The 57,671-nt window shown below is 61.9% G+C and carries 43 protein-coding genes and 1 pseudogene (1 of these 44 running past the window's edge); 22 read left to right on the forward strand and 22 right to left on the reverse strand.

Features of this window, described 5'->3' with window-relative positions:
• Positions 1–249 (forward strand): annotated as a pseudogene (locus E1N52_RS36260) (IS5/IS1182 family transposase); the annotation flags it as partial.
• 205 nt (positions 250–454) lie between these two features.
• Positions 455–856: a hypothetical protein gene (locus E1N52_RS36265; RefSeq protein WP_133188902.1), complete on the forward strand. Its 402-nt coding sequence runs from the start codon at positions 455–457 to the stop codon at positions 854–856.
• A gap of 49 nt (positions 857–905) precedes the next feature.
• Here the strand turns inward: E1N52_RS36265 and E1N52_RS36270 are convergent, their stop codons facing one another.
• From E1N52_RS36270 to E1N52_RS36280, 3 genes are all read right to left on the reverse strand, one after another.
• A complete protein-coding gene (locus E1N52_RS36270; protein WP_133188904.1) occupies positions 906–2,069 on the reverse strand; it encodes a hypothetical protein in 1,164 nt (387 codons plus the stop codon).
• 81 nt (positions 2,070–2,150) lie between these two features.
• Positions 2,151–4,022 carry an HAD-IIIC family phosphatase gene (locus E1N52_RS36275; protein ID WP_133188906.1) on the reverse strand — a complete coding sequence of 624 codons (1,872 nt, stop codon included), beginning with the start codon at positions 4,020–4,022 and terminating at the stop codon, positions 2,151–2,153.
• A 308-nt stretch (positions 4,023–4,330) separates the two neighbouring features.
• A complete protein-coding gene (locus E1N52_RS36280) occupies positions 4,331–5,239 on the reverse strand; it encodes a glycosyltransferase family 2 protein (RefSeq protein WP_246089371.1) in 909 nt (302 codons plus the stop codon).
• Positions 5,240–5,830: 591 nt separating this feature from the next.
• Between E1N52_RS36280 and E1N52_RS36285 the strand changes: the two genes are divergently transcribed.
• The 10 genes from E1N52_RS36285 (at position 5,831) to E1N52_RS36330 (ending at position 27,606) form a co-directional block, all read left to right on the forward strand.
• Complete coding sequence (locus E1N52_RS36285; protein WP_246089372.1) at positions 5,831–6,616, forward strand: 4'-phosphopantetheinyl transferase family protein; 786 nt, start codon at positions 5,831–5,833, stop codon at positions 6,614–6,616.
• Between the two features lie 186 nt (positions 6,617–6,802).
• Entirely contained in the window at positions 6,803–7,954 is a 1,152-nt protein-coding gene (locus tag E1N52_RS36290; RefSeq protein WP_133188910.1) for an acyltransferase family protein, read from the forward strand.
• 345 nt (positions 7,955–8,299) lie between these two features.
• A complete protein-coding gene (locus E1N52_RS36295; protein ID WP_133188912.1) occupies positions 8,300–18,211 on the forward strand; it encodes a non-ribosomal peptide synthetase/type I polyketide synthase in 9,912 nt (3,303 codons plus the stop codon).
• A gap of 3 nt (positions 18,212–18,214) precedes the next feature.
• Positions 18,215–20,518: a condensation domain-containing protein gene (locus E1N52_RS36300; protein ID WP_133188914.1), complete on the forward strand. Its 2,304-nt coding sequence runs from the start codon at positions 18,215–18,217 to the stop codon at positions 20,516–20,518.
• 31 nt (positions 20,519–20,549) lie between these two features.
• Positions 20,550–21,695: an SGNH/GDSL hydrolase family protein gene (locus E1N52_RS36305; protein ID WP_133188916.1), complete on the forward strand. Its 1,146-nt coding sequence runs from the start codon at positions 20,550–20,552 to the stop codon at positions 21,693–21,695.
• A 115-nt stretch (positions 21,696–21,810) separates the two neighbouring features.
• The gene (locus tag E1N52_RS36310; RefSeq protein WP_133188918.1) at positions 21,811–22,797 is read left to right on the forward strand and encodes a cupin-like domain-containing protein; all 987 of its coding nucleotides are present in this window, start codon (positions 21,811–21,813) and stop codon (positions 22,795–22,797) included.
• 59 nt (positions 22,798–22,856) lie between these two features.
• Positions 22,857–23,939 (forward strand): glycosyltransferase family 2 protein, encoded by a 1,083-nt coding sequence (locus tag E1N52_RS36315; RefSeq protein ID WP_133188920.1) that lies wholly within the window; start codon positions 22,857–22,859, stop codon positions 23,937–23,939.
• Complete coding sequence (locus tag E1N52_RS36320) at positions 23,932–24,390, forward strand: GtrA family protein (protein ID WP_133188922.1); 459 nt, start codon at positions 23,932–23,934, stop codon at positions 24,388–24,390. The genes E1N52_RS36315 and E1N52_RS36320 overlap by 8 nt, the downstream gene beginning before the upstream one ends.
• Positions 24,391–24,814: 424 nt before the next feature.
• Entirely contained in the window at positions 24,815–26,602 is a 1,788-nt protein-coding gene (locus E1N52_RS36325; protein ID WP_133188924.1) for a hypothetical protein, read from the forward strand.
• Between the two features lie 89 nt (positions 26,603–26,691).
• Positions 26,692–27,606 carry a transcriptional regulator gene (locus E1N52_RS36330; protein WP_133188926.1) on the forward strand — a complete coding sequence of 305 codons (915 nt, stop codon included), beginning with the start codon at positions 26,692–26,694 and terminating at the stop codon, positions 27,604–27,606.
• Positions 27,607–27,726: 120 nt separating this feature from the next.
• On the opposite strand, the gene E1N52_RS36335 is transcribed toward E1N52_RS36330, so the two are convergent.
• From E1N52_RS36335 to E1N52_RS36385, 11 genes are all read right to left on the reverse strand, one after another.
• Positions 27,727–28,803, reverse strand: coding sequence for a glycosyltransferase (locus E1N52_RS36335; RefSeq protein ID WP_133188928.1), 1,077 nt, complete (start codon positions 28,801–28,803; stop codon positions 27,727–27,729).
• A gap of 34 nt (positions 28,804–28,837) precedes the next feature.
• Positions 28,838–29,944 (reverse strand): glycosyltransferase family 4 protein, encoded by a 1,107-nt coding sequence (locus tag E1N52_RS36340; protein WP_133188930.1) that lies wholly within the window; start codon positions 29,942–29,944, stop codon positions 28,838–28,840.
• 240 nt (positions 29,945–30,184) lie between these two features.
• Positions 30,185–31,279: an acyltransferase family protein gene (locus E1N52_RS36345; RefSeq protein ID WP_133188932.1), complete on the reverse strand. Its 1,095-nt coding sequence runs from the start codon at positions 31,277–31,279 to the stop codon at positions 30,185–30,187.
• Positions 31,280–31,366: 87 nt separating this feature from the next.
• Positions 31,367–32,308, reverse strand: a complete 942-nt coding sequence (locus E1N52_RS36350; RefSeq protein ID WP_205965727.1) for a glycosyltransferase family 2 protein — start codon at positions 32,306–32,308, stop codon at positions 31,367–31,369.
• Between the two features lie 139 nt (positions 32,309–32,447).
• Positions 32,448–33,746, reverse strand: coding sequence for an oligosaccharide flippase family protein (locus E1N52_RS36355; protein ID WP_133188934.1), 1,299 nt, complete (start codon positions 33,744–33,746; stop codon positions 32,448–32,450).
• Positions 33,739–35,139 carry a hypothetical protein gene (locus tag E1N52_RS36360; protein ID WP_246089373.1) on the reverse strand — a complete coding sequence of 467 codons (1,401 nt, stop codon included), beginning with the start codon at positions 35,137–35,139 and terminating at the stop codon, positions 33,739–33,741. The genes E1N52_RS36355 and E1N52_RS36360 overlap by 8 nt, the downstream gene beginning before the upstream one ends.
• A 63-nt stretch (positions 35,140–35,202) precedes the next feature.
• Positions 35,203–36,420, reverse strand: a complete 1,218-nt coding sequence (locus E1N52_RS36365; RefSeq protein ID WP_133188936.1) for a glycosyltransferase family 4 protein — start codon at positions 36,418–36,420, stop codon at positions 35,203–35,205.
• Entirely contained in the window at positions 36,408–37,511 is a 1,104-nt protein-coding gene (locus E1N52_RS36370; RefSeq protein ID WP_133188938.1) for a glycosyltransferase family 4 protein, read from the reverse strand. Before E1N52_RS36370 ends, E1N52_RS36365 begins: the two co-directional genes overlap by 13 nt.
• Positions 37,512–37,912: 401 nt before the next feature.
• Positions 37,913–40,156 carry a polysaccharide biosynthesis tyrosine autokinase gene (locus E1N52_RS36375; RefSeq protein WP_133188940.1) on the reverse strand — a complete coding sequence of 748 codons (2,244 nt, stop codon included), beginning with the start codon at positions 40,154–40,156 and terminating at the stop codon, positions 37,913–37,915.
• 67 nt (positions 40,157–40,223) lie between these two features.
• Complete coding sequence (locus E1N52_RS36380; protein ID WP_246089374.1) at positions 40,224–41,318, reverse strand: polysaccharide biosynthesis/export family protein; 1,095 nt, start codon at positions 41,316–41,318, stop codon at positions 40,224–40,226.
• Positions 41,319–41,595: 277 nt separating this feature from the next.
• On the reverse strand, positions 41,596–42,702 hold the full coding sequence (locus E1N52_RS36385) for a sugar transferase (RefSeq protein ID WP_133188944.1): 1,107 nt from the start codon (positions 42,700–42,702) through the stop codon (positions 41,596–41,598).
• Between the two features lie 584 nt (positions 42,703–43,286).
• On the opposite strand from E1N52_RS36385, the gene E1N52_RS36390 reads away from it, so the two are divergent.
• From E1N52_RS36390 to E1N52_RS36400, 3 genes are all read left to right on the forward strand, one after another.
• Complete coding sequence (locus tag E1N52_RS36390; protein ID WP_246089376.1) at positions 43,287–44,669, forward strand: glycoside hydrolase 5 family protein; 1,383 nt, start codon at positions 43,287–43,289, stop codon at positions 44,667–44,669.
• A gap of 90 nt (positions 44,670–44,759) precedes the next feature.
• Positions 44,760–45,863 carry an MraY family glycosyltransferase gene (locus E1N52_RS36395; RefSeq protein WP_133188946.1) on the forward strand — a complete coding sequence of 368 codons (1,104 nt, stop codon included), beginning with the start codon at positions 44,760–44,762 and terminating at the stop codon, positions 45,861–45,863.
• A 159-nt stretch (positions 45,864–46,022) separates the two neighbouring features.
• Positions 46,023–46,157 carry an entericidin A/B family lipoprotein gene (locus E1N52_RS36400; protein WP_133188948.1) on the forward strand — a complete coding sequence of 45 codons (135 nt, stop codon included), beginning with the start codon at positions 46,023–46,025 and terminating at the stop codon, positions 46,155–46,157.
• Between the two features lie 16 nt (positions 46,158–46,173).
• On the opposite strand, the gene E1N52_RS36405 is transcribed toward E1N52_RS36400, so the two are convergent.
• Positions 46,174–46,869: a pyridoxamine 5'-phosphate oxidase family protein gene (locus E1N52_RS36405; RefSeq protein WP_133188950.1), complete on the reverse strand. Its 696-nt coding sequence runs from the start codon at positions 46,867–46,869 to the stop codon at positions 46,174–46,176.
• A 306-nt stretch (positions 46,870–47,175) separates the two neighbouring features.
• Here E1N52_RS36405 and E1N52_RS36410 point away from each other — a divergent pair, with 306 nt between their 5' ends.
• On the forward strand, positions 47,176–47,631 hold the full coding sequence (locus tag E1N52_RS36410) for a host attachment protein (RefSeq protein ID WP_165979530.1): 456 nt from the start codon (positions 47,176–47,178) through the stop codon (positions 47,629–47,631).
• Positions 47,632–47,694: 63 nt separating this feature from the next.
• On the opposite strand, the gene E1N52_RS36415 is transcribed toward E1N52_RS36410, so the two are convergent.
• Both E1N52_RS36415 and E1N52_RS36420 read right to left on the reverse strand, forming a co-directional pair.
• A complete protein-coding gene (locus E1N52_RS36415; protein WP_035512139.1) occupies positions 47,695–47,871 on the reverse strand; it encodes a DUF1427 family protein in 177 nt (58 codons plus the stop codon).
• A gap of 28 nt (positions 47,872–47,899) precedes the next feature.
• Positions 47,900–48,868, reverse strand: a complete 969-nt coding sequence (locus tag E1N52_RS36420) for a quinone oxidoreductase family protein (protein WP_133188954.1) — start codon at positions 48,866–48,868, stop codon at positions 47,900–47,902.
• A 274-nt stretch (positions 48,869–49,142) separates the two neighbouring features.
• On the opposite strand from E1N52_RS36420, the gene E1N52_RS36425 reads away from it, so the two are divergent.
• Positions 49,143–50,246, forward strand: coding sequence for an acyltransferase family protein (locus E1N52_RS36425; RefSeq protein ID WP_133188956.1), 1,104 nt, complete (start codon positions 49,143–49,145; stop codon positions 50,244–50,246).
• Between the two features lie 85 nt (positions 50,247–50,331).
• Here E1N52_RS36425 and E1N52_RS36430 read toward each other — a convergent pair whose 3' ends face one another.
• A complete protein-coding gene (locus tag E1N52_RS36430) occupies positions 50,332–51,219 on the reverse strand; it encodes an MBL fold metallo-hydrolase (protein ID WP_133188958.1) in 888 nt (295 codons plus the stop codon).
• A gap of 116 nt (positions 51,220–51,335) precedes the next feature.
• On the opposite strand from E1N52_RS36430, the gene E1N52_RS36435 reads away from it, so the two are divergent.
• From E1N52_RS36435 to E1N52_RS36450, 4 genes are read left to right on the forward strand one after another with little or no spacing between them, the layout of a single operon-like run.
• Positions 51,336–51,671: an ArsR/SmtB family transcription factor gene (locus tag E1N52_RS36435; protein ID WP_028202089.1), complete on the forward strand. Its 336-nt coding sequence runs from the start codon at positions 51,336–51,338 to the stop codon at positions 51,669–51,671.
• Positions 51,668–52,114, forward strand: coding sequence for a YeeE/YedE family protein (locus tag E1N52_RS36440; RefSeq protein WP_133188960.1), 447 nt, complete (start codon positions 51,668–51,670; stop codon positions 52,112–52,114). The genes E1N52_RS36435 and E1N52_RS36440 overlap by 4 nt, the downstream gene beginning before the upstream one ends.
• 1 nt (position 52,115) lies before the next feature.
• Complete coding sequence (locus E1N52_RS36445) at positions 52,116–52,568, forward strand: YeeE/YedE family protein (protein ID WP_133188962.1); 453 nt, start codon at positions 52,116–52,118, stop codon at positions 52,566–52,568.
• 39 nt (positions 52,569–52,607) lie between these two features.
• Complete coding sequence (locus tag E1N52_RS36450) at positions 52,608–54,224, forward strand: bifunctional protein tyrosine phosphatase family protein/NAD(P)/FAD-dependent oxidoreductase (RefSeq protein ID WP_133188964.1); 1,617 nt, start codon at positions 52,608–52,610, stop codon at positions 54,222–54,224.
• A 24-nt stretch (positions 54,225–54,248) separates the two neighbouring features.
• Here the strand turns inward: E1N52_RS36450 and E1N52_RS36455 are convergent, their stop codons facing one another.
• Both E1N52_RS36455 and rarD read right to left on the reverse strand, forming a co-directional pair.
• Positions 54,249–54,629 carry a DUF5594 family protein gene (locus tag E1N52_RS36455; RefSeq protein ID WP_133188966.1) on the reverse strand — a complete coding sequence of 127 codons (381 nt, stop codon included), beginning with the start codon at positions 54,627–54,629 and terminating at the stop codon, positions 54,249–54,251.
• 171 nt (positions 54,630–54,800) lie between these two features.
• Positions 54,801–55,688 carry an EamA family transporter RarD gene (gene rarD / locus E1N52_RS36460; RefSeq protein ID WP_133188968.1) on the reverse strand — a complete coding sequence of 296 codons (888 nt, stop codon included), beginning with the start codon at positions 55,686–55,688 and terminating at the stop codon, positions 54,801–54,803.
• A gap of 324 nt (positions 55,689–56,012) precedes the next feature.
• On the opposite strand from rarD, the gene E1N52_RS36465 reads away from it, so the two are divergent.
• Positions 56,013–56,801, forward strand: a complete 789-nt coding sequence (locus E1N52_RS36465) for a sulfite exporter TauE/SafE family protein (protein WP_133188970.1) — start codon at positions 56,013–56,015, stop codon at positions 56,799–56,801.
• Between the two features lie 31 nt (positions 56,802–56,832).
• Here the strand turns inward: E1N52_RS36465 and E1N52_RS36470 are convergent, their stop codons facing one another.
• On the reverse strand, positions 56,833–57,093 hold the full coding sequence (locus tag E1N52_RS36470; RefSeq protein ID WP_069267822.1) for a hypothetical protein: 261 nt from the start codon (positions 57,091–57,093) through the stop codon (positions 56,833–56,835).
• Between the two features lie 344 nt (positions 57,094–57,437).
• On the reverse strand, positions 57,438–57,671 hold the 3' portion of the coding sequence (locus tag E1N52_RS36475; protein ID WP_133188972.1) for a BON domain-containing protein. Its footprint extends 120 nt past the window's final position; the window shows 234 of its 354 coding nt (coding positions 121–354); its start codon lies off the right edge, out of view; its stop codon occupies positions 57,438–57,440.

The following is a 57,671-nucleotide window of genomic DNA, read 5'->3' on the forward strand; positions in this document are numbered from 1 at the left end:
GGCATCACGCGGAGACTACGAGCGATGATCAGACGGCGCAGTGCGATCGAGCCAGCCATCGGCCACATGAAGACAGATGGCAAACTCGATCGGAACTGGCTGAAGGGAGCGCTCGGTGACGCGATGCACGCTGTGCTATGCGGCGCCGGTCACAACCTGCGGATGATCCTGAGGAAGCTGCGGCTTTTTTACGCCCTTGTTCTCATCGCCCTGTTCTTCGCTGTCGATCAGAGAGCATCCGCCCGCTGACGCCGATGTTGCCGATGACGGCCAAAACGAATTGTTCAGGGGCGACTACATAGTCCAACCTGTTTTTTACCCGCAACTATGGGAGGGATTCCAGGGCGCCCTCTACGGTCAGATCGTTCACCATGGGGACGCTGGAATCTCGATTCTTGGCGTTTTTTCCAGGTTTGGGATGGGGAAAGTAGGGTTTGTCCTCCATCTCCTTCTGATGCTTCTCGTCGTGCTGGCGTCGATGGCCCTTCGGGGCCGGCATGCACAAAGCTCTCTGCGGATCAGCTCCGCCGGCGAGCTGTTCTATTTTCTCGCAATTCTCATTCTGCTGAATCCAAGATTGATGTCGTACGATTTCAGCGTTTTTTCCGTTTGCCTTTATTTGTCGATGATTCTTTCGTCCCGAGGTGATGGCTGGGTGGGCATATTTTTGAGGATTTTCCCCTTCTTGACCATCCTGCCGCTATGCCTTGAAGGTTTGTTTGGTCTTCGAGTGCATTCTTTGACCTACTACTTCCTCGCGACCTATGTCCTGCTGGCTGCGGCAATAGCCTGTCATTGGCCTTTGAGCGTTCCCTCGGGAAGGGGCGCTCTCTCGCGTCCTGCCCCGCGGGAGTAGGCGCATGGCGCCAGCGCAACGTGCACATCCCGGCGCGAACGCCACGATGTCAGGCGTGCCTCAATCGTCCGGCTGCCAGGCCGGCCCCTTCTGCCATCCGGTTGATCATGAAAATCAGCGAAACAATCACAGGGAACACAAAGAATCTTTCCAGATAGAGCGGGAAGAGAATCAGATGCAAGGAAACAAAAAGCATTGACGCGATGAATATATAGTCCGGTTCAGCAAGCGGATTTCGTCTATAGAACCGCATGCCAAAAAGCACCAATGAAAACATGTAGACAAGGAGGTGTTGGCTGTGCGATCTCTTCGCACCTGATATGTACGCATTCACGTAGTCTGTGAGACGCGCTGAATTTTCCATAGTCGCTGGATACGGGTCGACACCGAATAGCGTGAAGTTGAACACCCGCAAGAAGCCGTAGTTTCCGTTGAGATGATTGTCGACAACAAGCAACCCAACCGAGAGCGCTGCAGAAAGCAACGTGATGCGTGTCGGAAACAACCGGAATGAAAACAAGCACAGGATCAGCGACAAAATGACGAAATCGGTTCTGGCCAACGGAAGTGCAACGATTGCCACGAACACCCATCTGCTGCGTTTCACCAGAAGCAGCAGTGCCAGCAGCGATAACAAGCAAGCAAGGGCGTCCGGAGAGGAGATGCGCCCAATGGTCGTAAGTTTCGAAATATAAATAATTGCCGGAAGATACAGCTGCGAAATCCGGAAATGCTCGAGCAACAGTGCCACTATGAGCACGCAAAGTGCCGCGTAGATTGCGTTGACGAGAATCGATGAACTCGAATAAGAGTGGACGAAATGATCGACGATTCGAATCGATTGCAGATACAGCACGCGTATCGAGTAGAAAGGTATTTGCTGTTCGAGGGAGACGGGATCGTTGAATACCGTCGCGCGATAAGTGGCATCAGGGACCTGTTCCGCCGGACTGGAACCATGCTGACTTCGGGAGGCGCCCGCCGTCAGCTTTTCGAGGTCGCTCTCACCAACCTCCTTAAGTACGTTCTCGAAGACAGCACGCCTCAATGGTTCGCCGGAAAGACCGTCCTGCTTGTACATGGACGCCACATAGCCAATGACGTCCCAGTTGAACCCGCTGTGATCGGGCTGCGTCAGGCCGACACGAAGCACCCAGCCACAGCATGCGGCGATGGTGAGCACACCCACCCACTTCCTGATGTTGTTTGCCATACTCAACGCCTCGGATTATGCGGCTGAAGATTACGAGCGACACGACTTATCGGGAAGGTCGAGGTTTTTTACACGTCTCTTTTAAATCCGCACAGGAGGAAACTCCGCCGCGCCGAGATTCTCGATCTCGATATAGGACGGCAGCTCGTTCGCGGTGCGCGAGTACAAACCCACGGCCGTTTGGGAGAACCCGAGCCGTTTGAAATAGTCGTGGCAGGTCGCATTCCTTCCGGTATCGACCAGCTCAGCGCGGACTTCAGATCCGGATTTCAGCGCCAATCGCGTAGCAATCGCCCCGACGACCAACTCTGCGCCGAGCCCAAACACGCGGCACGACAGAACGACCTGGACAATCTTTTCGCCATTGATCAGGCAAACAGAGATGATGCCGTTGTCGATCAATTTATCGCGCAGCGAAGAGACCACGCAGTACCCGCCCTGGCTTATGAACGCCTCGAACTCCGACCGTTCCCATCTTTTCCCGGTCGTATTGAATTGATTCGTCTTGTTGATAAGCTCGAACGCGCGATCGAAGTGTCTGGATTGTGGAGTCTTGATCAAGAAGAATGACTGGCGAAGCTGTAACGAAGCTAGCCACTCTTCCCGCGAAACACCATTGTTCGCGTCGGCACTGGCTTCGCGCTGCGAGATCGCGCGCACGAGTTCGGTGCGGCGCGATGACTCTTCGGTGACGATGGGGACCTGCGTTTCGGCCGATCGCAGAATGATTCGCCGCCAATCGTAGTGATTGCCGCCGAGGCAACGTATGGCAGGAATCGCCGCCTTCACCTCCGACAACTCACGGTCGTTGTCGTCGATAAAGACACAGTTGCCTGGAAGCAGGTTCACCTCCTTGAGGATTTCAAGGATGTTCTGCGACTTGGGTTTCCAGTTGATGCGCACGCACGCGAAGTCGTCCATCGTGATCGCGCCGCGCCAGATGGCGTTGAACCGTTCAATGGTGGGCGCTTCTTCATTCTTGCTGCAGATCGCCAGCAATCCGCCGCGCTTCTTGAAGAACAGCAAGGCTTCAGCAAGACCGATAGGCCAGCCTTCGATGCGTTGCTCCTGACTCACGCTCTCGCCTTCCGCTGCCACGCCGCGCCACATGGTGTCGTCGAGGTCGACGATAATCAGCTTCACAGGGTCTCGCTGCTCGATGACCTTGACTATCGCTTCGATCCGGGAAAGGAACGCGAGGGTAAATTCGCGGGACGCGACCTCATATGTCAGGATATTGCCAATCGCTTTGGGCGCAATCAGCCGATTCGCGTCCAGCTTGAAGTCCCAATCGTTGATGAACGAAGCGTGGGAGCTGCTCAACAGGACATCGTCCTGCAGGTGCCGGCGGCCGACAAAATTCAGTATCTCGTTGGCGTCGAGAAAGTAGCAATTGTTTGTCTTGCGCACAGCGTCCGACAGAAGCCGGTTGATCTCACGCACCAGATATCCGGGCGATGTCACAGCGAATGGATCGATGAGATCGCCGTCGTAATTGAAGCTCGGCTCGAAAAACGACATGAAGACGAGCGGAGCTGTCGTGATCTGCGCGGCGACCTGCGCCACTTTCTCAGCGAGATATTCCCCTGTTCTCTCCAGCAACGAGCGCGCTTCCTCGTCCGAACGCAGGCGAGAAAAGACCATGTCCACCACAGGTTCGGACATTTGCGTCACTTCGCCCAGAATGTGGCGGAGCGTGAGATTCACGACGACGACGTCATCGGTTGGCGCGGCGTCCGGGATCGGCGCATGGCGTCTCGAGCCCATCAGTATGTGCCGGATGTTGTGCCCGGAGTTTGCGCTTCGCTTGACGAGCATCTCCACAGAACACGTGCCGAGCAGCAATATATTGAGCTTGCGAGAATGGATCGCGAGCGACGTCGGCGGTAGCGGTATATTGACCTGTTTATCGGCGACCGACGAGTAAAACAAATCGCGGACAAATTGACGCATTTAGGACCTCGAAGTCGAAACGTTCTCCACCCGCAGGCGGCATCGGCCTTGAGATTAGAGCAGAGCGCAGATGCACCATCTGTGCGCCGACATACACAACCCCGACCGGATGATCCCTACGACGGCACGCACGACGTTTATAAACGTCCTCAGCAAAACGGGACCGATCGGGGAGATAAAAAAGGGGGAGGAACCAGCCCTTGACGAGAGCTTCGAACTTCAAGGCGGCAATCTGGAGGGGAGGAAACTGGATATGCAAGCTTGCCGGGCCGCCGGCTATGACTTTTATTTTTCGAGGCCGATGAAACTCAAGTCGAATAATCCTCAGCCTGGATTATTCGTCTCAACTGCTTGATTAAATTCACACCGCCCCACCCGATAAGCAGCCTCGCAAAGTGCGACGCCCAATCCTTGCTGGGAATCTCTATCTCTCTTAACAAAACTCGCTCGACAATGGCAAGTCTCAAGGCAATACTCATTTTCTTGTAAATCAGAACATTAAATATAAACGATGAGACATGCCCCTTTGACATCTGTTTATTATATTTTTCGAAAAATACGAGACTCGGCTCACAACTGACGGCCTTCGATATTCTGGCGGGGCTTTCACTCAAGGAATACTCCACCAGTGCATCGTGCAGATAAACGAATACGCAACCGGCCATTTCAGCTCGAATGGCAAAATCCCAATCCTGATGACGGCGCAACGACCCGTCGAAGCTGATCAGCGGGTACTGATGACGCCACATCATGATCGACGAGGTCTGAATATAGCCCCCCTCCAGCAGGATGAAGTCGAGCATCGACTGCCCATCGTAGGGCGAGCGGTTGCCCAGGATGCGCCGCCCGGTGTCCGTTAGCACGACGTTGCTGAAGAGCACCTTCGCTTCGTTCCCCTCAGGCTTGGGGCCGAACGCGGCGATGCAGCGCTCGAGTTTGTTCGGAAGCCATCGGTCGTCAGCGTCGAGGAAGGCGATCAGATCACCGGTGGCCTCCTCAATGCCCCGGTTTCGACACCATGCCGCACCATGGTTCTCGCTTGCGCGAATCAGGCGCAAGACAATGTTGTCTCCGCAACGACTCGGCAATTCGAACTGCAGCCCCGATGCATCATCGACGACAATAATTTCCCGCGGAACAACGGTTTGACTGGAAATCGAGTCTATTGCCACCCAAAGCAAATCAAGGCTGTTGTAGTGTGGAATGATCACACTCACGTTGTAGACATTGTCAAAATCACACCGCATCCCACACCTCGAATCTGAATTTCGACAACTTCCTCGTGCAAAGAGTAAAACTATCGGTCTCGATCTGGTAGCACGTCAATCGCACATATTCTTACCGTTTCTTACCTGAACAGAGATACCCGTTAGGAATCCGGAAATATTTCTTACACAAAAATTAAACATACTTTCTAATTCCATACAAACCAGATTGGCAAACCTCCCCCAAACGGGTTTCGGACCAATCATTTCAAAGACCATGGAGTTGACTCAGTTCAATAACGAACGCAATCGACAGGCGTTCTGGAAGCCACAGCAATAGACGATTCGTCCGGCGCCGCATCAAGTCACAAAGGACCAGGCAGCCCAGCTGCTTTCGGAGAGCCTCACAGGTTTTGTGTCGACGCCTTGTTTCGGCAATTGCCGCGTCGGCTCGTCGAACCCCGTACACATGCGCGCACGCAGTGCAGCGTAATTTCACACGCTTTGATGGATCGTAGGCCGTGTCGCAAGTCTCGTTCCGTGGGTTGCCCAACAAATCCGCGAGAGTTGTATCTGTACATTCTCTTGTGCGTAGGCCACTCGTTGCGCACTCAACCGGGTGGCGCGCAGCCCCGTGCCGCACCGACACTTCCCACCGCAAGCCGAACCAGGCCCTCAATGTCCTTGTCGCCACTCACACCGCCAACCATGCAAGAAGTCCATGTCTGGCAATGGGACCTCGACGCCTGCGTAAGTGAATTTGATCGGTACTGGAAGACGCTATCCGCGCAGGAACACGAGCGGGCCGGCAACTTTCGCTTCGAGCTGCATCGCTGCCGCTACGTGACTGGACGGGGAAAACTCAGACAGATTCTTGGCCACTATGCTGGGCTCCCTGCGCGGGCGGTCGCACTCGAGTATGGGCCGGAAGGCAAACCGTTTTGCACGAGCCGACCTGCCGGATGGAGGATCTGCTTCAACCTGAGCCACAGCGAGAATACGGCGGCGCTCGCCGTTTCGAACGGTTTCGAGGTGGGGATCGACGTAGAACATATTCGCGCAATCGAGGAGAGCATGCCGGTTCAAGTCTTCTCCGCTCGCGAGCGCGAACAATTCGACGCGCTCCCGGCATCAGAACGGCAAACGGTTTTCTTTGAAACGTGGGCGCGCAAGGAGGCCTGCCTGAAGGCGCTCGGCACCGGCTTCATACTGCCGCCGGAGCATTTCGAGTTCGATCTTGCCGTTCACGGCGACACGACACCGCGCTTCGTCGGCGGCGAGGCGCAGGAAGCGGCGCATTGGCGCGTTCGCGCCTTGACATCCGGCCGGACGTGCGCGGGAGCGGTGGCCGCGAGGCGCGCCGAATGGTCAATCGTCGAGATGAATTGACCGGCAAGAGGTCGGCCACGACAGTCTCAGCGTCGCCCCACGGGATATGCATACCCATTGCGCATAAATTATGTATGTCGGCGCACAGAGGTTTCGGCGCCGCCTCGCTTAAATCCATGGAAGCACATAACAACGCGCGGGCACGCCGCAAGCGTTTGGCGAAGCCACGCGAAGGCGAGACATGCCATGAACCAGGCCGTAGCTGGGGGAGATGCTGACAGAGCGCGCATGATCGATGCGATGCGTGGCGTCGCCGCGATGGCTGTCGCGTATTTTCATTGCCGGTTGCTTACGTGGATTGGCATTCGGGCGTTCATCGCGGGGCATCACCGGGCGATTTCGCTCGACACGGTGCTGGCCTACCTGTCGATCCCGTTCGTCTGGGGCCCGATCGGCGTACCGATCTTTTTTGTTATCAGTGGCTACTGCATTCATCACAGTCAGGCGGTGCGGCTCGCACGTAATCCGCAGTACCGGCTCGACGCGCGAGAGTTCCTGTTACGGCGTTTCATCCGTATCTATCCCGTGCTGTTTTGCGCGTTACTGCTTACGTTCGCGCTCGACAGCATCAGTCTCCATTATTTGCCGCATAACGAGCAATTAGGCGATCTGAGTTTGCGGACCTTCTTCGCGAATCTGCTTGGGATACAGGGCGTCGCCTCGCCAGTCTACGGTTCGGATACCGTGCTCTGGACCCTGTCGCTTGAGGTTCAGTTCTATATGCTCTATCCGCTGCTGCTGGCCGCGCAGCGGCGGCTTGGGCCGGATCATCTGCTCGCGTGGCTCATGGCGCTGAGTGTGGTTTCCTATGTGCTGCTCGAGCGGCGCGGGACGCTCATCTTCGCGACGTATTGGTCTTCGTGGTACCTCGGCGCGTGGATCGCGGAACGCGAGGTGCGAGGACTGCGTTTTCCGCGACGGTACCTCCTCGTCGCATCGCCAATCCTGCTGGTGTTCGGCTGTGTCGCGTCGATGCGAGATGCGCGATACCTCTGGTGCCTGCCTTGGGCGCTCGCGTTCACGCCGTTATTTGTCGTGATGCTGCATGCGCACGCGAACCACGGCCTTGCGATGCGCGCGCTCGAGAAAATCGGGGATTTCAGCTATTCGCTCTACATCGTGCACATACCGATCTTCATGCTTCTGGCCTCATGTCTGTTTCATGGGACAAGGCAGGTCAGCATTCTCTGGTCGATTGGACTCTTTCCGGTCGGGCTTGCGACGGCATACATCTTCCATCTGCTGGTCGAGCGCCCTGCGATGGGAGTACTGCGCAGAAGGTCGATGCAACGGCGCGTCCTCGCCAGCGAGCTGGTGCAACTCGACGGACACAGATAGCGCTCAAGCCTCCTTTTGACGGTTGCCGCCCTCGCCCCTCAGCACAGCAACGGGCGGGAAAACCAGCATCGCGTTGCGCCAATCCCCTCTCCCGTGGGCCCCAGCGTGCGCGTGCGATGTGTTGTTGCAGTACACCATGTGTGCGACGGCGAACGGATAGGCATCCCGCGGAAGATTAACTTCCTCCTACAGCAAATTTTAAAGTTGGGACACGAGCCGGGTGCGCAAAGCCGCCTGGCGCTTGTGCTTCCTGTGACCGGCTGCCGTTCTGCGCAAGTGCCGCGAGCCCATCGCCCTCGCCTTGCTCAGCACGGGACCTTCGTCAAAATTGTGGGGGAGTAGCAAATGTCACACAGAGATGGACTTTCAGGCGTTTTGCCGGGCGGGACCAATCATGTGCCTGGCGTGGCAGCGCGCTTCGATGCCATATGTGCCGAGTTCGGCAATCATCTTGCTGTGATTGACGCCACGGGCGAGGAAAATTACGCCGCCCTCGGCGAACGTTCGGCGCGGCTCGCCACCGTCCTGCACGAAATGGGACTGGAGCCCGGCGAGCGCTGCGCGATCATGGTTTCGCGCAGCCGCGACACGCTCGCCTTGATGCTGGCGATCCTGCGGCTGGGCGCCGTCTACGTGCCGCTGGACCGCGCCTATCCGAAGGCGCAGCTCGATTTCATCGTTTCCGACTGCTCGCCCAAGCTCATCATCGCTGAAGCGGCCGCGCTCGCCAGCGTTGGCGAACTGAACGGCGTCTCGGTCGATCTCGAGCATGTCGTGGCGGCGGCCGAGGCCGCCGAGCCCGCGCCGCTCCACGCTAGCACTCGTGACGACGCTGCCTACGTGATGTACACCTCAGGCTCGACCGGCAAGCCCAAGGGCGTGATCGTGCCGCAGCGCGCGATCCTGCGCCTCGTGCAGGGCCAGACGTTCACCGAGCTTTCGCCCCACACGCGCTTCCTCAACCTCGCGCCGCTCGCCTTCGATGCAAGCACGCTGGAGATCTGGGGACCGCTCCTGAACGGCGGCTGTGCCGCCATCATCAACGAGGTCCAGCCCTCTCTCGACACGATCGCGTCCGAGATAGCGCGACTTGGCGTTACCAGCGCCTGGTTCACGGCTGGCCTCTTCAATGCGCTCGCCGACTATCGGCTGGAAGCCTTTCTTCCGCTCAAGGAGGCGCTGACGGGCGGGGACGTGCTGTCTCCCGTCCATGTTCGAAAGGTCATGGAGGCTCATCCGGGTCTGCAGATCATCAATGGCTACGGCCCGACCGAGAACACGACCTTCACTTGCTGCTATCGCATTCCGCGAGAAGGCGAGGCGCTCGCGCATGGCGATGCCATTCCCATTGGCTACGCCATCGCAGGCACGAGTGCCTACATCGTGGACGACAAGCTCGTGCCCGTTGCCGATGGAGAAGTCGGCGAACTGGTCACCGGCGGCGACGGCGTCGCGCTCGGCTATCTCAACCGCCCCGAACTGACGGCGGAGAAGTTCGTCGACGACGTTTTCGCTCCCGGCGCCAAGCTCTACCGCACGGGCGACCTCGTACGCCGTCGCGCGGACGGCGCAATCGAATTTCTGGGCCGCAACGATCGGCAGATCAAGATTGCAGGCAAACGCATCGAACTCGACGAAATCGAACATGCGTTGCGCGTGGCGCCCGGCGTGGCCGACGCGGCCGTGGCGGCATTCGATGGCCGCATGGGCAAGGCCATCGCTGGCTTCGTGAAAGCCGATGCGGCGGACGCTGACGTTCTCCTGAAAGAAATCCGCGCTTATCTCAAGTCCGCACTGCCCGACTACATGATGCCGTCGGAACTGCGTGTGCTGCCCGACTTTCCACTGACGCCCAATGGCAAGATCAACCGCAAAGCGCTGCTTGCGGAAATCGATACGCAATCCGAATCATCGGCAGCGCCCTTGCCCGTTGACGACGACATTGCCGACAAGCTCGCGTCCGTATTCGAAGGGCTTCTCGGCAAACCCGTCGACCGCCGCGCGAACTTCTTCGACCTCGGCTTGCGCTCGCTCGATCTGATGCGCGCGCACGCCATCATCGCGCGCGACGTCGCAGCCAAGGTCGCGCTGGTGGATCTGTTCCGTCACCCCAATGTCGAGGCGCTGGCTGCGCAGCTGCGCACGACGCTCCCAGCAGGCAAAGAGACGATCCGTCAACGCCGAGGCGCGCAAAGCGGAGCGATCGCAGTCGTCGGCATGTCCGGGCGGTTTCCGGGCGCGCGCAATGTCTCCGAATTTTGGGCGAACATCCTCGCGGGGCGCGACTGCATCACGCATTTCGACCTGGCGGAACTGGAGGACAGTTTCGACGACAAGTCGCGACGCGACGCGAGTTATGTCAAGGCGCGGCCGATACTGGCGGATGTCGATCACTTCGATGCCGGCTTTTTTGGCATGCTCGCGCGCGAGTCCGCGCTGACCGACCCGCAGCAGCGCCTCTTCCTCCAGATCGCGTGGGAAGCGTTCGAAGATGCCGGATACGACCCGGCGACGATCACCGGCGCCGTCGGGGTGTTCGCCGGCACGTCGATGAACACGTACTTCCTCAAGCACATCCTGTCCGATCGCGCGGTCATCGACGAATTTACGAGCCAGTTCCAGATCGGCGAGTATCAAAAGCTCGTTGGGGCCGGCGATTTCGTCGCCACCCGCACCGCCTACAAGCTCGGGCTCACGGGGCCGGCCATCTCCGTGCAGACGGCATGCTCCACCTCGCTCACCGCGATCAGCCTCGCCGTCGAGAACCTTCGTGCCGGACGCTGCGACATGGCGCTGGCCGGCGGCGTCTCGATCACCTTCCCGCAGAAGCGCGGTTACTTCTATGAAGAAGGCGGCATGGGTGCGCCCGACGGCGTGTGCCGTCCGTTCGATGCCGACGCGAAGGGCACGGTATTCGGCAGCGGCGCGGGCGTCGTCCTGCTCAAACGTCTCGAAGACGCCATCGCCGACGAAGATCCGATCTATGCCGTGATCCGCGGCGTGGGCATCAACAACGACGGTTCCGACAAGGTCGGCTTCACCGCGCCGAGCGTCGACGCCCAGGCCCGCGCCATTGCCATCGCGCACGCCGAGGCTGGCATCGATCCGGCCTCGATTGGCTATGTCGAGGCCCATGGCACGGCTACGCCGCTTGGCGATCCGATCGAATTCGCGGGCCTCGTGCAGGCGTTCCGTCTGGGCGGCGCCGAGGGCGGCCAGTTCTGCGCGCTCGGCTCGGCGAAGGCCAACGTGGGGCACCTCGACGCGGCCGCGGGCGTAACGGGTTTCATCGCTGCGTCGCTCGCGCTGCGCAACCGCACGTTGCCGCCGCTCACGCATTTCCGCTCGCCCAACCCCGGCATCGACCTGACCGACAGTCCGTTCTTCTTCAATACGGCCGTGCGTCCCTGGGCTGATGGCGCCACGCCGCGCCGCGCAGGGGTGAGTTCGCTTGGCGTCGGCGGGACGAACGTCCATGTGGTGCTGGAGGAGGCGCCTTGCCGCAACGCCTCGGGCGAGCAAAGCGAACAACCTCAGATCCTGCCGCTGTCGGCCCGCAGCACGGCGGCGCTCGAACGCGCGAAGGCGAACCTCGCCACCCACCTCGCCAGCCATCCGGAGATCGCATTAGCCGACGTGGCCGCGACACTGCAAACGGGCCGCCGCGATTTCGCGCACCGCGCCGTCGTGGTCGCCGAGAGCGTGGAGCAGGCCCAGGCCAAGCTCCAGAAAGGCGCGATCGAAGCACAGGCGCCGCAGGCCACGCCTGCGGTCGTCTTCATGTTCCCCGGCCAGGGCGCGCAGTATCCGGGCATGGGCGCCGCGCTCTATCGCACCGAGCCGGTCTATCGTGAGTGGATCGACAAGGGCGCCGAGGCACTGGCTCCTCATCTCGGCCTGGACATCCGCACACTGCTGTTGAGCGAAGCCCCGGAAGGCGACGACACCCCGCACCCCATCCGCTCGACGATCTACGCGCAGCCTGCGCTCTTCCTCGTCGAATATGCGCTCGCGCAGTTGTGGATCTCGCGCGGCGTCAAGCCGGCAGCCATGATCGGCCACAGCGTCGGCGAGCTGGTTGCGGCCTGCGTGGCGGAGGCGATCGCTTTCGAGGATGCGCTGCGCCTGATCGCGCAACGCGGCGCGCTCATGCAGTCCGCCGAACCGGGCGCGATGCTGGTCGTGCGCCTGTCGGAGGCCGAACTCAGCCCGATGTTGCCCGCGGATGTCGATCTCGCCGCGATCAATGCGCCGACGCTCAGCGTCGTGGCAGGCCCCTTCGCCGCCATCGAGGCATTCGAGGCCACGCTCAAGGCGCGCGATATCGAGCATCGACGTCTGCACACTTCGCACGCGTTCCACTCTCGCATGATGTCGGGCGTCGTCGACGATCTGGCCAAGGTCGCGAACAGCCTGTCTTTCGCGCGGCCGAAGATTCCGTACGTGTCCTCCGTGACCGGGCAGTGGGCGGCGATGGATCAGCCGGTCTCGGGACAGTACTGGGCCAGCCATTGCCGCAATGTCGTGCGCTTTAGCGACGCGCTGGCCACGGTCACGGCAGAGGGCAAGCCGCTGCTGCTCGAAATCGGCCCGGGCCGCACGCTCTCGACCTTTGTCCTGCAGGGCTTGCCCAAGGACCGGCATCAGGGCGCGATTGCCTCGCTGCCCGATTTCGCGACGCGCGAGCGCGAGCTTGCCGTCCTCGCCGAGGCGACCGGGCGCCTGTGGCTGAACGGCGTCACGCCGAGCTGGAAAACGCTGCGGGCTGAAGCCGGCCGCCGCGTTTCGCTACCGACCTACCCCTTCGAGCCGGAACGGCACTGGATTGACGCCCCGGCAACCGCCTCTTCACGCCAGCCGACGACCGTTGCCCCAGCGATTGCCGCACAAGCCCCGTCCGAAGCCCTAATCGATACTCCCCAGACCGCCATGGCCCAAACCGTCCAAATCGACCGCAAACCGCGTCTCATTGCCGAACTGGCGTCGCTGCTCGCCGAAATGTCCGGCGAAGCACCGGATACGTCCAATCCGGACGTGACCTTCTGGGATCTCGGTTACGACTCGCTGTTCATGGGGCAAGTATCGCGGCAGCTGCGCCGCCGCTACGACGTCACGATCAGCTTCCGGCAGATCATGAGCGACTATCCGACGCTGCCTGCCCTCGCGCAGTTCCTCGATGGCGCCATGCCGCCCGATCCGGAAGTGCCTGCTGAGGCTGCGCCGGTTGCTGCACCTGCTGTTGCGCCGGCCGCTGTTCAAGTCTCGGCTGCTCCGGTCGCCGTTGCGGCAGTGCAGGTGGCTGCACCTGTGGCTGTTCAGGCAGCCACCGGCGACCTCCAGTCGGTGATCCGCGACCAGCTCGCCGCGATGCAGTCGGTGATGGCGCGTCAGCTCGAGGTGCTGCAAGGTGCGCCGCTGGCCGTTCAGCAGCCCGCAGCGGTTCAGATCGCCGCACCGGCCATCGCAGCCGCCCCGGTCGTTGCCGCCGCAGCGCCCGCACCGGCCGCCGCGCCCGCGCACGCCGCCGGCCCCGAGATCAAGTTCGAGGAGAACCGCCCGTCGCGCTTCACCGCGTACAAGCCCGGCGCCTCGCACTCGGCCCAGATGACCGACGCGCAGCAGGCGTTCATCACCGATCTGGCGGCGCGCTACTCGGCCAAAACAGCCACTTCCAAGTCTCGTACGCAGTCCTATCGCGCCGTGCTTGCCGATCCGCGTACCGCCAGCGGCTTCCGCGAGGAATGGAAGGAGCTTGTCTATCCGATCGTCGCCCAGCGCTCGAAGGGCTCGAAGATCTGGGACGTGGACGGCAACGAATACATCGACGTGGTCAACGGCTACGGCCAGACCGCGTTCGGCCACACGCCCGATTTCGTGGTTGCCGCGGTCAACGCGCAACTGGCGGAAGGCTTCGCTATCGGACCGCAGTCGCCGCTCGCCGGCGAAGTCGCCCAGATGTTCTCGGAGATGACCGGCCATCAGCGCGTCACGTTCTGCAATACCGGCTCGGAAGCCGTGATGGCGGCGATGCGCCTCGCGCGCACGGTGACCGGCAAGGACAAGGTCGTCTGCTTCGACGGCGACTATCACGGCCAGTTCGACGAAGTGCTCGTGAAGCCGGGCAGCGAAGCGGGCGTGCCGCGCGCATTCCCGCTCGCTCCGGGAATTCCGCAGACCTCCGTGGGCAACATGGTCGTGCTGCCCTACGCGCGTCCCGAAAGCCTCGAGTGGATCAAGGCAAATATCGACGATATCGCAGCCGTCCTGATCGAGCCGGTGCAGTCGCGCCATCCCAATCTGCGTCCGAAGGAGTTCGTGCAGCAGTTGCGCGACGTGACGGCCGCCAATGAGTCGGCCCTCATCTTCGACGAGGTCGTAACGGGCTTTCGCGTCCATCCGGCCGGCATGCAAGGCCTGTGGGGCATCCAGGGCGACATGGCGACCTACGGCAAGGTGGTCGGCGGCGGCCTGCCCATCGGCGTGCTCGCCGGCACCACGCAGTACATGGACGCGCTCGACGGTGGTCAGTGGCAGTTCGGCGATGCTTCGGTACCCGAAGTTCCGCCGACGTTCTTCGCAGGCACGTTCGTGCGCCATCCCGTCGTGCTGGCCGCGATGAAAGCCGTCCTCCTGCACCTCAAGGAAGCGGGCCCGGCGCTGCAGGAAGGGCTCGGCGAGCGCATGGCCGGCCTCGTGCAGCGTGTCAACGCGCATCTGGAGAAGGTCGGCATCGCCACGCGGGCCGAATCCTTCTCGAGCTGGTTCTATGTGAATCTCGCAGGCGAGGATCGCCTCGGCAGCCTCTTCTATCCGTATATGCGCTACCTCGGCGTGCATATCATGGAAGGCTTCCCCTGCTTCCTGACGACGAGCCATTCGGACGAGGACATCCGCAAGATCGGCGACGCCTTCATCGCGAGTATCGATGCACTCCAGCGCGTCGGCATTCTCGGTGGCGTGCAGGACGCCGCGGCGCTGACGCAGGCCGAACCGGCGCTCACGCAATCGGCACTCACCGAGCCGCAGAAGGAAATCTGGATGTCGGCCCAGCAGGGCCATGAGGCCTCGCTCGCGTTCAATGAGTCGTTCACGCTCGAACTCAATGGCAAGCTCAACGAGGCCGCGTTCGAGCGCGCCTTCGCCGCGACGGTTGCCCGCCACGATGCGCTGCGCGTGCACTTCTCGCGCGTGGGCGACATGATGTTCGCGGAACCGACGACGACCGTGCCGCTGGTCCCGATCGACCTTTCCACTCACGCCGATCCGGCGGGCGAGCTCAAGGCCATCATCGACGCGGAAGCCCGCGAAGTTTTCGACCTGACCCGGGCGCCGCTCGCGCGCGCCGCACTGGTGCGCCTCGAAGCGCAGAAGTGGGCGTTCGTGTTCACGGCGCATCACATCGTCTGCGACGGCTGGTCGATCAACATCATCCTGCGCGATCTGGCTGCGCTCTACGCCGCAGAAGTCTGGGGCACGCAGCCGGAACTCGACGAGGTGCAGAGCTTCCTTGCCTTCGCCAAGGCGCAGGACGAGATCGGTGTCGAGAAGGAAACGCGCGAGTTCTGGATGAACGTCCATCGCGTCCCGGCGCCGCAACCCGATTTGCCCGGCGACCGCCCGCGTCCGGAACGCAAGAGCTTCAACGGCGCTTCGACGACCCGCCATCTGGGAGCCGATCTTCTCAAGCAAGTGAAGACCGCTTCCTCGAAGCAGGGCTGCTCGCTGTTCGCCACGCTGTTCGGCGCGGCTCAGGTGCTGTTCGGCCGTCTGTCCGGCAATGACGATGTGGTGATCGCCGCGCCGATGGCTGGCCAGTCGCAAGCGGGCGAAGCGCTGCTGGTCGGGCACTGCGTCAACTTCCTGCCGCTGCGCGTGAAGTTCGACCGCGAGAAGCCGTTCGCCACGCACATGAAGGCAGTGCGTGATCACCTCTATGATGCAGGCGACCGCCAGAACTACACCTACGGCGCACTCGTGCGCGATCTCGGCATCAAGCGCGATCTCAACCGGCTGCCGCTGACCGACCTGCAGTTCAACCTGGAAAAGGTCGACGGCGAACTCGACATGGCAGGCGTCACCACGCACTTCGCGCCGAACGCGAAGGCCTACAGCAACTTCGATCTGTTCCTGAACGTGATCGAATCGGCACAGGGTCTGCGTCTCGATTGCGACTTCAACACCGACGTCTATGACGAAACGACGATCCAGCGCTGGCTCGGCTACTACGAAACCTTGCTGACGGCGATCGCACGCGATGCCGAAATGCCTGTCGCAGCACTGCCGCTCTTGAGCGATGCGGAAATCCACCATCTGCGTGACGAGCTGAACGCGTCCCAGCGCGACTACGATCTCTCGCAGACGACGCCGGCGCTGATCGCTGCGCAGGCCTGGCAGGCTCCGGATACGACGGCCGTGTCGGACGAATCGACGAGCCTGACCTATGGCGAACTCGATGCGCGCGCCAGCCAGATCGCGCGCCGGCTCATGGCGGCGGGTATCGCGTCGGGCTCACGCGTCGCCCTCGCGATGGAACGCAGCGCCATGATCGTGGCTGCCATGATCGGCGTGTGGCGCGCGGGCTGCGCCTACGTGCCGCTCGACATGACGATGCCGCCTGCACGCCTGCGCCAGATTCTCGATGGCGCCGGCATCGCCGCCATCCTCAGCGATGAGGCAAGCCTCACGGTGCTGGAGCCGGGCGCGCATCGCGTGCTGGACGTGGAGGCGCTCCTCGCGCAGGACGACGACGAGACTGTGGCGCTGCCCGCCGTCACGGACGCGGATTCGGCCTACGTGATCTTCACGTCGGGCTCGACGGGTCAGCCCAAGGGCGTGGAGATCGGCCATCGCGCGCTGAGCAACTTCCTGCTCTCGATGGCGCACGCGCCGGGCTTTACGGTCAGGGACAGCATCGTCGCGGTGACGACGTTCTCCTTCGATATCTCGGGTCTCGAGCTGTTCCTGCCGCTCATCGCCGGCGGGCGGACCTTCATCGCCGGCCATGCGGAAGTGCGCACCGGTTTCGAGCTGGTGACCCGCCTGAAGGAAGAAGCCGCCACTGTTCTCCAGGCGACGCCTTCGCTGTGGCGCATGCTGCTCGAGGCCGGCTTCAAGGCGCCGAAGGGCTTCAAGATCCTGTGCGGCGGCGAGCCGTTGCCGCGCGATCTCGCCGACGACCTGCTCGCGACCGGCGCGGAGGTGTGGAACCTCTACGGCCCGACCGAGACGACGATCTGGTCCTCCGCCTCGCGTGTCGTTGCGAACGCACCGGTGGTGATCGGCGCGCCGCTCGCCAATACCGACCTGCACGTGCTGACCGACGACCTGCATCTGGCGCCCGAAGGCGTGAGCGGCGAACTGTGGATTGGCGGTGAAGGCCTGGCGAAGGGCTATTTCAACCGCCCTGACCTGACCGATGCCGCCTTCAAGTCGGTTGCCGTCGAAGGCGCAGCACCGCGCCGGCTCTACCGCACCGGCGATCTCGCGAAGCGGCTCGCCGACGGCTCGCTCCAGCACCTGGGCCGTCGCGACCAGCAGATCAAGCTGCGCGGCTTCCGCATCGAGATCGAGGATATCGAGGCCACCCTGCGCAAAGCTCCCGGTGTTGCCGCAGCCGCCGTCGCCCTGCATACCGTGGCCGACAGCGCGCGCCTCGTGGGCTACCTGGTCGGCGCTGGCTCCGACAAGCCGGATCAGAGCGCAGTCGCGGCGCATGTCGCCGGGCAACTGCCGTCCTACATGGTGCCGACGCTGTGGATGACGCTCGACGCACTGCCTCAGACCAGCAACGGCAAGCTCGACCGCAAGGCCCTGCCCGTGCCGACGGCGGACATGGTGGCCGCGCCGGTGCGCCAGCCGCATGCCGCGCTCAAGGTCGTGCCGCAAGCGCCGGTGCCGGTCGAACCGGCGGCGAGCGAACCCGCGCAAATCGTGGTCGCCGCAGCCGAACCCGCGGTCATGACGCCGACGCAGGCCACCATCGCGGCGATCTGGGGCGAGGTGCTCGGGCTGCAGCAGGTGGGTATCGATCAGAAGTTCTTCAGCCTCGGTGCAGACAGCCTCCAGCTCTTCCGCATCGTTGCACGAATGAACGAGCGCGGGTTGGGCGTGGATGCGCGTCAGCTCATGAAGAACGTCACGATCGAGCAGCTGGCCGCGAGCCTTGACGGTACGCAGACGGACGAGCCGGTCGAGGCGCCCGCCGTGGCGCGGCCGTCGATCCTCAACTTCAAGCGCAGGATTGCCGAAGGAGCCTGAGCGATGAACTCGATAGCCTTGAATATCGCACCTGTGCAGGAGGTCGAGGCGGGCCACGCCCTCTTCCCGGCGACCGCTTGCCAGGTACGCTACTGGCACGAGCAGAAGGCGTCGCCTAAGGCCTCCGCGCTCAACATCGCCTTCCGGCTGCAATTGTCGGGGCCGCTCACCACCGCGAGCATCGAACAGGTGCTCAGCGAACTGGTCGCGCGGCACGAGATCTTGCGCACCGGCTTCCTGATGACGGGTGCGGGGCTGCGCCAGCAGGTCTGGAGCCGCGCCCCCTTCCGGCTCGAGGTGGTGGATCTCGGCGGTCTGGACGAACAGGCGGCGCTGGCCGAGGCCCAGCGTGTGGGTCAAGAGCAGGCACGCACGCCTTTCGACCTGTCGTCGGCGTCCTTCTTCCGGGCCGTGTGGTTGCCAAGGTCGAGCACGCAAGGCGAGTTGCAGCTGACGTTCCATTCGCTCGTGATGGACGGCTGGTCCTTCGCGATCCTCGTGCGCGAACTCGTGGAAGGACTCGCGGCGTTGCACGCGGGCCATGAACCCGAGTACGCGGACGTCGACCTGCACCATGGCGATTACGCGCTATGGAAGGGTGAGTTCCTGGCCAGTGCGGCGATCGATCGCGCTCGTGTCCATTGGCGCCAGGAGCTTAAAGGGTTCAGCCGCTTCGACGTAAAGGGCGACCGCCCCCGGCCACCGGAGCGGCGCTTCCAGGGCGTCATTCGCTCGATTCTGTTGCCGGGCGAGATGAGCGAGCGTCTGATCGCGGCCGCCAAGGCACAAGGCGTGACGCTCTTCAGCGTGGCGGCCGCGGGCCTCGCGATGTCGCTGCAAAAGACGACTGGGCAGCCCAAAGTCGCCATGGGCACGCAGATGTCGGTGCGCGATCAGCAGGAACTCGAAGGCGTAATCGGGCCGCTCATCAACACGGTGATCCTGCGCCTCGATGTGACCCAGGGCAGTACGCTTGCCGATGTCACCGCACAGTGTGGCGCCAAGCTCAGCGACGCTATCGAGCATCTGCACGTGCCGTTCGAAGAGATGATGGAGATGGCAGGCGATGTATCGGATATGAACCGGCCGCCGCTATGCTCGGTCAACTTCGCGTTGCAGCAAAGCTTCGTCGGCATGGGCGACGAGGTCCGCCGCCAGGATTTCGCCGCGACGACTTCGCCCTCCTTCAACGCGGGCGCGCTCTACGACCTCAACTTCTTCATGGTGCGGCGCCCGGAAGGCTGGCGCATCTCCTGTGAGGGCGATACGGACCTCTACGACATCGAGACGATCGACCGCTATCTGGCCCAATGGCGCGAGGTGCTGGAAGCCGCCGAAGTCATACCGCAGCGAGCGCTCGCGCCCGCCGCCGGAAACGACACGGCGCAAGTCGCGGGCGGCGTCGGCGTCAGCGGTTTTATGAGCCGTGCGGAGCTGGAGGCGAAAGCGCACAACGTCGTGCGCTTCAACGAGGAGGGTTCGCAAACGCCCGTCATCGTGCTCAACAACATCGCGGTCTTGTATGAACTGGCCAAACAGGTCGGCGACGTGCGGCCCATCGTCGACGTTCCCATGGTGCCGAAGACGCCTCAGCCCAACTTCCCGTTGCGCGCTTTCGAGGATCTCGCCGCGGACGCCGTGCGACTCATCAGACTGATCCAGCCAAGCGGCCCTTATATTCTCATGGGCTACTGTGTGCTGGGCGCGATGGCGCTGGAGGCGGCTCACCAGTTGCGCCGCGAAGGCGAGACGGTGGAGCTCGTCGTCCTCACCGACTCCTGGTGCCCGGGGTATCGGGAATCGATGCCCTGGTACGATCGCCTGTTGCGCAAAGTTCAGGTGCGTATGGACGACATTCCGCGCGACTACCGCCTGGCGAAGCGTGGCGAGATGTCCATGATTGCGTTCCTCCAGCAGTTTCGGACCGTTCGCTGGCTTCGTCTCACCCAGCTCGCCGTGAAGTTCGGCCTCCTGAAGAACGACAGCGCGAACAACATGATCGACGACAACCTCTGGTATGGCCGCAATATCGGCTATCTGCGTGAGCAGCAGGTACGATATCGTCCGAAGACCTACGACGGCAATGTCCAGATCTTCCGCAGCGGTCAGGTGCTTAAGGGCCGCCTGTTTGCGCACGACATGGGCTGGGGTGAAGTGATCAGCGGCAAACTGGTCGTCACCGAGGTTCCTGGCATGCACAACCAGATGTTCCGCGCGGCCGGCGCGGCGGTCATGGGCAAGCAACTACTCGACCGCTTTGCCGAAACCGCGCACGACGAACAGGAAAACGCCCTTGAAGGGCCATGATCTCGGTGCGCCACGATAGGGTAAATGGCCTATGTCCCGTTCGCGTAGGGTGTTGCTGGTCGCGCTTTTCGGCGCACTGTCCGTCACCGGCCTTTTTGTCAGACTAGCCGTTCCCGGTCTGTTTCGCCGTGTGCCGGTCGCCGTCGCCAATGCGTCGGAGCCGCCCTCGGGAAGGGTGCGCCTCGCAGTGCTTGGCGACTCCAATAGCCAGTCCTACCACGACACACTGATGTTGGGAGATCCGCGCGCGCGAGGAGGCAAGTGGCGCGCGACCACCTGGCAGTGGACCGAGGTGCTCGCCCAGTTGCGGGGAGACCAGATCGACCAGGGCAAATGGGGCGCGTGGGGAACCGGGAAGTATCGGGCCATCGCCAGCGAAGCTTTGGGTGCGCTCGCCCGCACGCCCCCCAAACAGGACTACCGCTATAACTTCGCGGTTAGCGGTGCGACCTGCAGCCAGTTGATGGGGCAATCGCAGCGCCAGGCGATCCGTCTCGTCGATTTGATGGACACAGAACCACAAGCATGGCGAGGCGGCATCGTGTTCATCCGGATCGGTGACAACGATCTCAGCAGCCACGAGCTATTTGATGAGATGTCACGCGATCCATCTGCATCGCACCCCGCGGCCGTGATCGACGCTTGCATCAAGTCAATTGGCGAAGCCGTCGCGCTGATCCGCAAATATCACCCGGATACCTATGTCGTTCTCTCGACTGCGGCCAGCGGCGCGGATTGGCCGGGCGAGTTCGAAAGCTGGCAATCCGCAAGAGAGATAGCCAATATCGACGCCGGTATAGATCGCTTCAACAATGGCTTGCGCGCGCTCGCCGCAGCAGATCGCCATGTCTATGTTCTCGAAGATGAAGCGTGGTTCAGAAGCATGTGGGGCCAGCGCGACGATCAAGGGCGTCCAAATTACAAGACGGTTCATCTCTCGCCTGGCTGGTCCATCACCAATACGTCCGGCGACGATCCGCACAATGTCTTCCTTTCAGACAGCCATGCCGGCGTAGTCTGGAACACGCTCTGGACCCAGTTCTTTGTCACTTCACTGAACGCCGCTTTCGGGCTGCACATCAAACCGATCACGGACGCCGAGGTCGTCGATTTTCTCAGGCCAAGCTTCAGAGCCGCCGACACAACTTCGGTGACCAGGCAGGAAGCTGTCAACTAGACCGCACATCCCGGGTAAACGCCAAAACCGGCTTGGATGTTCGTCAACGCACATCTGGCCCACGGGCGCGATAGTAGCCTGCAAGCAATATCCCTCTAACCTGCAAAGGTGTGCCATGTCTGTGACTAGCAATGGTGCGGCGTTGGCCGATGCATCCCCCCAGCTCACCTCAGACGGAAAATTCCTGCACGCTTGCAATCAGGAATTCAAAAACAACTTCAATCTGCATCCGTTCAAATTCAATCATCTGTTGCATGAGAGCGGCTTGTTCGAGATCCCAAGGATCGAGGAGGTCGCCCTGCGGATGCTTGAAAAGAATGGCAACGTCCGCGCGATCAACTTCAAGAATAGTTCGCTGGAAGCCAGGTTCAGCGCCATGCCGCATAGCACGCGGCTGAAAGAGGCGTTTGCGAGCGTTCACGAAAACGACTCATGGATCAAGCTGACTCAGGCACACCTTTACGACGCGGACTACGCCCATGTCCTTGAGTCGATTACGGCCGAGCTCGAGGAGTTGTCCGGTTACCCGCTGCGCAGCGACATCACCCTGGTGACGATGACGTTGCTGGTCTCGTCGCCGAATATCTCGACGCCCTTCCACATCGATCACGAAACCAACTTCCTCTTCCAGTTGCAGGGCTCGAAAGACGTATGCCTCTTCCCGGCTACCGATCGCGAGCTGGTGCCTGACCAGGAAGTGGAGCGCTACTACGCGGGCAACTTCGAGGCCGCGCGTTATCGTCGTCAACTGCAGAGTCGCGGCACGATCTTCCGGCTCAACCCGGGTGAAGTGGTGCATCACCCCTCATTGGCGCCGCATTGGGTCAAGAACGACGACAACATTTCGGTGAGTATCAGCATCAACTACTGCATGAGGTCGCTCGAGCAGCGCGCGCGGGTTTATCAGGCTAACTACGTTCTGCGCATGATGGGGCTGAAGCCGTTGCCACCCGGTGTTTCGCCATTGCGTGACAGCTTGAAAAGAAAAGTCATCTCGACGCTCGAACATCGCCACCCCAAAACATTTGCGGAAGTCGTTCACTCGCCGGTGACCCGATTGAAGTCCCCGCTGAATGCAGTTCGGCGTCTGGTCAAACGCTGAACGCCTGCGATGAAATCGTTACGCCAGTCGGACAACCGCGGCATCTGCGCGAGGTAATCATGGACTATATCGGCCGCCCTCACTTTCTGGCTCCGGAGCCTCTCCTGAGGGAAGCGTCAACCTCGCCGGCAGGCGCGCGCGAGACGACTGCGCGGTCCAATCCTGCGCTTGCGGAGGCTCCCTCGGTTAGCGAGCCCTGCCTGTTGTCGCTCGTCGTGCCGTTCTATAACGAGGAGGAGATGATCGGCGCGTTTTTCAGCACGGTCATTCCTGTACTCGAATCGATCGACGGAACCGAGTTTGAAATCGTCTGCGTGAATGACGGCAGCCGCGATGACACGCTGGGCATGCTGATCGGCATGTCGAAGGAAGACAGCCGCATCCGTGTCATCGACCTGACGCGCAACTTCGGCAAGGAGGCCGCGCTTTCGGCAGGGCTCGACGAAGCGCGCGGCGCCATTGTGATTCCTTTCGACGCGGATTTGCAGGACCCGCCGAAAATCATTCCGCTATTGGTCGAGAAATGGCGCGAAGGCCACGACGTCGTCGTTGCCAAACGTGTGAGCCGGCTGACGGATTCCTTCCTCAAGCGCCAGACCGCGGCAATCTTTTATCGCATACACAACGCGATGTGCGACACGAAGATCCCGGAGAACGTGGGTGACTTCCGTTTGATCACGAGGGAGGTCGTGGACGCCCTTAAACAGCTCCCCGAGACGCGGCGCTTCATGAAGGGCCTGTTTGCCTGGGTCGGCTACCGGACCGCAGTCGTCGAGTATGTGCGCGAGCCTCGCCTCGCCGGCAGATCGAAGTTTTCAGGCTGGAAACTGTGGAACTTCGCGCTGGAGGGCTTCACGAGTTTCAGCACGCTGCCGCTTCGCGTATGGACTTACGTCGGCAGCTTCGTGGCATGCATCGCGATTATGTATGCATCGTTTCTCATTGTGCGAACCTTGATTCAGGGGGTCGCCGTACCTGGCTACGCGTCATTGATCTCGGCCGTGCTCCTGCTCGGCGGCGTTCAGTTGATCGGTATAGGCGTACTTGGCGAATACATCGGCCGCATCTACTACGAGTCGAAGAATCGGCCGGTTTACCTGATCCGCCGCCGCTACCAATCTGCAGGCAGCCACGATGCCTGATCTGCGCGCGGTACGAAGGTTTGTGGTCTATGCGGGAGTCGGTGCGATCGGCACCGTCGCGCAGTATGCGATTCTCATTGCGATGGTCCACTCCGGCCTGGCCTCCCCGGCCGTCAGTTCCATGGCCGGGGCGACCGTCGGCGCGATCGTCAACTACAGCCTCAACCGCCAGATCACGTTCCGAAGCAAGAGCAATCCCCTGTCGACCGCACCGAAGTTCGCCATCATCGCCTTGCTCGGCGTATTGATGAACGGCGTGTGCATGAAGTTCTTCGTCACCAGTCTTGGTTTGAACTATCTCATTGCGCAGCTGGTCACGACTGCCCTCGTTCTCGGCTTGACCTATCTGCTCAACTCGGCGTGGACGTTCAACGAAAAGGGGCGCTTTTCCGGAGCGGCCTCCAATGCGTCGAATCAGGTCCCGACGGCAGGCGACGCACCGCCGTCCTGAACACCACTCCCCTTTCGGCGAACCTGGGAGTCTTGTCTGCGCGCACGCATACGCCGATGAATCCGCCTCGCTCGATCGAAAGCCGCGTTGCCCAACGCACAGAGAGGTTCGATTCCACCGGCTAAATTCATCGCGTGACTTGCCTACACGAACGTAAGCGAGACGCCCTGCTGTCATGTGACGGCCGGGGCGACATCGAGCGATGAACGAGGCGTGCAGAAACACGCCATCGGTTCCGAGGATTCGCCACATTGTGCTGGATCGTTCCAGACCGTAGCGGCGTTTGCGTTCGACAAGACGGATATCGGCCCGTGCTCACACCTCGATTGATATTGGGCGTTAATAGCTCATTTTGCTGATTGGACCACTGGGCGGCTAACTCCCTTATCTATTGATCTTCTAGCTGCAGGCGTGGAGGTGCTACATGACAATAAAGTGGTCACGGGGGAATGTGCATTTGATCCTGTCCTGGATCGTCGTCGGCATACTCGGTATCGTCGAAGGCCTCTACGGTCGGACACAATATTATGGCGACTGGATCTCCTATCTCAATGTCAGCTGGGCCGTCACGCACCTCGACTGGCGCGAAATATTCAACCCGTTCTGGAATCCCGGCTATCCCGCATTGGTTGCCGGCGCCCGGGCGTTGGCCGCCCCCACGCCGGACGGCGAGTGGTATGCCATAACGGCAATCAACTGGGTAATCTATCTCGTTGCTTATGCCGCCTGGCGCGGACTGATCCGCAGTGCGCTCGCGCTGTATTGGCCTGGCTCGCTTGCGCTGAGCAAGCACCCGTTCACCATCTGGATTGGGGTTTGCGTTTTTCTTGGCGCCTGCCTCGCGCTTGATTCCGTTTCAGCCGCGTGCCCGGACTTGCTTGTGACCACCGGCTTCCTCCTGGCTTCCGGCCTGCTTCTCTCCCTGATTCGTCGCAAAGACCTGCTGACCGCGACTTTGCTTGGTCTGGTTCTGGGTCTCGGCGTTTGGGTAAAGGGGGTATTCACTCCATTTGCCTGCCTGTTCGTGTTGACGCTTTTCATCTATTGCTGCACGAGGGGCGGCCTGTGGAAATCGCTCGGTGCGGTAGCGGGAACCTTCGGCGTTCTCTTTGCCGTCTACATCGCCGGGATTTCCTGGTCCTATGGGGAATTTACGCTTGGCGCCTCCGGTGCCTTGAATGTCCCCTGGCACGTAAACGAACTTCCTCACCTGACCAATTGGCAAGGCGGACCGGCACAGTTCGGCCGGCCAATCCATCCGACCAGTCAACTGGTAGCGGGCTTGCCGGTGTTCGGCTTTGGTACGCCTTTCCATACGACGTACCCACCCTATAACGACGTCGCATATTGGTACAAAGGCTTTAAGACGTTCTTCAGCTTGAAGATGCAATTGATAGCAATGGGCCGGTCGCTGTGGAGCTTGCAGCAGATACTCAAGCAACATCCAACGGTGCTTTCGCTCGCCGCGGCGCTCTTGTTTATCGTTGCCAGACGGTCATGGCGAGCATCGCTCCTCAAGACAATAATCCGCGTTTGGCCATTGCTGCTGCCAACCGTCGGAGGCTTCGCCACCTATTTTATTGTTCACGTTGAAGATCGTTATCTCAGTGCGTTCGTTATGGTTATTGCGCTTCTGACATGGGCGCCATTGCTTGACGCAACCCTGCAGTCGCGCCGCCTGCTCGCCACAGCGCTCGTCATCATCTATGGCGCAGGCGCGCTCGGTGAGCTTGCCATGACCGACGGGCCTTCGTTCGTGGCGGCGGTCAATCGATCGGACTTTCACGACGACCCGAAATGGCGGATTGCTGACGCGCTCACTGCCTCAGGGTTGCAGCCGGGGGATCCGGTCGCCGTGATCCGGGATAGCTATCCCACTGTCAGAGTCAGCTGGGCCTATGTCTCACGCTTGCGCATCGTCGCCGAGTTCGGCGGTCTCCCGTACCGTATCGAGCCGCAGGACCGTAACCGCCTCGATCGCAAAGACGAAGTCCTCTGGCCGAATTTTAGTGAAACATTCTGGACGAAGCTTACGGCGCAACAGCGTGAAGAGATCATGCAAGCGTTCCATCAAACCGGAGCGCGAGCGGTCGTGTCCCTCGCAATGCCGGATATTGAGCCCGGTCCTGGCTGGGTGGCCCTGAAGGGAACGCCCGCGTGGCTTTACAAGTTCGACGATGTGGCCAATAAACCCACGGTCGCAAGTAATTAGTTATCCGTCGTTTTCACGTCCCACGCAATTGGGTTCCCAGGTGCCAAAGGGTATTGCTTATCCCTCATTAGACTAAGAGGAGCGATCACATGGAGACTACCGCCGTCCCCCCCGTTCTCGAAGCGACATTGCCGGACAAATGGATCGACGCGGATTCCTCGGTGTTTCGGGAGAATTTCGAGCGGAAGAGCTTCGACGTCTCCCACCATCTGGCGTCCCATCCGCTCTTTCAGCTTCCTCAATTGATGGAATTGGCGGAGCGAACCCTGAAAACGCGCCCAGATGACCTCTATTTCGACATGGGTGACGTCGCGCCCGGTCAGAAATGGAAAGATACGAATCGTGCGTTCTCGCCGCTCAATGCGTTAAAGCAGCTGGAAGACTCCAACGCCTGGTTCATTTTCAGAGGCCCGCAACAAGATCCGGCCTACGCCGAGTTGTACAGGCATGCGATGGCGGAGATCAAGGGTATGGTTGGCGGTGACATCGAATCGCAGATCAAGCGCGAAGACCTGATCATTTTCGTGACGTCACCGAAGCGTGTGACGGCCTATCACATCGATCGGGAATGCAATTTCATTCTTCAAATCCATGGGCAAAAGGATTTGTACGTCTTTGATCGCGAAGACCGGCAGGTGCTTCCCGAAGAGGAACTCGAGCGATTCTGGACGATCGACCACAACGCGCCGAACTATCGACCCGAGTTGCAGGACAGGGCGAAGACGTACAAACTGGCCCCCGGCAACGGTGTTCACGTTCCTGTCAATTGCCCCCATTGGTTGAAGAACGGCGACAATATCTCGGTGACGTTGAGCGTAAATTTTCAGTTTCTCAACACGCTGCGCGCGGATGTCTATCGGGCCAACTATTACCTGCGCAAGCTTGGTCTCAACCCCACTCCGCCTGGACGAAGCGGCGTGCGGGATCGCGCCAAGGCCGCGGCTTTCTCGGCGGTGAATACCGCCCGCCGCGTTGCGAAGTCGGCCCTGCAAGGAAGCGACTAGTCTTACGTGTTGCCGTGGCCCGCCCCGGCTCGCCGGGGCGGGCCTTGTTGTTGCACGCACACTGCTGCCCACGGACGCCGCACTGCCCCCTTGCAATTGGGTCCAGCACGATCCCGCGAATCAACCGACCTTTTCAACCAGTGCTCTCCAGCTAGCGAGTATCGGTTCGCGCGCAAAAAGCTCGAGATGCGCGCGCGCCTCCGAAATCCGCCGACCACGCTCCTCGTCCGGCATTTCGGCTAGCGAACGCATACCGAACGCGATCGATTCGCGAGCAAGCGGATCGGCGCACAGCATCGCACCGCCGCCAACTTCCGTCAAAATGCTCCCGCGGGAAACGAGGCATGGCAAATCGTGCTCTATCGCCTCGATCACCGGCATTCCGAATCCTTCGAGCAGACTCATCAGCACGAAGCCGGATGCGTTGCGATAAAGCCAACGAAGTTCTTCATCTTTCGTATAACCCGGCATCACGACACCCGGAGATTGCCTGGCAAGTTCAATAGCGACGTCGGCGCCGGACTCGCGCCCTCCCACAAGGACATACTGCCAGCCTTTCTCCACGAGCCCGCTTGCCGAAAACGCCTCGATACAACGAGCCTGGTTCTTCCGATCGCCGATACTCCCCACCGTCAGCAGAAAGCGGCGCGAAACGCCTTCCACCGGACGCCCCTCTCCTTTCTTGACTCCCAAACGGGTTGGAATATAGATGACGTTCGACGAGGCAAAGTCATTGCCGTACAGCGCGTGAAATTCCCGCTGCGAAGTCTTGCTGACGAAGACCATATGGGGCTTCATTCGCCGGATCTCGTCATAAGCCCGAACGTACAGTTCATTGACACCTGGTGCGAAGTATTCTGGATGGGTGATCGGACCCACATCGTGGCAGAGCACAATGTCTCGCGCTTCCAGGCGATGGCGCACGACGCTCAGTGGATCGAGATGCAGCGTAGGGCGTGGATCGCGAATGACCGGCAAAAATGAAACGAGCCGCGACCTGTTGACCCGTGCAATGGTTTCCTTGTGGGTCAAGCGGCCCACGATCCGGCGCATCAGATCACTATGGGGAAATTCGTGAAATCGGCCGTAATGGACCCTCGTCACCCTGGCGCCGAGCGTTGAAATGATGTCCTTCCCCAAAAAGAGCTTGCCGGTTCGATCATTGAGCGCCAATGAGAAGTCGACATCAATAGACATTACGTGCCCCCAACATCGCTTTTCTATAAGGAATTCAGCCGCTCACGGCCTTCACGGTCTCGAAGATGCTGCGCGCCGCCTGTCTCCAGGTGAAGCCACCAGCCTGCCGGCGTCCGGCGGATATCAGTGACTGCCGCACGGACTCATCGTTGAGTACGGTCAAAATATTCATTCGCCAGGCGTCCGCGTCGAATGGATCGGCGTAAAGCACCGCCTTGCCACAAACTTCCGGAAGCGCGCCAAACGGTGCAGCGACGACCGGGCAACCCAGCACCATTGCCTCCAGCGGCGGCAGACCAAACCCTTCTGTAAGCGAGGGAAAGGCGAGTGCGCCGGCGTGGGTCATCAGCCCAACGAGCTCGGCATCGCTAATGCGGCCGGTAAATCGCACGTTGGGAGGCACGACATGCCCGAGACTTTCGAAGTCGGCCTGGCTCGCACTGCCAAACAGCACGAGTTCGACGTCGCTCAGCTGTGCGCCTGCGAAGGCCTTGAGCAAAATGCCGACGTTCTTGTGTTTCTGGGTGTTCGCGAGTGCGAGCACATAGCGCCGGGGCTTCAGGCTCAACGCCGCGAGTTGTCGCGCGTCCGGCTGGACCTGCAGAACATGGTCGCAGCCGTTATGCACGACGACAATCTTGTCGGCGTTGGCAATGCCATAGCGCACCAGCTCGGCTTTAGAGAACTCGGATACGGTAAAGATGATCTTGTGACGTTTGCCGATAAAAAAGTAGAGCGATTTGTACCAAAGCCGGAAAGGAAGCGAATAGGATTCTGGGGCCGAATATACCTGTGCATCGTGGATCATCGTCGCCGAATCCCGATGAAGCAAAGGCCCGAGATTACATAGATTAAGAATGAAGTCCCTTCTGCGAGCCAGGGGAAGATAGCATTGCTCCCACGCGATCCGGTGAATCTTGCGAACCCAGCGACTCTCGCGAACGCACGCAATATTACGGTAGAGTGGAATCTCAACGCGGTCTCTGACGACGAGGGCGCAATCGACGCCGCTGCCGGCTTGCGCGGCAATCAGCGCATCGGTCGCAGCGACGAGTTGCTCGGCAACCTTGTGCACGCCCGTCGGCGCTGCCCCGAAGAACTTGCCATTGAACGCTATCGTCTTCGACGCGATCGTTTTCATAACCCCCCTCCACGTTCAAGCGTCAATTCTCTTCAGTCAATGGCCCGGCAATCGATCAGATGGCAGCTCAAGCGGCAGCAACGTTAGCCCAGAGGTTTCGAGCAAGATTCGCGCTACGCGATTTCCGTCCTTCCGCAGGACAGTGCCGCTTTCTCCGACGGGTATGCTATCGACCCACGCGGCGCAGCACTGCTGGATACCGCACGCAAACGCGTGCATAGCCAGCCTCCGCGTACCGGCTCAAACGGGAGTATCGGCGGCCGTGGCGTCGAGAACCGGTTTAGGCGTCGATCGGCCAAATCGGGATACGAGCCACGCACGGATGGGCGTATCGATGAAACGCATGATGAGATAACTGGTCAGCAGGATCGCGGGCAAGAACACGGCGGCCTCCAGAATCGGATCCTTTCTGTGCATCAACTCCTGATAGACGCCGTTGAGCCAGACAAACGTGGGGTAATGCAACGCGTACACGGGATACGACAGTTCCCCAAGAACGAGCGCGACCGTCCGTACGGGCCCGGTGAGCGCAATCGAAGATCCGCCGAGGATCAGCAACGGCATCACGGCGGCGGCCCACAGCCACTGCACGAAGAACGGGATCTGGCCATTCCACCCCATCATGACCATGGTTGCGACGCACGCTGGAAGAAAAAGCGACTTCCAGATCTTCAACGAGAGCAGCCCGAATTTCACATGGCAGTGGTAAAGCAGGACGCCCAGATAATAAGCGCCGAATACACGTGGAAAGCCGGACAGGAAAGTCTGCGGCGTATCGCCTCCCATACCGAATACCGCGGTAAGCGCGTAGCCCGCGATCGCCACGGTGAGCGCGAACTTTATTCCGTCGAATCGGCGTGTGAGCATCCAGAAGACGTTGACGACCAACTCGAGGAACAGCGTATATTCGGGGCCATTGAGCGGAAACACCTGCGGCCCTCCAATTGCATGCGGAGCACCGAAGACCGGAATGCACGATAGTCCAAGGAGCGTGGCGGCCGCGAGCCAGCCTGGAGAAACGTCGGAATCGTGAAACAGAACATATCTCGCCGCGAGATACGATGCGCTCAACAAGGTTCCGATCACGATCATCGGCATCAGCCGTATGAGTCTGATACGCGCGAAAAGCGCACCGCTCATCCCTCTTTCGAAGCGGCCACGATACGCCACGCACAGGACGTAACCCGACAGGCCAAAGAAGAAGTCAACAGCAATACCGGCGTTGGGGGCCAACCATGGGATCCCCAGCCAGTGATTGAAGTGAAAGAGCAGGACCGATATGGCTGCGAGGCCGCGCAGGCAATCTGGCACTGCCAAATGGGAGTCTTTGTTCATCGCGTGCGACTAACACAAGCCCTATAGGAAACCTTCTCCGCTACTAATATGTTGTCCGAATCGGAAGTCCCCTCAGAGGCTTGATTGCTAAAAGCTCTCGGGTCGCTCAGGCGTGAGCCTTCCACGAAAGAAGTCCCACAATCCGATCAGGTTCCCCATGAGACGCCCTCGCCGGTCGATCCAGGGTTCCGGTGCAAAGCTTCGCACTATGTTGCTCGCGATATTGCGTATGACATGATCGACCGCCGGGCGCAAAGGCATGGTCTTCTTTTTCACCAGATAGAACGGGTTGATGACCTGCGAATAACCCAGTTTGCATCCGGATACCCTGCCGCGTTTGACTCCCATGTGCACACCGAGCGCAGTATTGATACGCACGACGAGATAGCCCCGATTCCAGATCTGGCCTCCGAAATCACGATCCTCCTGCCAGCCATAGAGAACGAGGCGCTCGTCAAAGCGCAGACCAGCGATGCTGCTGGCGCGGAACGCCATGTTGCACCCGTACGGGCCACCGGTCGGCGCGACGATCAACCGTTCCGGAAGATCGCCGATCTTCGCAACGATGGCGCGCCCTTCCTCGACGGAATAACCTGGCCCATGAATGCCATCCGCGATGACGGTTCCGGTGACACAAGCAATGGACGGATCGCTATCCAGCGCCTTGAGGACTTCCGCAATCCACTTGCTATGCATCAGGAAGTCATCGTCGAGGAAAATCACGACGTCGACGTCGTCCGGCACATGATCCAATGCATGATTGCGTTGCGTCGTAAGTCCGGGTCGCCCCTTCAGTACGATCAAGCCGGGTTGGACAGACAGGTCGCCAACGTCCTCGTCCGAGACGCAGGAGACGATGATCAGATCAGGTTTAACCGTTTGCAAGTCGACGAAGGCAACGACGTCCTTGAGAATGTCTGCGCGACCACGAGTGGCGAAGATCAGGCAGATTCTCGGATCTTTGCCAGGTGAAGGCTGACTCATTGGCTCGGCCATCGTGACTCGCGAACTGAAGCTCGATTCCATCATTGACCTCATCGATCATTGCCCGCAGGAATGCGGAGGACGCAGCATCGACACGCGAGGCATCGCACTCCTGCCTGCCGCATGCACCCGCAGATCTCACGCGTACACCACAACGCATGCGCAAAGCGATTCGCGGCGTTCGTTATTCGAGCCATCTTCCAAATCTCGCCGGCAAAGAGAAACCTTCGTTGATTCCGAGAATCTCGCGAAACAAGCCTGCTTTCCAGATCCCGAAAATCAACATGACCAGCAATGATCCTTCCGCGAGTATTCGCGCGTACACCATACCTGCGGCCCCCCAGTGGCTGGCAAGCGGAATGGCCGCCATCAGGTTCACCACCGCGCTGATCACACCGCTCCACGCAAGCAGCTTTTCAAGTTTTCGGGGAATCAGGAAATAGATACCGAGTACCCGCGTGCAAACGGTAAGCGGCAGAATGAACACCATGATATTGAGAACCGGGACGGCATGACGCAGCTCCGGCCCAAATATCAGCGGTATGAGCCATTCAGAGAGCAATCGCGTGAGGATCACTCCGGCTACCGCTCCGACAAAGAATACGGCAAATGTCCGCCGGGCAAGCAGATTCGCGCGGGCCGGGTTACGGGTCACCAGATACATGACCTTCGGCGCCAGAATCTGCGCGGCGGGCGCCATGATGCTCAATGCGGCACCCACCAGGCGCTCAGAGAGACCAAAGGCACTCACTTCCTGGGCCGCGGCCAGCAGCGACAAAATGTAGGTGGATGCATCCAGCACCAAAACCGCTGTTCCGCTGTAGATGAAGATCGTGGCCGAGCGCTTGATCAGACCCATGGCCGCACGCACGGGTGAAAGGAAGCCGCTGTATTCTTTTCGAACAAGCCAATATGCCACCAGCGTCTGGATCATGCTGGAGGTAAAAATCACGGGAAACGCGCGGTCGACATCAGCGGGCTTCCGAATGAAGGTAAAGATCAGTGCGAGCGAAAGAAGGAGCCCCAGTACTTCGATCAGGACATTGGTGCGCGGGCGTCCTGTGCTGGTGAAATACCAGCCAATGTTAAAGGCGGACAGCAGCCCTCCGGCAACGACAAAAATACCCGCAAGAGGCACATTAGCAATGATTTCCGACCGGCTGACCGCGATGCCTCCGACGATCGCACCGGGAATGGACAACAGCAGCCGGGCCGTGAATTGATCCCGAAAAATCGTATCGCGCTCGCTCGCGATTTCGGTATGGACGATATCCCGTCCCCCGATGGTCGAAAAACCGAAGTTGACGACCAGCCAGAGTGCACTGGAAAGCGACAGTCCGGCCAATACCACCCCGTAGCCACTCGAACCCAGCACTCTTCCGTAATAAGGAATGAGAACGAGTGGGTAGAGGTAACGTATTGCGTACGAGAAATAAACAGCCAGCAGTTCAAGCTTTGACAGCGACGAGTGAACCTTATTCATGAGCCCCCCTGGCAACCCATCCGCCGCGCGCGGGCACACGTCGCAGCACACGCGGCGAGAGTGCGCCCGCTGCGGCCGCAAATATATAGAAACAAGAACCCAGCTCGAAGACGCTAAGCGAAGCCGATGCGACGATCAACGTCGCGATCATGGCGTGCCGCGCCGCATAAGCGACGGCTCGCTCCGTGAAGGGGTAATGGGCAGGCACCGGCGTCAGCAGAGTCTTGCCCAGAAACGTGCCGTAACACACCACACCCACGATGCCAAGGCTTGCCACCAGCACCACCAGAAAGCTCGACGCACGAATGCTTCCCAGTCCAACACCTATTCCATACGTATCGAAGAAGTTGGTGATGCCCTGAGAATTCCAGCCCATTCGCTCGACACCGGAGTCGCTACCCGCCTTGCTCAGAATCGCGGCGTCGACGAAATCACTGAGCACCTTCACCACCCCCGGCAGAAAGACGATCACGTAGAGCACGGCCAACAGACCCGCGCAGGCCGAAATGACACACAGCCGTTGCTTGCGTACGGGGGCGAAACGCGAGATCACGGCGGGCCGGCTAAGGAGCAGTACGAACTGATACGCCCCTAACCCGACATACGCGGTTCCCGAAGTCGACAGCAGCAGGAGGCATCCTGTTGCGATCGAAAGCGGACCGGCCAGTTTCGGGCGATAGCCGACGAGCCAAAGATTCAGGCAAAAGACAAAGATCGGCAGCGTAAACGCCGCAAAGCCGGACGTTTCACTGAACGTGCCGCTGATGCGAACCATCCCGGCCATTTCCTGGCCGGTCAAATCGGCGAACTGCGCCGTCTTGATTACCGAGAGAACGTCGAGGCCCGCCGCGTGCGCAACGATATCGATCACGCCGGCAAGCACGTCGAGCGAGGCGAGCAGGAAGATGGCGTTGGCGAGCGTCCGGTATACGCCCCGATATTGCAGGAACGCAAACATGGAGCAATACACTATAACGTCGGCGATGCAATAGATCGTCTGAGACAAGTTGCCGGAGACAGGGCCAAGTGGCTGCAATACGATGAACTGACTGCTGCGGTCGACAGGGAACACGAGTGTTGCGCCGCTCAGCAAACGCGGCAGCAGGATGGCACCCGTAACCCCCCAGACGCAGGTGCAGAGCAGCCAGAAGCCGGGCTTGCCCTGCGCGACCGCGTCAGCGAGCCCCTTCCCGCCCACGAGATTGAACGCCCTGAGTGCGAAGAACGCGAGAAAGACTTGAGCCGGCAAAATGCCGATGCCGCCCAGGCTGAGCGCGAGCGTACATCCAAACAGGGAAAACGCCGCCATGCCGTAAATCGCGCCGCGATACGACACGTAGAGCGCCGCCAGTCCGGCGACGAACACGATGACTCCGAATATCGTCAGTTCCACTTGCCGAAACCCCTATGCGTTCACCCAGCATTCGTGCGTGAACGATCTCGTTATTGTGCCGACTCAGGCTGAATGCCAGCGCCGCACCACTGGCGGCGTGTCGGCGAGCACTTTGTCGGCATCCATCGCGCGTTCCACTACACTGAGAAACTCCTGCTTGAATCGCTCTTCCGTAAAGCGCATCGCATTGCGGCGGCAAACTTCCGCTTTGAGCGGCGGCTGCCGCTCGAAGCGCTCCACCGCATCGACAATTGATGCCACGCTTTGCTCGCTGAAGAAGAGTCCCGTGCCGCGTTCGGGGTCCGGCGAATCCACCACGATCTCCCGCGAGCCTCCACGACCCAAAGCGATGACCGGCGTGCCGCAGGCCTGTGCCTCGACAACCGAAATGCCGAAGTCTTCCTCCGCCGCGACGACGAACGCCCGCGCACGCTGCATGTGGTCGACCAGAACGTCATCGGGCTGATAGCCGAGCAACGTCACATTGGGCGTGGCACACGCCTTCACACGCGCAAAGTCGGCGCCATCACCGATCACCACGAGACGCCGTGACGGCATCGCGGCGAATGCCTCGACGATGAGCGGAATCCGCTTGTATGGCACCATGCGCGAGGCAATCAAATAGAAGTCTTCGTGCTGGTCACCCAATTCGAACCGCTCCACATCGACGGGCGGATAGACCACAGTGGCCTCGCTGCCGTAGGCTTTGCGAATGCGTCGCCCCACAAAGGCAGAATTGGCGACGAAGGCATCCACGCCATGCGCCGTACGCTGGTCCCAGATACGCATGTAGTGAAGCAACGCACGCACGATCCAGCTTTTCATGCCGCGCTGCAGTCCGGCTTCGCACAGATACTGGTGCTGCAGATCCCACGCATACCGGATCGGCGAGTGCACATAACTGACATGCACCTGGTTCGGACCGGTCAAAATCCCCTTGGCCACAGCATGGCTCGAGGAGATCACGAGATCGTAGGACGACAGATCGAACTGCTCGATCGCCAGCGGCATGAGCGGGAGGTAAGTGCGAAACGATTTGCGCGCCCGCGGCAGATGCTGAATGAACGAAGTCGTTGCATGCCTGCCGCCGAGCACTCCCCGTTGCGACTCCGGGAAGAAGTCGACAACGCTGTATAGATCGGCCTGTGGAAAGAGCTGAAGAATCTGCTCCACGACCTTCTCCGACCCCGCGTAGGTGACAAGCCACTCATGCACGAGCGCGACGCGGCCGAATCGGCGGGTGTCGTTCGCAAGATTGGATGCAAGCGTCACATTAGCCACGGCGAGATCTCCTCGATCAACCTGGTCGCAGTCGCTCGCCAGGTGAGCTCCGCAGTCCGTGCGCGGCCCCGTTCGCGCAGATTCTCGCGTAACGCGGCGTCGCTCGTGATTCGCTCGAGCAAGCTCGCCAGTTCCGCAGGGTCGTCTGGCGAGGTGTAGAGCACGGCGTCGTTGCACGCCTCCTGAACAGCCGGCAGCCGCGAAGCGATCACTGGGCAGCCAAGCGCCAGCGCCTCGACCGGCGGCAACCCGAAGCCCTCGTAGCGTGATGGATACACGAAGCACGCCGCGCGCCGATAGAGCGCAGCGAGTTCGCTATCGCTCACGTATCCGAGATGCTTCACGAACGCGGGCAACGCATCCTGGCCCGTTCCGTAGACCCGTGCGTCGCCCCCGCCTACCACGATGATGTCGAACTGCGCGTCACGAATGAGGCGCGCCGCCTCGGCCACGAGCTGAAAATTCTTGTGACGATTGAGGCTTCCCACTGCAAGCACGAATGGACGTTCGTCGAGCGTGACTGAAGTTGGAGCCGCATCCTGTTGCACACGCAACATGTGCTCGCCGCTCTCCGGCACAACGCCGATCTTGTCTGCCGGAATCCGGTAAGCGTCACACAACTCACGCCGCGAGAATTCCGACACGGTAATGACACGCCGCGATATGCGGCCAAGACGCGGCGCCATCAGACGATACCAGGCAACAAAGGACCGGCTGTAGCTGTCCGGCACGCGCGCGGGCGCCGCGTCGTGCAGCACCGTGATTTGACGGCGATACCACAGGGGGCCGGAGTTGCAGAGATTGAGCAGCAACCGTCCGCGTGCGGCTTGCGGCAGCGCCAGTTGTTCCCAACGCAGGCCACCGCCCTTTCCGCTCGCGCGCAACGCGACGTGCCGGAACGGATTCGGCATGGCGGCCAGCGCTTCGGGAACGATGATCTCGGTCCGCAATCCGGCAACGCGTGGATCGCGCAGCTCGATCAACTGGTCGAGCGCCCGGATCGTCTCGAACGCAAAGCGATCGACACCCGTCGCGCGGCGACCCAGAAAGCGGCCGTTAATCATCAGGTTGGGGGCAAGCACGTGTTTCATCCCAAGGTGGAAGGCATTGCTCACGGCCGGATTCAACGGGCCGCGCCATGCAATTCATATGTCTTGAAGTGTGGCCGGTCTTCGCACCGGCGAATGTTCGCCGTCGCTCATGTCACGCCAACTCGCGCATCCAAAGCCGGTCTCGGAGAGTCAGTTGCGAATTGCGATGGAAAGTCGCCGCTAATGCGATTGACGGGTCCGGTCAAATGACCAGTGACTGAAAGGCGTGATGAGCTCGCGCCTCGTGCGGACGGACAGTCACACAACCGCCAGGTGAAGTGGGCTGAAGCAGGGCGAATCCGCTCCAGCCCATGAGGGGCCGCTCGACTGGCAATTCGATGGACCGCGGCGCGGCCATCGACGAAGAGATCGGGCGATATTGGACACCCGGCAGTAACCCGCTACTCCGCCTTCGCGCTCCCCGTATCCTTGGCAAAGCCGTAACTCGAATAGCCGTACGCGGCATATTCGTTGCCATAGCGTCCCGGACGCGAGGTCATGTCGTTGAAGATCACGCCGCGAATCGGCACGCCAACCTGTTCGAAGCGACGCACGGACTCGCGCAGATCGCTCACACTCGTCGCGCCCTGGCGCGCGATCACGAACACGGTGCCCGCCAGTCTTCCGATGATCCCGGCGTCGGCCACCGGCAAAATCGGCGGCGCATCGATCAGCACGAGCTCATACGTCGAATTGGCCCATGCCACGAAATTCCGGAAAGCGTCCTTTTGCAGCAGCTCGCTGGCATTGGTCACATAACCACCGGTCGCGACGAAGTCGACGCCCGGCATCACGTCGTGATTCACCACGTGGTCATAGCTTTGGCAGTGTTCGAAGATGTTGGTGACGCCCGGCATACTCGGCACCGCCATATGCTGGTTCAGCGAGCCCCGCCGCAGATCCGCGTCGACCAGGAGCACACGCTTGCCCGACGCACCGAATACGGCCGCCAGATTGACCGAGACGAACGACTTGCCGACCATCGGTGTCGGCCCCGCCAGCAGCACGACACGATTGTCCGCGTCCTCCAGCGAATGCTCGAGCGCGGTGCGGAAACTGCGCAGGCTCTCGACCGCCGGGTCGAATACAGCCGTGTGCGCGAGCACCGTGTTCGCACCCGGCGCGCCGTAAGGCAAACGGCGCGCAATCGAATGCTGAATGCGGCTGCGCGGTACGGCCGCGAAGACTGCCAGCCCGGTGCCCGATTCGATCTCGTCCACGACGGAGACGCCGCGGTTGAGCCTCTGACGCAGCAGCACGAGCGCGGCGCCGGCAAACAATCCGGTAAACACGGCCGCGACCACGATAATTGCGCGCTTCGGCCGAATCGGTCCTTCAGGCGGCACCGCGGCGTCGATCATGCGGACATTCGACACGCGGCCTGCCTTGATCAGACGCAACTGCTCGCGGTTGTTCAAGAGATTCGTGTAGATGTTCGTATCGACGGTCACTTCCCGCTGCAGGCGCACGACCTCTTGCTCCACCGGCGGCAGGGCGCGAGTCTGGCCGGCCAGGTGTTCCAGCGACTTCTGCGCTTCGGCCAGCTGCCCATTGATGGCGACGAGAGCCGGGTTGTCGTCGGTGAAACGGGCCATCGCCTGCGCGCGTTGCTGTTGCAGATCGGCGATACGCTGCTGCGCCAGCGCCGAACTCTGCAACAGTGCCGAAGCTTCGGCATCCAGATTGACGGCGCCGTGCGCCGAGCGGAACGTGTTGAAATCGTTCTCGGCTTTCTCCAGCTGCGCCTTGAGCAGAGGCAACTGACGGTCGAGGAAGGCAATCTGCTTTTCCGCTTCTTCCTGCGTGCGCTGAGCGTTCTGCCGGATGTATTCGTTGCCGACCGCGTTAAGAATGTTGCTGGTGAGTACCGGGTCTTCGCCATCCAGCGCAACGCCGATGACATCGGACTCCTTGCCCTTTTCCGTGATGGCGATTGCCGTCTGCAACCCCTGGATCGCGCTCAGTTCGGACAGGCGCATCACGTTGAAGACCGTGCCCGGTTGCCCGTCGATCCGGCCGACGACGAGGTCGATCGAGCCACCCACCGTCGGCGCGTGCAGCGCTTCTCCCACTTTCCCTTCGAGCGTGATGCCGCCCCCCTCGAGCGTGTAGGCCCCCTCGCCCCGGTAGGTCAAGACAAACGGTCTGCCCTGGAGGCGCGTCGGCACGTCGAATTGCGTGACCTCGATCGCCTCGTCACCCCAGGCGTAACCGCCCCATCCCGACCAGTTGCCGAGGCTCAGATGTCGCGCAGCCCAGCGGCCCACTACGGGGAAATAGCGCGGCGTTGCCTTGATATAAAGCTTGGTCGCATCCACGGCGGACGACACGACCATCCGCGAGCGCAATACCTCCATTTCCGCCGATGCCTGGGTCTTGACCGCGAACTGGGAGGAAAGATCGGCCAGCGCCGATTTTGCCCCGTTCGGGCTCTCCTCCACCTGAATGAGCATGTCGGATTGATAGACGGGGGACGCCAGTACCGCGTAGAGGGTGCCGACAAGCGTAAAGATCAGCGTAACGATCAGGATCGTCTTGCGGCCAGCGTAAAGGGTGTCCAGCATATTGCCCATATGGCCGCCGTCGGGGGCGATCGGCATGATCGTCTCCGCAGGCCCTTCGAGCAGATAGTCGCGGTTATTCATCTTGTTCCCCCGAGAGCGAACAGGTCGACTGACGCGGTTCGTGTGGTTTGTATTGTTCATGTGCACATCAGTATCCAATCGCACGGCTCGTCGCCGCGGCCTGGGTCGTCGGCAAAATCAGGCTGATGACACGGCTCCACTTCACGAGAGCAGACGTATCGACGAACACGACGTCGTTGGGCTTCAGCTCGAACGAATCGGCCGTTGCCATCGCAGAAGCGCTGCTCGCGTCGAGATGGAACACGGTCGGCTGGCTGGTATCGCGTCCACGCACGACATACACCTGCGAAGCATCGCCCGACGACTGGTTGATCCCTCCCGCGTTGCCAAGCGCCTCGTTGAGCGACATACGTCCGTTATTGAACATCACGCCGCCAGGACGCTCGACCTCCCCGACCACGAAGACCTTGCTGTCCGTCTGTGCAAAGATCCGCACGAGATCACCATCGTGCAGAATGATCCGGTCGGGATTGAACCCCTTGCGAATCATCGCCGGCATATCGATATCCACGGTAGTGTCTCCACGTGTCACTGACACATGCGAGCGATCGGCATTGCTCGTGAAGCCGCCGGCCCGGTTGATCGCCTCGGGCAACGTCATCGGTCGGTCGTTGAGCACCTGGACGCCCGGCGTCTTGACCTCGCCGTCGAGATACACGCGCTTGCTGCGATAGGTCTCGATGCGTACGGTGATCTGCGGCTGGCGCACGTATTTCGCGAGCTTCTCCGCGAGGATGTCGCGCACGCCCATTTCCGAAAGACCCGCGACTTTCAGCGGACCAATATAGGCATACTGAATAAAGCCGTTGGTATCGACGGTGTAGCCGGACGCAACCGAACTGGCGCCCGAGGGACCGTCGCCGCCGCCGCCGCCCGCGGGCAGGTTGAGCTCGGGGTGATCCCAGACAACGATGGTGAGAATATCGCCGGGGCCGATTTCATACGGAGTGGCCTTGGCAAACATCTGCTGCACGTCCGCGGGAATGCCCTTGGGCCGCGCCGCGGCCTCCTTGTCCACGAGGTCTCTCGTGATCTCGACGAGCGTACCGGATGGTGCACCAGCGATTCCCTTGGCGACCACACTATCGGGCACCGCCGCGCCTGATGCCGCACCGGCACCCGGGTTCGCCGTGGAGCCGGCCGCGCCGGAAGTGTAGGTCATGCCCGGCGCCAGAGCGCAGCCGCTCAGCGCCGTGAGCGCCAGGCAAACGGCACATGCGGCCCCGCGGCGCAGCGCGCCCGCGAGTCCAAAATCCCGCACGACACGCGCGTGCGCAGTCCCGATCCAGTTCATCGCGTTCAGTCCCATCGCAACACCCCCAATCCGTTACACGCGTTCCGGGTCATGCCGTGTGAACCGGATACCTGGTATGCCAACCGCGTCTCGCTCTAACACGTTTGCAGCCTGCTTTCACTTTCGTTTGCGGCTCACTCGCAGCTCAATACGCGCCAGTTCCACGAATCACGACAAAAAACGTCTTGAACAGAATCCCGATGTCCTTCCGGAAGGTCCAGTTCTCCACATACGAAACGTCGAGCAGAACGCGCGTCGCGTAGTCGATATCGTTGCGCCCGCTCACCTGCCACAGGCCCGTGATACCCGGCGTGGCCATCAGGTAGTACTTTCTCGCCTCGCCATAGCGCTCCAGCTCCTGGTCGATGATCGGGCGCGGGCCGACAAAGCTCATCTGGCCGCGCAGGACGTTCCAGAGCTGCGGCAGTTCATCGAGGCTCGAGCGGCGCAGAAAGTGACCGATCCGCGTTACGCGCACGTCGTTCTTGAGCTTGAATTCACGCTCCCATTCGGCGCGGGCTTCGGGATCACGCTCGAGCAGATCCTTGAGCACCTGCTCCGAGTTCACCACCATCGACCGGAACTTGAGACAGCGGAATTTCTTGCCATGGCGGCCTACGCGCGTATGGCCGTATAGCGCCGGACCGCCATCGCGCTTGACCAGCAGCGCGAGCACGGCGAGCAGCGGCGAGAGCAGCACGATCGCACTCACTGCCGCCACTATGTCAAAGACGCGTTTCAAGGCGTGCCCGATGACGGCGTTGCGAACCGTGTCGCGCGAACCGACCTCGTAAGCTTCCCGGCGCCACCATTCACGGGTCAGTCGCAGCACGCTGAATTCCGAAAAGAACAGCGTGTGCGACAGCAGCAGCGAAATACCCGTCGTCAACGTCCAGTACATGAACCACGGCAACGCCAGCAGATGATCGTGATGAATCGCATAAAGCAGCACGAGTCCGCAAAGCTGCACCGCGAGCCAGGCGAACGCCGTGCGGCCCGCGACGCTGAAAAGCGAGCGGCTGCCACGCGTGCCATAGGTCCCGCAAGCGGGAAAGACCGAGAGTGCGAGCGCCGCGCAAAATGCCACCAGCGTGGGATCGGGGTGATGCACCTCGGCCACCTGTCCGGAATTTAGATTCAGGTGTACGGCGCATATGGCGCCGAGCACGATCAGCACGACATCGACCGTACGTTGCAGCACGATGTCGACCGTACGTTGCGCAAACTCTGACCGTTGCGTTAACTCTGACATTTCCCTACCCCAGTGCGTGTCGTGTTCGTCAGACGTTCATGGGCTGGCAGTCGTCCGCCACCGGCGAACGCACGTAAGTCCCCGTCTCAGGCGATCCATACGTCACGTGGCGCCTGCCCCGATAACCCACGACAACACATTACGGCGCGAGCGACGCAGGAACCGTGCGCAATCCCACCAACGGTTTCTGATCGTCGCGGCCTCATGATCCGAACCACGCTGGAGGCGCTCTGCAACTCACAATGCGAGCGTTGCGTTATGTGCGCAAACGCACATAACGCAACGTCTCTTGTGATGCCGGGTTCGGCCAATTGATATGAAGGATTCCTTAATGTTTACCCTGGAAGTCGCGACTATCGACTCTATTTTCATTATTCGATCGCGACATCTGTGATAGACGGAATCTAATCTCCCGTGGAGTGTCTATCCGTTCGCCGTCGCACACATGATGTCGCCAATGACGCGGCAAAATGCATTCTGGCCGCGCCTCCAAAGTGGGTAAGCCAATTGAAAATGCCGGCGTGGAGCGAGCAAGCGCGCGTAATCGGTAGCCGGCAACCGCTCCACGCGAGGAATACGCCGTGATGCATTCCGTAGCAACCGCCCATCGTCTGCTCACCGATACCGCCAGTTCGCGCGACGCGAGCCACGCGAAACGGACCTGGCCGTTCGGCATGCGTGCCATTGAAAGCTTCGCGGCAGGTATCTGCGCACTCGCATGCGTATCGGCGGTCCACGCGGGCGACGCCGTGCACGCCATGCCAGCCGACGAATTCCTCCAGACGCTCGCTGTCGACACCCACGTCAGCTATACCGACGGCGCGTATGTCAACGTGCACAACGTCGCCGACGATATGGCGTGGCTCGGCATTCACCACGTCCGCGACTACCCGCCCGGCTCTTCCATCCCGTTCTCCAGCTATGTCTATCTCGCGCAGCGCGGCGTGAAATTCAACTTCCTGATGGGCGCGGACTTCGAGAAACACATCGGGCAGGTTGCGCAGCTGAATACCGAGGTGCCCGGCAGCGTTGCGGCCATCGAAGGCCCCAACGAACTCAACAACTTTCCAGTCGCTTACCAGGGGCTTACCGGCGCTGCAGCCGGGCTCGCCGTGCAGCGCGACCTCTACGCACGCGTACACGCCATGCCGGAGCTCAAGGCGGTGCCCGTATACGACGCGACCGGCTTCGACCCCAAGTCAGTCGAGACGCGTGCGGCTTCGGCCGACTTTGCGAATCAGCATGTCTACCCGCAAAACGGCGAGCAGCCCCTCTGGAACGCGAACGGCGACAAATGGATGCTTGCAGCCATTCACCTGGGCCAGAGATATCAGTTGCCGCTCGTCATCACCGAGTTCGGCTACTTTTCATTGCCGCAGGCGGGTTGGTATATGCTCGGCGTCGACGAGGACACGCAGGCCAAGGGCGTCCTCAACGGTTATATGGATGCGGCTTCGGCGGGCGTGAAGCGGCTTTATGTTTATGAACTGCTCGACGAAAAGCCCGATCCGTCACACAAGAACGATGAAATGCATTACGGGCTCTTTCGCAACGACAACAGCCCCAAGCCGGTGGCCTACGCCATTCGCAATCTCACGTCGTTCCTGAACGCCAACACCACGCGGCGCGCCAGCGCCGCGACGCGCAACACGCTCGCCTATACGCTTTCGGATATGCCGCAGTCGGCGAATAGTCTGCTGCTGCAGAAGAAGGACGGCCGCTTCGTGCTGGTGCTCTGGAACGAAACGCTCATCTGGGACCGTGCGACAGCAAAGCCGCTCACCAGCCCGCCCGCGCAAGTCGGTCTCGACTTTGGCGAAACGGCAAAACGTGTCGAGATTTACGATCCGCTCGCTCCGGCGGCGGAACCGCACAAAATCCATCGCGACGTGCGCCAACTCACCGTGGAAATACCCGACCACGTCATCCTGCTCGAAATCACTCCCGCGAACGCGCCGGGAATCTGAGCGCGGCGCCGACCGCAAGAGGTTCGGGGCGGGCAGCCTGTCCGCCTTTGTATAATCGCGCATTCCTTCTTCCGGTCGCGGTTTCCTTTCATGCTCAGTTTTGCCCTCGGCTTCCTCGTTTCCTTGCTGGTCACGCTGCTGATCGTGCGTTACGCGCATCTGCATGAAAGGTTTTCCGTCGATTCCGATCTCGTCGGCGTGCAGAAATTCCACGTGCGTCCTGTGCCGCGCATCGGCGGAACGGGCATCCTCGCGGGGCTGATCGTGGCGGCCGCGCAGTTGCACGGGGCGTATCCGGCCGTCTCGGGCGGCATACTCGGCATCGTCGCGTGCGGGCTGCCCGCGTTCGCCTCGGGGCTGATCGAAGACCTGACCAAGCGCGTCTCGCCGCTTGCGCGCCTCCTGTGCACGATGGCCGCCGCCGCGCTCGCGTTCTGGTTCCTCGGCATTGCGGTCACGCGCATCAGTGTGCCGCCGCTCGACTTTCTGCTTTCCTACGCGGCGATTTCCTTCGTCATCACCGTGCTCGCGGTCGCGGCGCTCGCCAACGCGATCAACATCATCGACGGCTTCAACGGCCTCGCCTCGATGGTTGCGTTCATGATGTTCGCCTCGCTCGCCTACGTGGCCTTCCAGGTGCACGACCCCGTGGTGCTCTCCGCGTCGTTCATCATGATGGGCGCGGTGCTGGGCTTCTTCATGTGGAATTTCCCGGCTGGCCTGATCTTCCTCGGCGACGGTGGCGCGTATTTCATCGGCTTCATGCTCGCCGAATTGTCGATCCTGCTCGTCATGCGCAACCGCGACGTGTCGGCCTGGTATCCGGTGCTGCTCTTCATGTACCCGATCTTCGAGACCTGCTTCTCGATCTACCGGAAGAAGTTCGTGCGCGGCATGTCGCCCGGCATTCCCGACGGCGTGCACCTGCACATGCTCGTCTATAAGCGCCTCATGCGCTGGGTCGTGGGCGCGCGCAACGCACGCGAACTCACGCGGCGCAATTCGCTCACTTCGCCCTACCTGTGGCTGCTCTGCCTGATCGCGGTGATCCCGGCCACGCTGTTCTGGCGCCACACGCTCCATCTGTTCTGTTTCGTGGTGCTGTTCGCGCTTACCTACGTGTGGCTATATGTGAGCATCGTGCGCTTTCGCTCGCCCAAGTGGCTCGTCGTGCGCAGGACGCGCAAGCGCTGAAAGCGGCTCGATGACATGCAGGCGGCGCCGGCGCGCAGCCTCGGCGCATGTGGCCCCGCTTCGCGCGTAGAATCGAAAGGAAGGACGGCGCGCATTCGCCATGCCCGCCGCCGCTTCCATTCGACGCTTTGACGTCTATTCGATCCGGGGAGAGCCCATATGAGCCGCTATCTCGCGTTTGCGCTTGCACTCTTCGCTGTAACACTCGCGGCCTGCAACACTATCGCAGGCGCAGGCGAGGACCTTTCGAAGGGCGGTCAGGCCATCACCAACTCGGCGGAGAAGGCCAAGTAAGCCGCCTGTGCGCGAATCACTGCGCGAGCGCCCGCTCGCGCAGCCGCGCGACTTCCGCTTCCAGTTCCCGTACGCGGGCCTCGTGTTGCGCGGCGGCCTCTTCCAGTTCGCGTATGCGCGCGTCGCGCTCGTCTAACGCCGCCTTCACGTCCGCCGCCTCGAAGCGCTGCGGAATGTGCTGCGGGCAGTTCATGTCCCACGCGTGCACCGTGAAGACGATCACCCGCTCGGCGCGCGCCTTGTAGCCCGCAGGCATCAATTCCTCGACCAGCGCCGGGTCTTCGACGACGCGCGCGCGGCCCCAGAGCTTCACGCGCCGCCGCCGCGCATAGTCGATGACGAACAGATGCGCCTTCGGGTTGTCGGCGAGGTTGCCGAGCGTGATGTATTGCTGGTTGCCGATGAAATCGGCGAAGGCAATGGTGTGCTCGTCCACCACGTGCAGAAAGCCTGCCGGGCCGCCGCGATGCTGGATGTACGGCTGCCCTTCGGTATTCGCGGTGCCAAGGAATACGCTCGTCTGCGCGGCGATGAATTCCTGGATTTTGGGCGTGAGCGCCACGCCCCACGCGTGATCGCGCTCCACGCTCGCATAGAGCTCGCGCGAACCCAGGCGCTCCTGCATCGCCTTGACCGTCGGCGTGAAGGCGATGTCGCTCGGATAACGGAGGATGCGATCGGCATTCGACGCGGTCGAGTCGTTCGGGCTCATGTCGGACTCCTGTGCAGCGCGCTGCGGAGTCTAAAGGCTAGGCGCTTCCGCGGAAAAAGATAATCCACTGCCAGCAGGAATCATCCTCCCGAATTCTGGAAGGACTGGAGGCCGGCGGGCACGCGGCTCGCTGTTCCGACACTTTCGCGTCTCGCGCGAGCGCCAGCGGCACGCCGACGAGCGCGGCGGCACTTCCCGCGCCGTGCGGCCCGAAGCGCGCTACCCTTGATGTTTACGCCGCGAGGCCCGAGTCCACTCAACCGCCCGGCGGCCGAATGCGCCGGGTGCCATGGCAGGGAGTCGAACATGTCGAAAACGATCTGGATTGTTGTCGCCAACCGTGTGACCGCGCGCATTTTCGCCGCCGAAAGCCCGCTGGGTGCCATCGACGAGGTCGAGACGCTGCTCCATCTGCAAGGCCGCATGTCGGACGAGAACCTCGTGACCGACAAGCCGGGACGCACCACCGACCGCGTCGGCTTCGGCCGCAGCGCGACCGATCCTGACACCAGCCAGCACGACCACGAAGCCACCGTGTTCGCGGCGGAAATCGCGACGACGCTCGCGAAGGCCCGCAACGACGCGCGCTACGGCACGCTCGTGCTCGCGGCGCCGCCCGCGTTCCTCGGCGTGCTGCGCAAGGCAATCGACGCGCAAACGCGCAGCCTCGTCACGCTCGAACTCGACAAGGATCTCGCGGCGCTCGACGCACGCGAACTGCGCACGCGTCTGCCTGAGCGGCTCGTGCGGGCCGAGGCGTGAGCCAGCCCGTCAGCGAAGTCCGCGCGGAGTGATATCCGGCGCGGTGAGTGAGGATTGCCCTGCTCACCCCGCGAGATGCGCGACGCACGCGCGCACGACGCCGATCACGTTCTCGCCCGCCAGCATGCCGAGCAGACCGACGAGCGCGATGGTCGGCGGCGCGGGCGATTTCACCTGCAGCACGTTGTAGAGCAGCCCCGCGAGTGCGCCGACCGCGAACGACACCAGATAGCCCTTCATCTTCGTCTCCCGTTCGTTCGAGCGTCGCTCACGCCATGTCGATCACGACGCGCCCGGCCGTGCCCGCGGCGACCGCCTCGTAGGCTTCGCGTGCTCGCGCGAGCGGAAAGTGCGCGGCCACGACGGGCGGCTCGAACCGGCCCGCATCGAACGCTTCAGCAATGGCTTGCATGAGCGGTGCGGAATCGGCCACGCCGAGCTTCGCGCTATCGGCGCCGAGCAGTTGCGTCTCGTTGTGATAGAAGTCGATCAGATCGAACTCCACGCGCCGCTTGCCCGTCGCGCTGATTTCGACCACGCGGCCGCGCCGCTTCGCAAGCGAGAGCGCCAGTTCGAACGCCACGCCGCCCACGGCGTCGTAGACCACGTCCGCGCCTGCACCGCCCGTCAACTCGCGCACGCGTTCGGCGGTGTGCTCGTTCATGGGAACGAAGGCGTCGATGAGACGCGCGGCCGGCGAACCGGCAAGCGGTGCCTCGCGGCCCACGCCGATCACGCGTGCGCCGCGCGCCTTCGCGATCTGCGTAACCGCGCCGCCCACCCCGCCCGACACGCCGATCACGGCGATCGTTTCACCTTCGGTGAGGCGCGCGTAATCGACAGTGCCAAGCCAGGCCACCACGAAGTTCACGCCGATCGACGCGGCCTGCGCGTGCGAGAGCGCCGCGGGCTTGCGCGCAAGCGCGGCCACCGGCACCTCGATGAACTCGGCGTGCGTGCCGTCGCGCGTGAAGCCGATGTCGCCGCCCGTGCCCCAGACCTCGGCGCCGAGCCACTCGTCGGGGCCCGCCACCACCACACCGCTGAAGTCGCGCCCCGGCACGCGCGGCGGCACCGTGTGTTCGAAATGGCCGAAGACATTCTTCACGTCGCTCGGATTGACCGAGGCGGCGCGCACCTGCACGAGCGCACTGCCGGCTTTGGGCGCGGGCGTGGGCAGATCGATGAATTCGAGTACGTCGGGCTTGCCGAAGGTCTTGAACTGGATGGCTTTCATGGCGGGACTCCGTGGGTTCAGGGGCGCCGCGCCTTTCCTTGGGTCACAGGCGGCAGCGCATTGAACGGAAGTCTAGTTTGCCGGCATCCCGCTGAGTGGACAGACGCTTTCGAATTTCGGACAAGGTAACTCTTTAACTAATTGCTGAGTTCTGTACGGTCACACACAAAAGTACGCATTTGTGTGCCTTTCCGCGATGTCAGAATAGCCGCGATCAAACGCAGCACATCCCGTTCAGGCCGCCATTGGCGAACGCGCAGACCGCGCATCCACCATGCAAAAGCTACAGTCCCTTACCGTGCTGCGCGCCGTTGCAGCGACAACGGTCATCTTCTTTCACATCATGTCGCCGACAGCACACACGTTTGGCGAATTCGGCGTCGACATTTTCTTCGTGATAAGCGGATTCGTCATCGCGCTCGTGCTGGACAACCCAAAATTGACCACACAGCGCTTTCTCGCGGACCGTATTGCCCGCATCGTGCCGCTGTACTGGGTGTTGACGCTGAGCGTATTCGTCGGGGCACTCATTGCGCCCGAGTTGTTGAATTCGACCACTGCGGACTTTGCAAATCTGCTGAAGTCGCTTTTCTTCATTCCCTATCGCAAGGAAAGTGGCCAGATATTCCCGATGTTGTTCGTCGGCTGGACGCTGAACTACGAAATGCTGTTTTACGTCGTGACAGCCGTTTCGCTGATGCTGCTGCGCCGTCACCGCCTGCTGTTCACTTCGGCGCTGATCCTTGCGATCTTTTGCACAGCGAAGGCATGGAACTCGCGCGACGTGTTCACCGCATTTTATTCGAATCAGCGCTTATTCGAGTTCCCGCTCGGATTCATGGCATACCAGCTTTGGAAGTTCGGAATCCCGATCAAGCCACCGCTTGCCGGATGCATGGCAGTAGCCGCCTATGGCTGGATGGCCTACATCAATTGGCACGACCTTTCCAACGCACCGTTGCTTTATTACGGCCTACCGGCTTTCGTGCTAATCGGCAGCACACTGAACCTGGAATCGGCGATGGGCTCGGGCCCGCTGACTCGCGCAGCGATATTCATCGGCAACGCGAGTTATGCCATCTATCTGAGCCACCCATACTGTGTGGAAGCTGCACGCAAGCTGCTGCCGGACGCTATCGAGGGCTTTGACCCGACTGCGCCGCTCGGGGTGGTGCTCACGATGATCGTGGCAACGGCGATGGGCGCCGCGCTCTACCAGTTCGTCGACTGGCCGCTGCACAGGCACGCGCGTCGTCTATTGCACGCTGTGCCGGACATCCGGTTGCGCAGATCGCGCACTGCCGGCGCGAACGATACGGGCACGGACACCCAGGAGGAACCGGCCGGCGACTTGCCGGTCAACGAGGACGCGAACTGAACGGCGAAGTGCGCGGGCAACGAGTGATCAAAAGCGTTTTCCCGCCCTCCTGAAATGCACCCTGCGGAAATCACTCCGCAAATAGTCAAAGCGCGTCGATCGGAATCTTCAGATAACGCACGCCGTTGGCTTCGGGCTCCGGCATGCGACCCGCGCGGATGTTCACCTGGATCGACGGCAGGATCAGGTTCGGCATGGCGAGCGTGCGGTCGCGCGCGGTTCGCATCTGCACGAACGCCTCTTCGCTCACGGTCTCGTTCAGGTGGACGTTGCCGCTGCGCTGCGCGCTCACCGTGGTCTCGAAACACGGCCCGCGCGATGCCGGCGGGTAGTCATGGCACATGAAGAGCCGCGTGTCGCCCGGCAGGTCGAGCAGCTTGCGCGCCGAGCGGTAGAGCGTGTGCGCGTCGCCGCCCGGGAAGTCGCAGCGCGCCGAGCCCACGTCGGGCATGAAGAGCGTGTCGCCCACGAACACGGCGTTGCCGATCTGGTACGCGAGATCGGCAGGCGTGTGGCCGGGCACGTGCAGCGCGCGCGCCTCCAAAGCGCCGACCTGGAATGTCTCGCCGTCCTGGAACAGCACGTCGAACTGGCTGCCGTCCGGGCTGAGCGTCTCGCCCAGATTGAACACCGCGCGAAACACGCCCTGCACGTCGCGAATGTGCTCGCCAATGGCGATGCGCCCGCCCAGTTGCGCCTTCAGATACGGCGCCGCCGAAAGATGATCGGCGTGCGCGTGCGTTTCCAGCAGCCATTCGACGCTAAGCCCGTAATCGCGCACGAACGCGATCACGTGGTCGGCCGATTCCGTGGACGTGCGGCCCGATTTGGGATCGTAATCGAGCACCGGATCGACGATCGCGCAGGCGGTGCCGCGCCCGGCGTGCACGACGTAGGTGACGGTGGCCGTAACGGGGTCGAAAAAGGGCTCGACGGTGGGCTCGAGTGTTTGTAGCTGGGCAGGGTTGGGCATCAACGACTCCGCAAAGATGACCCTCTATTGAAACACATATTATAAATTTATATAATGTTTTTAGACAAAGTATAATCTGGATCATTGACTTGCAACCTCGTCCAACGAGGCGACCCATGAACTCACCACTCACGCCCGAAGCGCTCGCGGCCCTGCGCGAATCCGCCGAAAAGTGCTGCGCGCTGCTCAAGGCGCTGGCCCACGAAGACCGTCTCCTGCTGCTTTGCCAGCTCACCGAAGGCGAGCGCAATGTCGGCGAACTCGAGGAGCTGGTGGGCGTGCATCAGCCGAGTCTTTCGCAACATCTCGGCAAGCTGCGCGACGAAGGCCTCGTCGATACGCGCCGCGAAGGCAAATACATCTACTACCGCCTCGCGAGCCCCGAAGTCATTCAGGTCATGCAGACGCTCTCGAGCCTCTATTGCGGGCGGCTGAAGGTCCATCCGGCATGAGTCTCGACCTCGCTCACTTCACGCCCTACGCATCGTTCGCGGGCGGCCTGATGATCGGCGCGGCCGCCGCGCTCTTCGTGCTCGTGAACGGCCGCATCGCCGGTATCAGCGGCTTGCTCGGTGGCTTGTTGGGCAGATCGTTGCCGGGCTCGGGCGGCGAGCGCGGTGTGAATGCTGCGTTCGTCATCGGCCTCGTTGCCGCCCCGTTGCTATGGAGGCTGCGCGCGGGGCTTCCGGCAATGCAGATCGATGCATCCGCGCTCGCGCTCGTCGCGGCGGGCCTGCTGGTCGGCATCGGCACCCGTTACGGCTCGGGCTGCACGAGCGGCCACGGCGTGTGCGGGATCGCGCGCGGCTCACGCCGCTCGTTCGTCGCCACGGGCACGTTCATGGCGGCGGGCTTCGCCACCGTGTTCGCTGTGCGTCACCTGATCGGAGGCTGAGATGCGAAAACTCAGCGCATTCGCGTGCGGTTTGCTGTTCGGCATCGGCTTGCTCGTCTCAGGCATGGCCAACCCGGCCAAGGTGCTCGGCTTTCTCGATCTCGCCGGGAATTGGGACCCATCGCTTGCGTTCGTGATGGCCGGCGCCATCGCGGTCGCCGCGCCCGCCTTCTGGCTCGCGCGCACGCGAGCGTCGAGCCTCGTCGGCGCGCCCATTCAGCTGCCGACATCGCGCCGAATCGACGGCCGGCTGGTTGGCGGTGCCTTGCTGTTCGGCGCGGGCTGGGGGCTCGCAGGCTTCTGCCCCGGCCCCGCACTCGTCGCCGCGGGCAGCGGCCAGCCGCGCGCCTGGCTCTTCGTCGCCGCCATGCTCGCGGGCATGGCGATTTACGCCGTGCTCGAACAGCGCCGCCGTTCGCAAGAAGCCGCATCGATCAGCACCAAACCGCACTAAAGCAGCACTACGCCGCACCAGCCTCGGAACCAAAATTACATGCAAATCACGCCACACGATGCGCGCTTCGCTAGCGCCGACCAGATCACGCCCGACGACCTCGCCGCCATTCAAGCGGCGGGCTATCGCTCGATCATCTGCAACCGGCCCGATGGCGAAGGCGGCGACTCGCAACCCACGTCGCAGTCCTTGCGCGCTGCGGCCTCGCAGCTCGGTCTGCAGTTCGCGTATCTGCCGGTGAAGCCCGGCCAGATCACCGCCGAAGACGCTGCGCGCTTCGCCGAGCTGATGATCGATCTGCCCGGCCCCGTGCTCGCGTACTGTCGCAGCGGCAACCGCGCCACGAGCCTCTATCGGCTCGCGCAGCAAGGTGCGCCCACCCAGGCCGCGCAAACCGCGAACGCCGCGCGCGCCGCGACGGCGGCCTGCACGTGGGAGGGCGAAACCTGGGACGTCGTCGTGATCGGCGGCGGCACAGCGGGCATCGCCGTCACCGCGAGCCTGTTGCGCCGCGAGCCGAACCTGAAGATCGCCATCGTCGAGCCGAGCGATCACCACGACTATCAGCCCGCGTGGACGCTGGTCGGCGGCGGCGCATACGACGTGACGAAGACGCGCCGCCCCATGGCGAGCGTCATGCCCGCGGGCGTGAAGTGGTTCCGCGCGGCCGCCACGCGCGTCGAGCCGGACGCGAACGTCGTGCAGCTCGACAGCGGCGTGCGCGTGGCGTACCGCCAGCTCATCGTGGCGCCGGGACTGCGGCTCGCATGGGAGCGCATTGCGGGCCTCTCGGAAACGCTCGGCAAGAATGGCGTGACCTCGAACTATCGCTACGACCTCGCGCCCTACACCTGGCAACTCGTGCAGCAGATGAAGGGCGGCACCGCGCTCTTCAGCCAGCCCGGCATGCCGATCAAGTGCGCGGGCGCGCCGCAAAAAGCGATGTACCTCGCCTGCGACCACTGGCAACGCCAGGGTGTAATCGGCCAGGTCAACGTGGAGTTCAATCTCGCGGGCGCCGTGCTGTTCGGCGTGGCGACCTTCGTGCCGCCGCTCATGGAGTACGTGAAGCGCTACAACGCGAACCTCGCGTTTTCGTCGAATCTCGTGGCCGTGGACGGCCCGGCGCGTATCGCCACCTTCGAAGTGAAGGATGCGAACGGCAATGTCACGCGTGTCGCGAAGCGCTTCGACATGCTGCACGCCGTGCCGCCGCAGGTCGCGCCCGACTTCATTCGCGACAGCCAGCTCGCCGACGAAGCCGGCTGGTGCGAGGTGGATCACGCCACGCTCCAGCATCCGCGCTATCCGAATGTGTTCTCACTCGGTGACGTGTGCTCCGCGCCGAACGCCAAGACCGGCGCGGCAGCGCGCAAGCAGGCCGTGATCGTGGCCGAGAACCTGCTCGCCGCACGCGCGGGTGCACCGCTCGCGTATCGCTATGACGGTTATGGCTCGTGCCCGCTCACCGTGGAGAAGGGCAAGGTCGTGCTGGCCGAGTTCGGTTATGGCGGGCGTCTCTTGCCCACCTTCCCGCTCGACCCCACGCGGCCGCGCCGCCTCATGTGGCTGCTCAAGGCGAGCGTGCTGCCGAGCTTCTACTGGTGGGGCATGCTCAAGGGCCGCGAGTGGCTCACGCGGGCTGCACGCGGCTGATGAAACTCGAGGGCCAAGGCGCGCTTAGCCCTCGAAATCGAGCCCGCCTAGCAGCACCTCGGGCTCGCCTTGCGTGCGCGAAGCAAAATCGACAGAGCGCGCCGACTCCCATGACGCGAGCTTGCGCCCGGTCGCTTCGAGGTAGTGCTCGAAGCGCGTTTCGCCGCCGGGCTCCATGAGACGCTCGATCTCCTCGGTGTCCCAGGTCAGCGAGACATTCAGCGGGTAGACATACGGATGCCGGTGCTCGCTCGCGACGCCGCGCAGGCGCACGCGCGTGGGATGGCCATGCCCGGCGTTGGGCACGACATCGACATGCACCGAAGGGCCGAACTGTTTCGCCAGCTTCGCCGCAATGCGCGGTGCGAATTCTTCCTCGAACCGGCGGACGGCTTCGATACTCATGCGTGGGGCACTCCACGGGGGGATTGACTGAGGGTTAAGGCACTGCGGATCGCGACCGCACCGCGCAAAGGACACGCGATTCACCACGATCGTGCAGCGCATCGTCCTGGCATCCTACCGCGCCGCCGGCAGGTCAGCCAATGCCCGACAGCGCACCGCCGCTTAGCGCCCTCACGCCGCCCGGCGCTCGCGCGCGGCCAGGAGGCTTCGCACGCCTTCGAGCGAATACACGCCGAGCGCGACCCAGATCGCGCCGTAACCCACGGCGCGCACCGCGCCGAACGGCTCCCCGTAGATCAGCACGCCCGTGAGCAACTGCAGCGTGGGCGTGACGTACTGGATCAGACCGAGCATCGACAGCGGAATGCGCCGCGCGGCCGCGCCGAAGAGAAGCAGCGGGACCGCTGTGATCGGGCCTGAGGCCGCGAGCAGCAATTGCAGACCGCGAGAGGCATGCGTGAAGTGGCTCTCGCCCGCGAGACCCACGATCGTCAGATAGACGACCGCAACGGGAAAGAGCAGCACGGTTTCGAGCGCGAGGCCCTCGAGCGCGCCGAGCTGCGCGGTTTTGCGCAAAAGGCCGTAGCCGCCGAAGGTCACGGCGAGCGCGAGGCTGATCCAGGGCGGCGCGCCGTTCTGCCAGGTGAGCCAGACTACTCCCGCGGTGGCCAGCACCACGGCGGCCCATTGCAGTGGGCGCAGGCGCTCGCGCAGGAACGCATAGCCGAACAGCACGTTGATGAGCGGATTGATGAAGTAGCCAAGGCTCGCCTCGACGATATGCCCGGCATTGACGGCCCAGATATAGATGCCCCAGTTGGCCGAGAGCAGCACGGCGCTCGCCACGAAGCGCCCGAGCAGGCGGCGGTCGCGCAGCGTGGGCCCAAACCAGCGCCAGTGACGGCGCACGACGAGCACGGCGATCACGAACACGAGCGACCACGCCATGCGGTGCGCGAGCATTTCGAGCGCGGGGATCTGGTGCAGCGTTTTGAAGTAGATGGGGAAGAGCCCCCAGAGAACGAATGCAGCGAACGCGTAGAGGATGCCGGGATTCATGTTCGATTCTGGTTATGGTGGCGCCTGTGCTGCGCGGCGCTGTTCGGCACGTGCCTGCGCGCGAAGGAGCGCTTCCGGCGCGTGAAGTTGCGAGCCGGCACCTGGCCCGCATCCTGCCCCGGGGTCCGTGCGAAGGCAATTGAAAGCGAGGCGGAACCCGTCCGATTTCGCTTGACCCTGCGCCAAGCCGCCGGTTTTGCGACAATAGCGGATTTTCGCCGCCAGCCTTGGCCGTTGTCCAGCCTGACGCGCCGCTTACGGCGCGCGCTGTTCCCAACGCGGCAGGCAATGGCGTAGCCCCCTGAACCGGCCTCCTCGCGCGCGATGTCCTTCCCCCATATCGATCTGCTGTATTCGCTGTCCGGCCTGTTCGTCGGATTTCTGGTCGGCCTGACCGGCGTGGGTGGCGGCTCGCTGATGACGCCGATCCTGGTCCTCGTCTTCAACGTGCATCCGGCCACGGCAGTCGGCACCGACCTGCTCTACGCGGCCGCGACCAAGTCTGCGGGCACGCTCGTGCACGGGCTCAAGGGTTCGGTGGATTGGCGCGTGACGCTGCGGCTCGCGGCCGGCAGCGTGCCCGCCGCGACGATCACGCTGATCCTGCTGCATCGCTATGGCATGGACACGCCGCGCGCGGGGCATCTGATCCAGGCCGTGCTGGGCGTGGCGCTCCTCATTACGGCGGTGGCGCTCATTTTTCGCCCGCAGCTCGCAGCGTTCGCCTCGCGCCACCGGCATGGGCCGGGCGAAGCGCGCACACTCTTCTTCACGATCCTCACGGGCGCGGTGCTGGGCGTGCTCGTCTCGCTCACCTCGGTGGGCGCGGGGGCCATCGGCGTGACCGTGCTGCTGCTGCTCTACCCGGCGCTGCCGACGGTGCGCATCGTCGGCTCCGATGTCGCGCACGCCGTGCCGCTCACGCTCCTCGCGGGCGCCGGCCACTGGCTGCTAGGCTCGATCGACTGGCACATGCTGCTTTCGCTCTTGTGCGGCTCGCTGCCTGGCATCGCGATCGGCAGCCTGCTCTCCTCAAAGGCGCCCGAAAAGCTGCTGCGCATGCTGCTCGCCGCGACGCTCACGCTCGTGGGCGTACGCCTCGTGCTCTCCTGAACGCCGCGCTCGCCGCGCGCCCCGTGTGCGCTCAGGCGTGGGGCGCCTGGCGGAAAAATCTCCCGTTGAGATCGACCTCGAACTGGCGCAGCCATTGGCCGCGGGCGTCGATGCGATAAGCCTGCGCCCAGGCGCCGCGCCGCACGATCAGCATGTCGCCGTGCTCCGGGTCATTAGGATCGGCTTCGCCGCGAATGTCGAACTGCATGGGCGCAAAGCCGTGCCGCGCACAGGCCAGCTCAAAGGCCGCCCGGTCGACGAGCGGCAAGTCGGTGTAGGTATGAATGGTCATGGCGATTTCCTGCTTTCCAGCGATGAGGCCGCGCTCGACCTCGGGAAAGACGCGCGATACCCACGGTATACCCCCAACGGCGGGAAGACTGTGTGTCAAACTACACTTTGGCGGCTGCACTGCAACATGACATGCCGCTTACGGGGACCGATCCCGGCCGCAGGTTCACGCGCGACGCGCACAAGCTGACGGCTTCGAGCGAGAAAAGCCCTCCAACACCCGCCAACCGTGCACCTGCCCGTCATACGCGCATAAAAAAAGCCCGGCCTGTAGAGGCCGGGCTTTTTTGCCGCTTGTTGCTATCGCTTGCAGCCGACGCCCCGTTTCCAGGGCGTGTGCAGCGCTTATTGCTGCACTCGGACCGTCAGCTTGTTCGTCACCGACGTCACGCCCGTCACGCCTTGCGCGACCTCGCCAGCCTTGTCGATCTGGCCCTGATCCGGCACCGTGCCGGTCAGCGTGATCGCGCCGCCGTGCGAGCGTACATTGAGCTTCGAAACGTCGAGGCCCTGGGTCTTCGAGAGCGCCTTGCGCACGGTGTAGCCCAGCTTGCGGTCGGCCTTCTTGGCCGACGTCGC

It is taken from the genome of Paraburkholderia guartelaensis, from assembly GCF_004353905.1.
In the GTDB taxonomy this organism is placed as follows: Bacteria; Pseudomonadota; Gammaproteobacteria; order Burkholderiales; family Burkholderiaceae; genus Paraburkholderia; species Paraburkholderia guartelaensis.

Bases quoted from the DNA above. Each gene is read 5' to 3' on its own strand.
- E1N52_RS36410 (WP_165979530.1), top strand. From the start codon at position 47,176: ATGTCGAAAACGATCTGGATTGTTGTCGCCAACCGTGTGACCGCGCGC.
- E1N52_RS36290 (WP_133188910.1), top strand. From the start codon at position 6,803: ATGAACCAGGCCGTAGCTGGGGGAGATGCTGACAGAGCGCGCATGATC.
- E1N52_RS36300 (WP_133188914.1), top strand. From the start codon at position 18,215: ATGAACTCGATAGCCTTGAATATCGCACCTGTGCAGGAGGTCGAGGCG.
- E1N52_RS36315 (WP_133188920.1), top strand. From the start codon at position 22,857: ATGGACTATATCGGCCGCCCTCACTTTCTGGCTCCGGAGCCTCTCCTG.
- E1N52_RS36355 (WP_133188934.1), bottom strand. From the start codon at position 33,746: ATGAATAAGGTTCACTCGTCGCTGTCAAAGCTTGAACTGCTGGCTGTT.
- E1N52_RS36335 (WP_133188928.1), bottom strand. From the start codon at position 28,803: ATGTCTATTGATGTCGACTTCTCATTGGCGCTCAATGATCGAACCGGC.
- E1N52_RS36405 (WP_133188950.1), bottom strand. From the start codon at position 46,869: ATGAGCCCGAACGACTCGACCGCGTCGAATGCCGATCGCATCCTCCGT.
- E1N52_RS36465 (WP_133188970.1), top strand. From the start codon at position 56,013: ATGTCCTTCCCCCATATCGATCTGCTGTATTCGCTGTCCGGCCTGTTC.
- E1N52_RS36385 (WP_133188944.1), bottom strand. From the start codon at position 42,702: ATGTCAGAGTTAACGCAACGGTCAGAGTTTGCGCAACGTACGGTCGAC.
- E1N52_RS36470 (WP_069267822.1), bottom strand. From the start codon at position 57,093: ATGACCATTCATACCTACACCGACTTGCCGCTCGTCGACCGGGCGGCC.
- E1N52_RS36325 (WP_133188924.1), top strand. From the start codon at position 24,815: ATGACAATAAAGTGGTCACGGGGGAATGTGCATTTGATCCTGTCCTGG.
- E1N52_RS36305 (WP_133188916.1), top strand. From the start codon at position 20,550: ATGTCCCGTTCGCGTAGGGTGTTGCTGGTCGCGCTTTTCGGCGCACTG.
- E1N52_RS36375 (WP_133188940.1), bottom strand. From the start codon at position 40,156: ATGAATAACCGCGACTATCTGCTCGAAGGGCCTGCGGAGACGATCATG.
- E1N52_RS36455 (WP_133188966.1), bottom strand. From the start codon at position 54,629: ATGAGTATCGAAGCCGTCCGCCGGTTCGAGGAAGAATTCGCACCGCGC.
- E1N52_RS36435 (WP_028202089.1), top strand. From the start codon at position 51,336: ATGAACTCACCACTCACGCCCGAAGCGCTCGCGGCCCTGCGCGAATCC.
- E1N52_RS36265 (WP_133188902.1), top strand. From the start codon at position 455: ATGCTTCTCGTCGTGCTGGCGTCGATGGCCCTTCGGGGCCGGCATGCA.
- E1N52_RS36420 (WP_133188954.1), bottom strand. From the start codon at position 48,868: ATGAAAGCCATCCAGTTCAAGACCTTCGGCAAGCCCGACGTACTCGAA.
- E1N52_RS36390 (WP_246089376.1), top strand. From the start codon at position 43,287: ATGCATTCCGTAGCAACCGCCCATCGTCTGCTCACCGATACCGCCAGT.
- E1N52_RS36395 (WP_133188946.1), top strand. From the start codon at position 44,760: ATGCTCAGTTTTGCCCTCGGCTTCCTCGTTTCCTTGCTGGTCACGCTG.
- E1N52_RS36345 (WP_133188932.1), bottom strand. From the start codon at position 31,279: ATGAACAAAGACTCCCATTTGGCAGTGCCAGATTGCCTGCGCGGCCTC.
- E1N52_RS36430 (WP_133188958.1), bottom strand. From the start codon at position 51,219: ATGCCCAACCCTGCCCAGCTACAAACACTCGAGCCCACCGTCGAGCCC.
- E1N52_RS36340 (WP_133188930.1), bottom strand. From the start codon at position 29,944: ATGAAAACGATCGCGTCGAAGACGATAGCGTTCAATGGCAAGTTCTTC.
- E1N52_RS36310 (WP_133188918.1), top strand. From the start codon at position 21,811: ATGTCTGTGACTAGCAATGGTGCGGCGTTGGCCGATGCATCCCCCCAG.
- E1N52_RS36415 (WP_035512139.1), bottom strand. From the start codon at position 47,871: ATGAAGGGCTATCTGGTGTCGTTCGCGGTCGGCGCACTCGCGGGGCTG.
- E1N52_RS36380 (WP_246089374.1), bottom strand. From the start codon at position 41,318: ATGACCTACACTTCCGGCGCGGCCGGCTCCACGGCGAACCCGGGTGCC.
- E1N52_RS36320 (WP_133188922.1), top strand. From the start codon at position 23,932: ATGCCTGATCTGCGCGCGGTACGAAGGTTTGTGGTCTATGCGGGAGTC.
- E1N52_RS36295 (WP_133188912.1), top strand. From the start codon at position 8,300: ATGTCACACAGAGATGGACTTTCAGGCGTTTTGCCGGGCGGGACCAAT.
- E1N52_RS36350 (WP_205965727.1), bottom strand. From the start codon at position 32,308: ATGATGGAATCGAGCTTCAGTTCGCGAGTCACGATGGCCGAGCCAATG.
- E1N52_RS36445 (WP_133188962.1), top strand. From the start codon at position 52,116: ATGCGAAAACTCAGCGCATTCGCGTGCGGTTTGCTGTTCGGCATCGGC.
- E1N52_RS36450 (WP_133188964.1), top strand. From the start codon at position 52,608: ATGCAAATCACGCCACACGATGCGCGCTTCGCTAGCGCCGACCAGATC.
- rarD (WP_133188968.1), bottom strand. From the start codon at position 55,688: ATGAATCCCGGCATCCTCTACGCGTTCGCTGCATTCGTTCTCTGGGGG.
- E1N52_RS36275 (WP_133188906.1), bottom strand. From the start codon at position 4,022: ATGCGTCAATTTGTCCGCGATTTGTTTTACTCGTCGGTCGCCGATAAA.
- E1N52_RS36370 (WP_133188938.1), bottom strand. From the start codon at position 37,511: ATGAAACACGTGCTTGCCCCCAACCTGATGATTAACGGCCGCTTTCTG.
- E1N52_RS36440 (WP_133188960.1), top strand. From the start codon at position 51,668: ATGAGTCTCGACCTCGCTCACTTCACGCCCTACGCATCGTTCGCGGGC.
- E1N52_RS36425 (WP_133188956.1), top strand. From the start codon at position 49,143: ATGCAAAAGCTACAGTCCCTTACCGTGCTGCGCGCCGTTGCAGCGACA.
- E1N52_RS36330 (WP_133188926.1), top strand. From the start codon at position 26,692: ATGGAGACTACCGCCGTCCCCCCCGTTCTCGAAGCGACATTGCCGGAC.
- E1N52_RS36270 (WP_133188904.1), bottom strand. From the start codon at position 2,069: ATGGCAAACAACATCAGGAAGTGGGTGGGTGTGCTCACCATCGCCGCA.
- E1N52_RS36400 (WP_133188948.1), top strand. From the start codon at position 46,023: ATGAGCCGCTATCTCGCGTTTGCGCTTGCACTCTTCGCTGTAACACTC.